Consider the following 57,671-nt stretch of genomic DNA (forward strand, 5'->3'; position numbering starts at 1 on the left):
AAAGTGGCGCGTGGCATGTTTGCTAAACCTGCTATTTTACGTGCGGTAGATGGTGTGAGTTTTGACCTACAAGCGGGTGAAACTTTAGGTATTGTTGGCGAGTCAGGTAGTGGTAAATCTACTTTGGCGCGTGCTGTTTTACAGTTGATTCCACCGACCTCTGGCACGGTTAGTTGGTTAGGCTCACCGTTGAATAATATCCAAAAGGATGAACTCAAAGCTAAGCGTCGTGATTTGCAAATTGTGTTTCAAGATCCATTAGCTAGTCTCGATCCATCTAAACCTATTGGTGCTTCGATTATGGAGCCGCTGACGGTATTTGAAAGTCAGCTGAGTAAAGCAGAAATGCGTGAGCGGGTTAACGAAGTAATGCTGAGAGTGGGTCTGAATGCTTCGTTTATTAATCGTTACCCGCATGAGTTATCGGGTGGGCAAAATCAGCGAGTAGGTATTGCACGAGCGATTATTACCAAGCCTAAATTGGTGATATGTGATGAAGCGGTATCAGCACTTGATGTCTCGATTCAATCGCAGATCATTGATCTGTTAATGGATTTGCAAAAAGAGTTTGGTCTGTCGTTTATCTTTATCTCACATGATCTATCGGTAGTTTGGGAAATCTCGCATCGTATCTTAGTGTTGTATCTAGGGACGGTTGTTGAGCTGACGGATACGAGTAGTTTATTCAGTAACCCGCAGCACCCATATACGCAGCAGTTGATTTCCTCTGTGCCTTTGCCAGATCCAAAAATAGAGCGAAAACGTCAGCGGATTAAGTTGGTAGGAGAGATGTCTTCACCAATGGACCCTGCAGCGCGATTACGCTTCTTGCCGTCGAAAATGCACTTAATGAAAGATGGCTATATTCCAAAGTTGGAAGAACGCTTTCCTGGGCACTTTGTGGCGGAGCATGATGATATTAGTGAGCTGCTGATTAGCTAGCTAAGCTAACTATGGACTCAACTTCTCGATTTTGAGGTTGGGTTATATGGGAGATTATTTACATTTTTGGGAGCGCTGGCTCAGTGAAGTTAGATGTTTGAAACTCTGACATTTCACTGGCCACCTTTTTCACTGATTCGGCAAATGACTCTAGTGAAGGGTGATGTCGCGTACCTGTTGGGTAGGCTAAGTCGTAGGTGTAGCTAACGTGTGGCTCAAAACGGCGAGTGACAACATCTCGCCCGCCCCAGACACGAGCAGAGAAAGGTTCAATCACCCCTACGGCCATGCCTGCGGCGATCATTGCATACCCAGTGTGAGCAGCGTCAATGTCGATGGTTCTTTTTAGGGATGTGCCTACGCTTTCAAGGCTATCACTGATCTTGTTCCAATAGTTTGGTTGCTTGTCTGAGATGACGGATAACACAGTTTCACCGATCAAATCCTCTGGTGTAATGATGTCTTTTTTAGCCAGAGGATGATCTTTATGAGCAGCAAATACAAAGCGTGCACAACCGATATGCTCGCTGTTAATGCCTATTAAATCAGGAAACTCCAACCCAATGGCAATATCAATGCTATTTGCCTGAAGTTTGGTAATTAAGGGGGCTATGTTATCGGTATAGATAATGACACGTTCATCGGGGTGGTACTTGCGATGTTCCAGCAGTACCAATGGCAATAAAGAGGCAGCCAAAGAGGGAGTGCATGAGATTTTTAATTGTTTGGGTTGCTTGGTGCGAATTTGTTCTGCTAAACACTCCAATTTATCAAAGCCTAGAAAGCTTTCCTCGACAGCTCTAAAAAACTCAATGGCCTCTAAGGTTGGTTTTAAACGACCTTTTCGGCGGTCAAATAATGAAAAATCAAGGGAGTACTCAAGGTCACTGATTAAGCGACTAATAGCGGGTTGGGATACATTCATCTCAGCCGCAGCAGCGGAGGTTGTGCCACATAGCATAACGTTTCGAAATGCTTCTACTTGTCTGAATTTCATATCGAATCATAACCTTTAGTTATTAAGTATAACTTAATATGCTTTGATGTTAGCTCATTTCACTACTAAAGTGAAAGTCGAGATAGTGACAATATCTCACTTAATAATAAGAGAACGTTGAATGAATCGTAGCTATCCACGCACTTTATATAATCTCCCCGACGATACTGTTGAGGCGTGGCTATTCGAGCCTTTTGAATCTCGCTTACAGGTAGAGAAAGCGTGGGCTGCTCGTGGCAAGAACCTCAAACTACATTGCGCTTATAAATCGCTGTTACACACCGTTTTAGAGGGTCAGCTGGGTAAGGGTGTAAACGATGTCGTTATCCGTTATCCAGTGATTGACGGTGATGAGCCGCAGCGTTTCCGCTTGGAATGTTATCCCATTACTGGTTTGCTAGACGGCGTTGTCAGTTTTGAGCCCTGTAAAGCGACAGTAACTGAGGGCGAGTTACCCTTTTATGAAATAGTGACTGAGAATGTCATTCAACGTATTTCCGCTCCTGTGCGCTGGGTCACGAGTAAAACTCAAAAGCGACAGCTTGTTGCTTGCGGCTGGGTTATCAACCAGCAAGGTGAGGGTCGTTACCTCGCCACAGAGTTTGACTCTATTTATAACGATGCCTGTCAATATGTCGCTGACTTACCTTTGCTTCCAAAAAATGAGAATAATGGGCCATTCTTTGACCGCTTAATGATTTCCATTGGTTTGCCGATGCCTGATGTTCCTTTGGCGATTGGTAGTAATGCGATTTCATATATTGAGGCGATGCATGAGGATCTTTATTTTACGGCTTTGGAGATTATTGAATATCGTTTAAGCGCTCTCAATCGCGGTAAAGAAGTGTTGGGACAAATTGTTCCTGAGGTTGTTTTTGCGGATGAGCCAAGTTTGTTAATAAGCATAGAGCAGCACTCACTACCTAGTGACATTGAAAATCATGTTTCGGAGAAAGTGGCTAGCTTAAATCGTTTAGAACACTGGCTTTCCCCGCTACAAGTATTAGATCAATTGGCCGCACTGTCAGGCGTGCGTTTTGATGCAGAGTCACGCCAAGGGCGACCAGTGCTCGGTTGTGCAGTGATTAATGGTGCTCCGGTGAAACTGGCTATTTCAGGTGGGCAACATGCTAACGAAAGTAGTGGGGTCGTCGGTGCACTACGCGCAGCACACGTTTTAAAACAAAGAGGTAACGTGGATTTCACGGTATGCCCATTGGAAAACCCGGATGGATATGCGCTATTCCAGCAGCTCTGTGAAAAAAACCCAAATCACATGCATCATGCGGCGCGCTATACCAGCACGGGAAAAGATTTAACCTGTGGTACTTCTCATGAGTCACTGATTCGTGGTTTAGCAAAGGCGCAATTGCAGGCAGACGTACACCTTAATTTGCATGGTTATCCTGCTCATGAGTGGACTCGGCCATTGTCGGGTTATGTCCCTGAGGGCTTTACGGCGTGGACGATTCCGAAAGGGTTCTTTCTGATTTGCCGTTACCACGCTGGGTTTGAGGCACAAGCGAGGATCCTGCTTGATGCTGCTATTCAAGCAGTGATTGGGTTTGATGCACAAAAGCAGCAGAATATTGAGATGTTGCAGAACTTTTTTCCAATTGTTGATGGTAGCCATTTCGAAGTTGCTGAAGGCGTTGTTCCGTATGTTTTTAGTGAGGATAATGGCACAGATTATCCTATTGAAATCATAACGGAAGCACCTGATGAAACCGTTTATGGTGAGGCATTTATGGTCGCGCATGAAAGTCATTATCGAGTGGTATTGGCAGTTGCTGATGAATTAGCTAAATGAGTTAAAGCCATCGCAAAACTCGTATAAAATACCTCGATGAAAACACTTCTCTGCATACCTCCCATGACTCAGCTCAATACGCCGTACCCAGCGACTGCGTATTTAACGGGCTTCCTTCGCGAACAAGGTTACGAGGTTGAACAACGTGACCTTGCCATCGAGCTGTTGCTAACCTTGTTAACGCCCGAAGGTCTTGAGCAAATATTAAGTGTGGTTGAGGATCACTACGCAGACTTTGATGATGACGAATTGCCTGATGCGATTTATCAATTCTTTTCAGAGTTTGAACGTTATCAACAATGTGTGTTACCCACAATTCGCTTCCTTCAAGGTAAAGATCCAAGTCTTGCGCTACGTATAGTCTCGCGCCGCTTTCTACCAGAAGGCCCCAGTTTTGAGGGCTTAGAAGGTTTAGATGAAGCCACAGGTGATGTGCTGCAATGGGCATTTGGCGAGCTAGGCACACAAGACAAAGCCAAGCACCTTGCGACTCTATTTATCGATGACTTGGTGCAAGTAATTCACCAAGGCGTGGATGTAAACTTCAAAATTTCTCGCTACGGTGAAAGCCTTGCGGCATCGAACCCTCACTTTGATGAGTTATATGCGATCTTAAATGGTGAGGTCGGTCTAGTTGAAGCGACCTTGCAGCACCTACTGATCAATCATTTAGAAGATGAGCAGCCAGATGTTTTAGGGATCACCGTGCCTTTCCCCGGCAATATGCTGGGCGCATTACAAATGGCGCGTGCCTGTCGTGAGCACTCACCGAACACTCGCATTGTGTTAGGTGGTGGCTATGTTAATACCGAGCTGCGCAGCTTAAGAGACCCACGTATTTTTGAGTTTGTGGATTACATTATTTTGGATGATGGCGAGCAGCCGCTGTTAACGCTGTTTGATCATCTTAAAAACGATACACCAACAGCAAACTTACACCGCACTTTCTTCCTAGAAAACGGACAAGTGCAGTACCAACGTCAGAGTGACTTACCCGATATTCCACACGGCGAAATCGGTACGCCTGTTTACCAAGGCTTGCCATTAGAATCGTATTTGTCGCTGTGTGAAATGCTTAACCCAATGCACCGGATCTGGAGCGATGGCCGTTGGAATAAACTGACGATGGCGCATGGTTGTTATTGGACGCAGTGCAGTTTTTGCGATATCGGTTTGGATTATATTGGTCGATACGATGAAGCAGGCGCAGATATTATTGTTGAGCGCATGGAAAAGCTGATTGCTGAAACGGGTCAAACAGGTTTCCATTTTGTTGATGAAGCCGCACCGCCAAAAGTTATGTTTGCGATGGCCAAAAAGATCATCGAAAAAGGCCTGACAGTCACGTGGTGGGGCAATATTCGTTTTGAAAAGACCTTTACCCCTGAGCGTTGTCAGCTGCTTGCAGACTCTGGTTGTGTAGCGATTTCAGGAGGCTTGGAAGTAGCGTCTGATCGTTTGCTCAAGTTAATGAAAAAGGGAGTGACCGTCGAGCAAGTAGCGCGTGTGACCAAGGCATTTTCAGATGCAGGTATCTTGGTGCATGCTTATTTGATGTATGGATTCCCATCGCAAACCGAGCAAGAAACTGTTGAGTCATTAGAGTATGTGCGTCAGTTGATGAAGAATGAATGTATCCATTCGGCCTATTGGCATCGTTTCTCTGCAACGATTCACAGTCCTGTCGGGCAAAAACCTGAAGAATACGGCGTGACGCTATTACCGCCAGATGATGCACCGTTTGCCAATAATGATATTGAGTTTGTTGACCCTGTAAAAGCGAATCATGAGTTGATGGGGAAGGGCTTGAAGAAGGCGTTGTATAACTATATGCACAAGCTTGGTTTTGAACAACCTGTGACGTTTTGGTTTGATAAAAAACTGGCGAAGCCAAAAACACCTGCTGACTTTATTGAGAAGGCGTTAGCTAACGTACCAAAAGAACGCAAGGTCATACCGATACAACAGAAAGCACAGTAAAACAGCGGTACTGGCGACTTTATTCTATACTTTTATAGAATATAGAAGGAGTCAAATATGAAGTTACACATTCCTCAAGTAGCCTTGCTAATTAGTCTATTAGGCGCGAGCTTGCCCGCTCACGCTACCAGTAGCGCTTACGCTGATTTTTACATTCCTTATAAGCAGGTGCAGAGCGATTATACTTGCTTGAATCGCCAAACGATGGAGGCCGTTTTCGGTATCCCGCTGGCGAGTATTGTGAAAGGCGTTTTTGCAGAAACTAGAACCTACCACCAGTCTATGGTCGGGCCGGGTACTTACCAAAATATCAATCTGCTGGCTAATGAAACAACCGTACTAGACCCAGTACTGAACTTTGATCGCTTTAATGAGAGTGAAGTGTTTGATTACTCGTTTACTCTCGATCTAGTAGCACTGAATACGGAAAACGGTGGTAGTGGAGCAGGACGACAAAAGACCATCGATACTGCCAAGCTAGCGATTATCGCCATAATAAAAACAGCTGAACTAACCCATAAGGAAGGCAAGTTTCGTGTGTGGATTAACTTTGAAAACTTGCCACTAGCGAATAATTTAGCCGGCTCGGTAGTGCACTCAGGTGGAACTGATTGGCCAAGTTGGCCATATACTGCATCTAGTCCTGTTTATCAGCAATATCTGAGTGAGGCGATTCACGAAGATTGTTAATGTTTTGATTGTGAGAGTTTTTATTTAGCCCTATTTAAAATCAGCGAAATTTGTTATTAATGAGACAAATAACTAAGCGGCTAGCAAGAGATAGAATGATAAACACCTCAATCAACCAAGACGAGATCAACAAAGCCGTCTGGAACGCCTGCGACACCTTTCGTGGCACCGTAGACCCATCGATTTATAAAGACTTCATCCTCACCATGTTGTTCCTGAAATACATATCAGACGTGCATCGTGACAAGGTCGCAGAGCTAACCGCTGAGTACGGTGACGTACCTGAGTTGATTGCGGAAATGTTAGCCAGCCAGTCATATAACATACCTAAAGGCTGCTCGTTTTGGGATGTGTATGACGCGCGTTACGAAGCAGGAAATGGCGAGCGGATTGATAAAGCACTACACGCCATTGAAGAAGCGAACAGCAAACTCAAAGGCGTGTTTCAGGACATCAGCTTTAACACTGACAAGCTGGGTGATGAAAAGCAAAAAAACGACATACTACGTCACCTACTAGAAGACTTTGGAAAGGACACGCTAAACCTTGCCCCAAGTCGTGTTGGCACGCTAGATGTCATTGGGAATGCGTATGAATACCTGATTAAACACTTTGCGTCGAGCAGCGGAAAGTCAGCGGGTGAGTTCTACACCCCGCCTGAAGTCTCTGATTTATTATCGATTATCCTTGAGCCGCAAGAAGGCGACACCATTTGTGACCCTGCCTGTGGTTCGGGTTCGCTGTTGATGAAGTGTGGTAAGCAGATACAGAAAAACTTCAACGGCTCAAAGAAATACGCGCTCTATGGTCAAGAAGCGATTGGCTCGACATGGTCGTTGGCAAAAATGAATATGTTTTTGCACGGTGAAGATAATCACCGTATCGAATGGGGCGACACCATCCGCAACCCTAAGCTGCAAGACAGTACGGGCGGCTTGATGCACTTCGACGTAGTGACTGCTAACCCGCCATTTAGTTTGGATAAATGGGGACACGAAGACGCTGCCGATGATGTATATGGCCGCTTCCGTCGTGGAGTACCGCCTAAAACCAAAGGCGACTACGCGTTTATCTCGCACATGATTGAAACCCTCAAGCCAAACACTGGGCGTATGGGTGTAGTTGTACCGCATGGCGTGTTATTTCGTGCCTCTAGTGAAGGCAAAATTCGTCAGCAATTGATTGATGAAAACCTGCTGGATACGGTAATTGGCTTACCTGAAAAACTGTTTTTTGGAACGGGTATACCTGCTGCGATATTACTTTTTAAAAAGAACAAAACTGATGACAAAGTGCTGTTTATTGATGCTTCTCGTGAGTTTAAGTCTGGCAAGAACCAAAACCTGCTGACCGCTGAAAATATCCAGAAAATTGTTGATACCTACCATGACCGTGAGAGCGTTGATAAATACGCTTATCTTGCCAATGTGGCGGAGATTCAAGAGAACGATTACAACCTCAATATTCCGCGCTATGTGGATACCTTTGAAGAAGAAGCTGAGATTGATTTGATGGCGGTGCGCAGTGAGCGATTGGCTTTGGAAGCTGAGTTGTCAAAGTTGGAAACGGAGATGAAGGGGTATTTGAAGGAGTTGGGTTATGAGTGATGAATTAACAGCAGGACAACGCTTCTTTGAGCAGTTGAAACAGACAGCTGATGATGGTGCAGAGTTTTGGTATGCACGTGCTTTATCAAAAGTTTTGGGCTATGCAGAATTTCGTAATTTCTTACCTGTTATTGAAAAAGCAAAGCAGGCTTGTCAAAACAGTAACCATGAAGTAAATGACCATCTCGTGGAGGTGCACGAGATGGTCAAGATTGGCTCAGGTGCAGGCCGAAAAATGAGTAGTTTTGCGCTGTCTCGATACGCTTGCTATCTGGTTGTTCAAAATGCTGATCCATCAAAACCAATTATTGCTGCTGCGCAAACTTATTTCGCTGTACAAACTCGTAGGCAAGAATTACAGGACAACGAGCAATTTGGTCAATTACAAGAAGACGAGAAACGCTTGTTTTTGCGAAATGAATTGAAAAAGCATAATAAGCAACTGGTCGATGCTGCTGCTAATGCTGGAGTTGAAGGGAATATAGACTTTGCGATATTTCAAAACCACGGCTACAAAGGTCTATACGGTGGTTTGGATGCTAGGGGTATCCACAAGCGCAAAGGTTTGAAAAAATCCCATAAAATTTTGGATCATATGGGTAGTACCGAATTAGCTGCTAATTTATTCCGTGCTACGCAAACTGAAGAAAAACTGAAGCGCGATAACGTACAAGGTAAGAGACAGGCGAATGAAACTCATCACGAGGTTGGCCTAACTGTGCGACAAACAATTGAGTCGTTAGGTGGAACAATGCCGGAAAACTTGCCCGTACCAGATGATAGCGTAAATCAGTTGGAACGAAAGCAGGCTAAAATCGCTAGCAAGAAAGGGAAGGGTTAGCATGAATAATCTTGACCTAATCCAAGCAAGAGTTTCGGAAGTTCCTGAAGGGTGGGTGCTGTCAAAAGTAGCCGGTGCGCTTAATATTAGGAATAACTTTCGTAAGCCAATTAGTCAGGAGGTTCGAAGTCATATACAAGGTGATTATCCTTACTATGGGCCGACTAAGATTCAGGACTATATCTCCGAGTACGAGCAGGATGGTACTTATGCGTTAATTGGAGAAGATGGTGATCACTTCCTAAAGTTTTCAACTATGTCACAGACACAGTTTATTTCTGGGAAGTGCACTGTTAATAATCATGCGCATATTATAGAAAGTTCTGACACTTGTGACTCTAAGTGGTTTTACAATTATTTCAAACATCGCGATATTACAAACTTTTTGTCGAGACAAGGAGCAGGACGTTTCAAGCTAAATAAAGCGACGCTTGAAAGACTGCCTATTCTCGTCCCACCACTCCCAGAACAACGCAAAATCGCCAAAATCCTCTCAACATGGGATAAGGCCATCGCCACCACTGAAAAGCTAATTGCCACCAGTAAACAGCAGAAAAAAGCGCTGATGCAGCAACTTTTGACGGGTAAAAAGCGTTTGGTGAATCCTGAAACGGGTCGGGTATTTGAGGGGAAGTGGGAAGAGGTGGAATTGGGCGAGGTTTCCTCGATATATGATGGTACTCACTCAACTCCTAAGTACGTTGAACAAGGAGTTCCTTTTTATAGTGTTGAGCATCTGACACGAGGTGATTTTTCCAAAACCAAGTTTATTTCCGAGGAAGTATTCGCGAAAGAAAATAAAAGAGTAAAGTTGGAATGTGGTGATATTTTGATGACCCGAATAGGCGATATAGGTACCGCGAAGTGCCTTGACTGGGATGTACGAGCTTCATTCTATGTCAGCTTAGCGTTGATAAAAGCTAACCGCGAAAAGTTTGATTCTCAGTACATGGGGTATTACATCAATAGTCATGAATTTCATAGAGAGTTGTACAAAAGGACGATCCATGTTGCTTTTCCTAAAAAAATTAACTTAGGAGAGATCAATAAATGTAGGGTGTTATTTCCATCAACTCAGGAACAACAAAAAATCGCCCAAGTCCTAACCGCAGCAGACAAAGAAGTCGAACAGCTACAATTCAAGCTAGGCTATTTCAAACAAGAAAAAAAGGCGCTGATGCAGCAGTTATTAACGGGTAAGCGTCGGGTGAAAGTGGATACTGAGGCAGGTGCAGTCTTATGAGCGCACGTTCTGTCCCAGTCAAAGTGTCTATCAGGGTGCCATTATGATTACCTATCAAACAGGTAACATTTTGCACGATCAAGCAGATGCGATTATCAATACGGTGAATACGGTGGGTGTAATGGGCAAAGGCTTGGCGCTGCAATTTAAGAAAGCCTTTCCTGATAACTTTAAAGTATACAAAAAAGCTTGTGATGATCAGGTGCTTGAGACAGGTTCTGTCTTAGTCGTTTCGCTTAACTCAGTGAGCGCGCCGTTTTATATCTTCAACTTTCCAACCAAAGCGCACTGGCGTGGTAATTCTAAGCTTGAATATATTGAGCAGGGGCTTGATAGTCTTAAAGCTGAAGTGAGTCGCCTTGGTTTGAAATCGGTGGCAATACCTGCTTTAGGGAGTGGTTTAGGTGGGCTAGATTGGCTGCAAGTGGATAAACTAATACAGCAATCATTGGCTGAATTGCCAGAGATCGAATGGCGCGTTTATCCTCCACAGTAAGCATAAAACTAATATATTGTTGTTATTGTAGTGCGTATATATAGCTGGTTTTACCTATATTTTTGATACTATAATGCCATAATGGACAATCAATGCTTCTTACAGCTTTACCTAAACTACTCATGGCAAGATGTCGCGAGCTTTAGTTTGTTCGATCCACCGTCGCGTGGTTGGCAAGCTAAAAACTATATCGCCTATACAACTAGTCATGCTATTAATCACCTAGAAAAGCGGGATGCACACGCGATTGCGTGGAACCTTCCTGTGACTTTAGACGCAACACAGTCAGAGCAATGGCCGGGTTTTGTGATGGATTTATTGCCGCAAGGATATGGCAGGCAGGAGCTATTGAGACAGTTGGCGCTATCGCCTAATGCTGGGCAAGGTGCGGATTGGTCGCTTCTGTTAGCGGGTGCAAGCAACCCTATCGGTAATTGCAGAATTCGTGAAGCGCATGAGTGGTTGCAGTCTAAACGAACCAGCGAGCCTCAAGGTTTTACTCAGGAGGCTATTGCCACGCGAGGGGAGAGTTTTACAGAACACCTCGCGCAACACGGTTTATTCATCGCAGGTTCGTCTGGTGTACAGGGTGAGTGGCCAAAGCTGCTACTGACTCAGGATGCCAGTGGTTTGTTTTATCTGGACCATCAATTACCCGATGAGCAAGCGGTCGCACATTGGTTGGTCAAGTTTTCTCGCGGTGACCATCCTGTATTAAACAACATACTTAAGCTGGAATCTGTCTGGATGGAACTCGCCCAAATTTTGGGATTGCATGTGCATGAGTCTCTGATGCTAGATCAGCGCGCGCTGTTTATTAAGCGTTTTGACCGCGAATGCATCGCATCAGAAAAGTCGATAGTTGCTCGATATGCTCAAGAAAGTTTGTATTCATTGTGTGAACGCAGTGGCTTTGGTGCAAGACTTTCACACAATGAAGTCTGTGAAAAGCTGGCTGTGGCCTGTACCGAACCACTAGAAACGATCATTGAATATTTAAAGCGTGATATTGCTAACGTTGCATTAGGTAACACAGACAACCATGGTCGAAATACGGCTATTACGCGTAAAGAAGATGGTTGGGTTGGGCTGACGCCGTTATTCGACTTCGCTCCAATGGTGTTGCACTCTGACGGAATCGCCAGAACAACGCGTTGGGATGCGGATGATTTAGGTTTACCGAATTGGCAGTCTGTGGTTGCACAGGTCACAGAGGTAACAGGGTTGAGCGCTGTTCCTATCGTTCAGGCGCTACAGTCAATGGCTGAGCCAATGAGTCAGCTACCGAGTGAGATGAAACGCTTGTCTGTCGACGATGAGATTATTACGCGCTTTCGTCAGCGGTGTGAAAGTATTGCCAACCAGCTTGAGGCACTCACGCATGGATAAACGTTATAACACCTTGTCGCCTCTCGAAGAGATTGAAATGCGTAAGGCATTGCTGGATGAGATTCGTGAGCAGCCGGGCATGTCGTTAATGACAGCTTTGCGAACCTTGCGAACACGGACACGTTTGACGGTTGCCGAATACTCGAAAATGACAGGTGTGGCGGAGCGTACGATTCAAAATATTGAAGCGGGTCGAAGCTGTCCTACGATAAAGACAGCAGACAAGCTACTAAAGCCTTTTGGGTTAGTTATGGGTGTTTGCTCTACAAAAAATCATTAATCGTTTATTATGTCAGCACTGTATGTGAACCGTTAAATTAGATAGGTGCTGCTTTGACTACACTCGTTCCCAACTACAACGAAGAACACAGCGCCAAAATCCCCGCGCTAATGCTACTCACAAATCTCGGCTATCAGTTTATCCCACCAACAGAATGCTCGGCACGTCGTGGCAGCTTATCAAATGTCGTCTTGCCTGATGTATTACAGGCTGTTCTGCAACAAAAAACCTTTTCATTTATGGGCAAGATGCATCATTTGTCGAGTGCGGCGATTGATCGAATCGTTCAAGAGCTTGCAGCGCCAGCGATGAATGAAGGGTTAAAAGGCGCGAATGAAAAGCTCTACAACGCGTTCACTTATGGTGTTGGCGTGACGGAGTTTATTGACGGCAAAAAAGCTAACCCAACTATTCAGATTATTGACTGGGCAACGCCTGCGAATAACCAGTTTCACTTTACCGAAGAGATGGAGGTTGAAAACACTAATGGCACGGGTAAGCGTATTCCTGATGTTGTTTGTTTTGTAAATGGTTTGCCGTGGGTAGTGATTGAGGCGAAGCGTCCTGACTCGTCTAAAGCGGGTAAGCCGACTGTTCTGGAAGGTGTGTCACAAACTATTCGTAATCAAAAGGTCGATGAAATCCCGCATTTGTTTGCTTACAGCCAGTTGGTGTTATCGGTAAGTGGGCGTGATGGTTTGTATGCGACTTGTGGTACGCCAAGAAAGTTTTGGGCGAAGTGGAAGGAAGAGCTTATTCCTGAAAGCGAGTTTGTGGCGCTAAAAAATAAGTCATTAACACCGTTACAGTTAGATCTTATTTTTGATCATCGCCCAGCGTCAGTACGTGCGGAGTATATGTCTCTTGCGGCTGGAGGTGACTTGGTGGTGTCAGAGCAGGATCGCTTGCTGGTGTCATTATTACGTCCCGATCGTTTGTTGGATATGGCTAAGCTATTCACGCTATTCGACCAGAAAGCGGGAAAGATTGTTGCGCGTTATCAGCAGTTCTTTGGTATCAAAGCGCTCATTGAGCGAGTGACTTCGTTTGACGAGAAGGGTGCTCGCGAAGGGGGTGTTATTTGGCATACCACGGGGTCGGGTAAGTCGTTCACTATGGTGTTTTTGTCGAAGGCGCTGATTTGGATTGAGGCGTTGGCGAAGTGCCGTGTGATTGTGGTGACTGACCGTGTGGATTTGGAAGGTCAGTTGGCGCGTACGTTTGCATCGGGTGGCGCGTTGACAGACAGAGATAAGAAAGATGCGATGGCGACCACGGGTAAGCGGTTGGCAGAGCAAATCGGTAAGGGTAATGAACGCATTATCTTTTCGATTATCAATAAGTTTGGTTCTGCGATTGAGTACCCTGAGTGCTTTAACGATAGCGCTGACATGATTGTGCTGGTGGATGAGGGGCATCGTAGTCAAAACGGTGAAAATAATATTCGTATGAAGCAGGCGTTGCCGAAAGCTGCGTATGTTGCGTTTACGGGTACGCCGTTGTTGAAGGATGATAAGACAGAAAACAAGTTTGGGAAGATTATTCACTCTTACACCATGCAGCAGGCGGTGGAAGATAAAACGGTGACGCCTCTGTTGTATGAGGAACGTATTCCTGAGCTGAGTACTAACGACAAGGCGATTGATGCGTGGTTTGACCGTATTACTGACAAGCTGTCGGCAAAGCAGCGTACAGATTTAAAGCGTAAGTTTGCGCAGAAAGGGCAGGTCTACCAAACCGAAGGGCGTTTGGCGTTAATTGCTTATGATATTTCAGATCACTTTCAGAACTTTAAGCAGCAGGGTTTGAAAGGTCAGTTGGCTTGTGACTCTAAAGCGTCTGCCATTCACTATAAAAATGCCTTGGATAAGATTGGCAAAGTCACTTCTGTGGTGGCGATGTCTGCATCTGATACACGGGAGGGACATGATTCGGTAGATAAGGAAAGTACCGATGTTGTGCAGAACTGGTGGAAAGAAAATGTTGGGAGTCAGGATGAGAAGACTTACACCCAGGAGATCATTGCTGCGTTTGGTGAGGCTGACGGCCCAGACCTGATGATTGTGGTGGATAAGCTGTTAACGGGTTTTGATGAGCCAAAAAATACCGTGCTGTATATCGATAAGCCGTTGAAAGAGCACAACCTGATTCAGGCGATAGCGCGAGTGAATCGTTTGCATGAGAAGAAGCAGTTTGGTTACCTAATTGATTATCGAGGTATTTTGAAAGCGCTGGATGCGACGATTGCGGATTATCAAGAATTGGCTGATCGCACGTTGGGTGGCTTTGATGCGGATGATTTGCAGGGCTTATATAGCAGCATGGAGACTGAGTATAAAAAGTTGCCGGGCTTATATAGTGAGTTGTGGGCGATTTTTGATGGTGTTCAAAATACGGCTGATGGTGAAGCATTGCGGCAAGCCTTAGCTCCTAAAATTGATACGATTGACGGGCAGTTGACGGATACTAACCAGAAGAAGCGCGAAGACTTTTACAGTGTGCTGTCTGCGTTTGCTAACTGTTTGAAAGTGGCGTTACAGTCTGCAACGTACTTTGAAGATAAGAGCTTTGATGATAAGCGTGAGGGTTATAAAAAGACCTTGAAGTCGATGTCTGATTTGCGCAGGCAAGTGCGAGCGGATGCTGAGGAAACGGTGGATTATGATGAGTATGCAGACAACATTCGCGCCATGTTGGATAAGCATATTGGTGGCGTGAAGATTGAAGAGCCAGAGGGAGTATATCTGGTTGGTAATATGGGTAAAGACGTTAAGCCTGACGAGATGAGTGATGATGAGGCGCGTAATAAGAAGGATGTGATTTCTGGGCGTATTACTAAGTCCATTGAGCAAGACCTAGCAGATGACCCGTATGCGCAGGAATATTTTTCTAAGTTACTAAAGCAGGCGATTGAGCAGGCTAAAGAGATGTTTGATGCGCCTGTGAAGCAGTATTTGTTGTTTGCTGAGTTGGAAGCGCAAGTTGTTGCTCGTGAGGTTAAAGACTTGCCGATGGATCGTTTTGCGGGGCTTGATCCTAAAATTAAGCGTCATGTTCAGGCGTATTACGGTTTATTCCCTCGTCACTTGGGTGAGGAGCATGATATTTCTGAGAATGAGTGCTTTGCGTTGGCAGTCATGATTGATGAAGTGGTGATGGCATTGGTAGCTGAGTATTCTATTAACCAGTCGGAACTTGAAAAGCAAGTGTCGAGTAAGTTATTACCTGACTTGTTTAAGGCGTGTGGAATTGAAAAGGCTAAGTTGATTATTGCGGATGTGATTCAGGTTATTCGTTTAGGTGTGTCGGGCAAGTATTAATGACGTCGATCAGTGCTACTGAGCAGAACGATGAAGAGTATAGCTTTGTCTATGGTGATGAGGCGGTTACTTATGGCGTAGTTCGTAAGTCTGTTGTGGAAGGTAAAAAACGCAAAATAGCGATTAAAGTTCATCCTAGTTGTGAGGTGGTGGTCAATGCGCCTGACGATGCGGAGCGGTCAGAGGTTCATGAAGCGATAATGAAGCGCGCGAAATGGATTTGTGAAGCGTTGCAGGAGTTTCGTACACAGCAGGCTTATGTGCAGTCTAAGCATTATGTAAGTGGCGAGGTGCAGTTTTATTTGGGCAGACGTTATGTGCTGAAAGTCGTGGAAGACGAAGCGGCTGTGCCAATGGTGAAAATGCAGCGTGGCAAGTTGTTGGTAACGCTTAAACGTTTTGATGAGCGTAAAGGTGGCTATACTAAAGTGATGGTTAGGCAGTGGTATCATTTACGGGCAGAGCGGGTTTTTCATGAGCGTTTAGCTGCTTTGTTACCGAAGGCAACTTGGGTAAAAGGAATTCCTAGTTTTCGTGTGTTGCCGATGAGTAAGCAGTGGGGAAGTTGTTCGGCAAAGGGCAGTCTGATGTTAAACCCGCATCTGATTAAAGCGCCAAAGGAGTGTATTGATTATGTGATCTTGCATGAGCTTTGTCATATTGCGGAGTACAACCACAGTGAACGCTTTTGGCGTTTACTGAGTAGCGTGATGCCGCAATGGCAGGATGTAAAAAGCCGTTTGGATGGTATGGCGGAGTTGTATTTAAACGAGTGAAAATTCGATCCAAAGACTAATTTAGGGGCTGAGTAAGACTTCAGGCAGACATACTAGCCCCACTGAGGTCTGTATTATGACAATACAGGTCTAAGGAAACTACGCTCAAAGCGTGTTATACATTTTGTTTCTTTTGCGTAATTAATAGCAGCTTGGCTATCGGCATCGTTAGCCACCTTTTCTTTATATTGCTCATAAGCGGCAAAACTAGGGAAGCTCACCAAGGCTAAACCAATATCGCCAGTGCTCTCAGAAGGTAAGAAATAACCGTGATGCTGTCCGCCAAGTCTATTAACGATGGCAATCCATAATTTGGCATAATGTTCAAATTCATTTATTTTTTCTGCGTCTATCACATAGCTTAACTGGCATGTAATCATGATTCATTCCTCTTGTTTTTTATTTGCAAAGCAAATAAGGCCGATGGTTCGGTGTGTTATTAAAGGTAGCAGTAAATTTACTACCATTGCCTCGATAGCATCCATCAAGGAGCGCGCATTCTAGCATGCACATCTCCATAAAAGCCCCACAGATTGTTATCATCTATACCCCTGATAACGCTATGGGCTTAACAAGTCACGTTCAAAATCCTATTACTATTTGCCAATTAATGATGAACTCGTTACGCTTCGACGGTAGTTTAAAGAGTACGCATAATAAACATTAAGCAAAATAAGGCAGCGATGAAAAAGAACCTTACACAAGCGTATCGCGATGTTAGGCAATACACAGAGCAACTTTGCAAACCACTCAATGTTGAGGATTACGTCCCTCAAGCCGTTGATTATGCGAGTCCACCAAAGTGGCACTTGGCGCATGTAACGTGGTTCTTTGAAACCATGATTTTACAAAAACACCTCGAAGGCTATGAGGTATTTAACGAGTCGTTTAACTTCTTATTTAACAGCTATTACCAAACCATTGGTAAGCGTGCAATGCGTGCTGAGCGCGGTGTGATGACACGCCCAACTGTGGGTGAGGTTTACCAATACCGCCAGCATGTTGACGTTTATATGGCAGAGCTACTGGCTGGTGAGGTTTCACAAGAACTTGAAGACTTAGTGGTGTTGGGACTTAACCACGAACAACAACATCAAGAGCTACTGATTACTGATTTAAAGTATGTTTTGGCGTTGAATCCAATGGCACCCGTCTATCGTAAAGATAGCAACCTAGTGGCTGATCACAATGCTGACTCGGAGTTTGAGTGGTTGTCATTTGGTCAGGGCGTGCATTCAGTTGGTTATCAAGGCAACGGTTTTTGTTTTGATAATGAGCAGTCCGTTCACAATACCTATATTCAATCATTTGAAATCTCGACGAGCTTGGTCACCAATGGTGAATACCTAGCGTTCATGAAAGCAGGTGGTTATGAGAACTTTAATCACTGGCTAGATGAAGGCTGGGCGTGGGTAAATAAATTCGAAGTAAAGTCGCCGCTGTATTGGCAAGAGGTTGATGGCGAGTGGTTTTACTACACGCTAGCAGGTTTACAGCCTGTTGATCCTGACGCGATTTTAAGTCATGTGTCTTTCTACGAAGCGAATGCGTTTGCACAGTGGAAAGGTTGCCGCTTACCGACTGAGTTTGAGTGGGAAGTGGCCGCGCCAGGTTTAGACTGGGGCAAGCGCTGGGAGTGGACAAGTTCTGCTTATTTACCTTATCCGAACTTTGCGATTAGCGAAGGCGCGGTGGGTGAGTACAACGGCAAGTTTATGGTTAATCAAATGGTATTGCGTGGTGCGTCGGTAGCAACGTCTGAAGGTCATAGTCGTTTAAGTTACCGCAACTTTTTCCACCCTTACTTTCAGTGGCAATTTTCAGGGATACGACTCGCAAAATGAATTCACAATTTGCCGCAGATGTTGATGCGGGCTTGAGTAAATCAAGCAAGACACTTCCTTCTAAGTACTTTTACGATAAGAAAGGCGATGAGCTGTTTATGCAGATCATGGCTTTACCTGAGTATTATTTAACGCGTGCCGAACTTGAGATTTTTACCGAGCAAACACCACTGTTAATTGATGCGTTGGGGATGAATAAGTCGCAGCATTTCGAGTTAATAGAGATGGGTGCGGGTGATGGTAGTAAGACTAAGTTCTTACTGAAGGGATTACTTGATCAAGGTTATGACTTTGATTATCTGCCGATTGATATCTCGGGGAATGTGCTTGAACACTTAGTTGAGACTTTGCAGCCTGAGCTGCTGAGCTTATCTATCAAAGCACAGCAGGGTGATTACTTTGAAATACTGAAGACGCTTAAAGACAGTCATGCACCTAAGGTTGTGCTGTTTTTAGGGTCAAATATTGGTAATCAGAGCGACGAGCAAGCCGCTGCATTTATGTATAGCCTAGGTGAAAACTTAGCGCCGGGTGATCGCGTAGTACTGGGTGCTGACTTGATTAAGCCTGTTGATGTTGTGCTTCCCGCTTATAACGATTCACAGGGTGTTACTAAGGCGTTTAACCTGAATTTGCTGACGCGTATTAACCGTGAGTTGTCGGGTGACTTCGATGTAAGTCAGTTTGAGCATGCGCCTGAGTACACGGAAGAAGAGGGTATTGCCAAGAGTTTTATCCAGAGCAAAGTAGACCAGACGGTAACAATTGGCGCGATTGGGCAAACTTATTCGTTTAAAGCGGGTGAGAAAGTTCACGTAGAGATCTCGCGAAAATATAATAAGAAGGTGCTGGCGGGTATTTTGAAAGATACGGACTTTAATCTGGTTAACACCTTAAAAGACAGTAAAGCCTATTATGGTGACTTTATTTTGGAGCGAAGTGCTTCTGAGTCGTAGATTGTGATTCTTTGTCGCTAGGTTATAATTAGCGCGAATTATTTATCAATAAAGGTTCCCCTGATGCCGTTGTCGACAGCAGTCAAAAGAAAAGAAATGCACACGCGTGTGGTCACGTGTAAAGGTTATTTGCGTGAAGATGATCTTTGGGATATCGAAGGTAACATGGTCGATACTAAGCCTTATCGGTTTGGGAATATCGATCGCGGCGGGCATATTGAAGCTGAAGAGCCACTTCACGGTATGTGGGTGCGCTTGACGATTGACGACCAGATGAAAGTACATGCAGCTGAGGCAGTTATTGATTATTCGCCTTATAGTCATTGCCCGAAAATAACACCTGACTATAGTAAGCTTGTTGGTCTTTCTCTAGGCTTGGGCTGGAATAAAACCGTTAGAACGTTAATGCGTGGGACAGCAGGTTGTACGCACCTTACTGAGTTGCTCGGGCCGATGGCAACGACGGCTTTTCAGACTGTTTTTAGTGGTCGTAGCGAAGGAACAAAGCAAGGTTTTGACCTTGAAGAACGATCTTACGAGCGTCCAGTAATGCTAAATACTTGCCATAGTTTTGCGACATCTAGTCCTGTTATCCAAAGAGACTTTCCGGATTACTACGAAGAAGGTTAACAACAAAGTATTAATAATCAACTACTTGTTAAGGGTTGGTTAATAGGCGTATTATAACCCCATCAATTCACAGGGGTCTGGGGTAAATAATATGCTAACAATAAAATGGGCTCGTATTGCCGCTTTTTGTGCACTAAGTGCGACTGCGGTAATACCTGTAACGGCAGAGGATCTAATCACCAATCCTTGGCTGGATATACCTACGACATTATCCGCTAGAGTCGACTTAGAGAGTACTGATAATAAAAATGTACTCGCACTGTCGAGTCGTCAGCTTACTGCTGACCTTGTTAGCTTGTCTACTCAGCTGCTGCAAAGCAGTGATTTCACGTTTCCAATTCCGTTACCTGATGGCTCATTTGCAAATTATCGTTTTGAGCGTTCATCTGTCATGGCGGCATCACTTGCTGAAAAATATCCAGCCATCCAAACATTCACCGCAACAGATGTTAGTAACTCCAGTAACACGGGTCGTTTTGATATAACACCTAAAGGCTTTCATGGGATGTTTCAACATGAAGGGCGTTGGGTGTTTATTGACCCTGAGCTACGAACGCGCAACGATCAGTACATCTCATACTATGGTGATAATGCTGTGCCTTTGACGGCGCGACGTATTGATACTGTTTTTAAGAGCACAAGCTCAGCACTGTTAGCCCGTACTGAAACTGCTGTTCGAGCAATCGCGGGTGATGTTAAGCGAACTTATCGTCTAGCGATGAGTGCTTCCGCAGAGTATGTAGCGTTTCATGGCGGTACAAAAGCTGATGGGTTGGCTGCTATTGTGACGATGCTAAATCGAGTAAATGAAGTCTTCGAACGTGATCTTGCGATTGTTTTTGAGCTAGTTGCAGATAATGATGCTGTGATTTTTACCGATGCAACGACAGATCCATTTAATAATGACGATGATGACGTGGAAGTCAATGCTCGCGTTTTATCTGATGCAATAGGTGACGATCAGTTTGATATCGGTCATGTGTTAAATACCGGAGGCGGTGGATTAGCGGCTTTAGGTGTTTGTGACCCAGGGCTTAAAGCATTAGGAATGACAGGAACGGACACGCCGACAGGAGATGCTTTTTATATTGACTATGTCGCTCACGAGTTAGGTCATCAGTTAGGGGCAAATCATTCCTTTAACGGAACTAATACATTTTGTCGTGGTAACCGAAATGCTGAAACAGCATGGGAGCCAGGCAGTGGGACTAGTATTATGAGCTATGCTGGAATTTGTGGTGACCAAGATGTTCAGTTTAATGCGAGCGCTTTTTTCCATATTGGTAGTATTGAAGAAATTACCGCATTTACGACAGAAGCCGGCTGTGGTCTAGAGTCTACTCTTGAAAATACAGCGCCAGCAGTTGATGCCGGTTCCGATTACGTTATTCCTTCCAATACGCCTTTTAAATTGTCGGGAGTTGGTAGTGATGAAGACGGTGATACGCTGAGTTATATCTGGGAGCAGTTAGATATCGGTGCGGCATCGAATAGCCTAGAAACAATGATTGATGATGGAACACGCCCGTTATTTCGTTCATGGGAACCTGAAGATATTGCGGACAGGTACTTCCCTAGTTTGCAGGATGTATTGGTCGACTTCGGGTATACCTCAGTGGGTGAAGCATACCCAAATACCAACCGTGACATGACTTTCCGTTTAACTGCGAGAGATGGCAAAGGTGGCGTTTCAACGGATGAGACGATTGTGACTGTCAGCCATGGTGCAGAGCCTTTTAGAGTAACAGCGCCTTTGTTTGGTGATGAATTTACGGGTGGCGATGAGCTGCTGATCCGGTGGGATGTGGCGGGGACGGATGTTGAGCCGTTTAACTGTGGCTCGGTAGAAATTTTGTTGTCTGATAATGCTGGCATTAGCTTTGACCATATACTAACCGCAAGTACCGCCAATGATGGCGAGTTTGGCTATACCTTACCGGACGAAAGTATGAGTGATGCACGAGTGATGGTTAGTTGCCTAGGTAATATATTTTTCGCGGTAAATGATGGTGGCTTTCAGGTTGTAACGACTGGGATAAGGGGGTCTCTTGATGCAGAGGCTGCTACAGAAGTTGAAGCAGAATCAGAATCAAAGTCTAGCGGAGGAGGAAGTTTCTCTTGGTTGCTACTCCCGCTACTATTACTAGCTACCCGCCGACTCAGCCGCTTTAGATAACGCCCATATTATCTTTAACGCCTTTAAGTTTGGGAGTGTTTAGTTCGACACTCCCAATCGTTTTCTTATCTTTGAGGTAGCCTGCGACAACATCCCAAATTGGTTTATTGTCAGGCACGTTCTCTTGCACACTTGCCCAGCCTGCAACAGGGTATTCCTTTTTCGCATCTAGCGACGTTCCATTCAGCGCTAAGTCAGATACTCGTTTGCCCATCTTTTCAGTAGGGTCAAACGTAAACTGCAAACCACCTACACGCACCATATCCCCACCTTGCTGGTAATAAGGGTCAGGATTAAATAAGTTATCAGCCACGTCTTCCAGTATTTCTTTGATAAGTTCACCGCTTAGCAAGTTACGAGTCACCGTGCCATAGGTAATGGCGGTTTGGTCGGCAACATGCTCAAAGGTAATCGGTTGCCCCGGCAATACACTGGTACCCCAGCGGAAGCCAGGGGAGAAGGCGATTGGTGTATCTAATCCTTCCATCAGTGAATTACAAATCAGTTGATCAAAAGTCCCGTTAAAATTACCGCGGCGATAGAGAGTGTCATCGCAGACAGCAAGCTCTTCAGCGAGTTGCTTTTGGTAGGGCGCACGGACTTTTTCAATCAGTGCAGTCATGCCTTTATCTGGCTCGATTAAGTTTGAGAAAACAGGCAGTAGCTTGTAGCGATAGTCAGTGACTTTACCGCCTTTGACTTCAAGGTCTAGTACGCCGAGAAACTTACCGTTAGAGCCTGCATTTGTGACTAGTGTCTTACCGCCAGAGTTTTCGACAATGATTGGTTTAGCAATGCCGTCATGAGTATGGCCACCCATGATTGCATCGATACCTGTGACGCGAGAGGCAAGTTTTAAATCAACGTCCATACCGTTATGGGATAATAAAATAACCGCTTGAGCACCTTTGCCACGAGCCTCATTAACCATCTCTTGCATACGTGCTTCACGAATACCGAAACTCCAGTCAGGAACAAAGTGGCGGGGGTTAGCAATGGGGGTGTAAGGGAAGGCTTGCCCAATAATAGCAATCGGTACGCCATTCATTTCTTTAATGACATAAGGTTCGAAGACAGGTTCTTCAAAGTCATTAGTAATGATGTTTTGTGCGATGAAATCAATCTTGCCACTGAAGTCATTTTCGATGATTTCTAGCGCGCGGTCAGCACCATAAGTCATATCCCAATGTGATGTCATAATATCTACGCCTAACTCAAGCTGAGCATCAACCATGTCTTGTGCATTAGTTTGTAGTGCAGTCCAAGAACCTTGCCATGTATCGCCACCATCGAGTAACAAAGCCCCCGGACGCTGAGCGCGTACTTTGTCGACGAGTGTTTTTAAGTGGGCAAAACCGCCAACCTTTCCGTACTTCTTCGATGCTTCAATAAAGTCTAAAGAGGTAAATGCGTAAGCATCTAGTGATCCTTTATCAATGCCAAAGTGCTTTAAGTAATGTTCACCCACAAGGTGTGGCGGTTGGTTTTTCATTGCGCCGATACCAAGGTTAATACTTGGCTCGCGAAAATAAATAGGGTTAAGCTGTGCGTGACAGTCGGTGTAGTGCATCACAGATACATTACCGAAAGGCGCTAATTCGTAGGGGTCACTGGGAGAAGTGGTGGTGATTTTATTACTGGCAGAAGCAGTATTGAGTTGAAAACCGGCGGCGCTGGCAACGGCTAACATTTGTAAAAACTCTCGACGATTTAAGCTCACAGTATTTAATCCTCACAATGCGCGACAGTTAGACCTGTCTAGTATGCGGGAGATTATACGCGAAGTTATTCTTTTACCTAACGGAGTCTATATTTATACATCCCCTCAAACTTAAGTGAATAAGTGGAGGGGGGCGTGGTCTACTATGAGCTAATTAAAGCTTCTTTAGCAGTGTACGAATTTCTTCGTGAGCAGAAGCAATTTCTTGCTCTAGCTGTGATAAGCGCTCAAGTGCGTGCTCTTTCATGTCAACAACCGATTTGTGAGCACTAACAATACTATCCAGCTCGGCAATAGCAGCTAATAAGAATGGTGAGATCTCATTAACCTGACTTGTTGGGTTATTACGATCGCCTGTAGCTATCATTTTCGCCGAACGGCCAAAGCGGAAAGTTTTACGCTCAGGCAGGAATGAACCTTTCTTACGCTCATAGAAAATCTTTAAGACATCAATGTTGCCTTCAATGTGTAGTGTGTAGTGCTTGATTTGCTCTGGACGTGTTACATCCATTTCCGTGAGTGATGGGTACTGATCTTGACTCATGTTTTCCTCTCAGGTGTTGTTATTAGAAGTTTTTACCTATTGTAAGCAATTAATTAGCTTCTGTCAGTGAGGTTTTTCTTTAACAAAAGAATCACGCCTTAAATTTGGCTATAGATGCATTTCATGGCAATATCCGTTTATCAGATTAATTTAAAAAAAGAATGCTATAAAGGCTCGGAGAGATTCATGCAAATAAACAAGATGTTATTGATGCCCTTACTAACGGCAGCCCTGTTATTAGGGGTCGTTTCGCAGGCTGCGGCACAATACACACCAAACCCAAGGCTAGGGTCAAATGTTGGTAGTGCAGACAAGCTGACCGCGTCAGTGGCATTCACCGATATATTTAAAAGTTCGACGGGTTGGTACACATCTTGCGAGTTTGATTGGCGCACTAAGCAGGGGATAGACCCTGACTGTACTCAGAAAAATGCGTTTCATACGCGAGAAAAAGACTTACTAGACTTAGATGCTAATGGTTGGGTTCGTTCGCTACCCACGCCAGAGCAAGCGCCAATATTTACTAGTGTAACTGCTAGTTGGTCATTACCCGAATCATTTCCACTAGGTCGTTACGTTGTGCTTTATGAAGGACAAGGTACCATCAAGTTAACGGGTGATTTGAAAGTTGTCGGGGATCATCAAGGCCGCATGGCATTTGATTTGTTATCAGCAAAGCGTAATTTGCGGTTAAATATTTCAAAAATTAACCCTGCAAATCATTTACGTAATTTAAAAATCGTTCCCATTCAGAATGAAGCTAATCATCGTAGACAGATCTTTAGTAAAGACTATGTTGCAAGAATGCGCCCACTTCATGTAATACGTTTTATGCCGTGGTCTAACCCACGTGGTAATGATGTTGTTGAGTGGCAAGATCGTGCACCTATTGATACGTCACACTTCACCGGCCCTAAAGGTGTCCCTGCGGAGCGTATGGTTGATCTAGCAAATGCGACGGATGTTGCACCATGGATTAGTGTTCCCTACAAAGCGTCTGACGACTACATGCTTCAATACGCACGTATGGTTAAGAATCGTCTACGCCCAAATCAAAAAGTGTACCTTGAGTACTCAAATGAAATGTGGAATGTAATATTTCCCGGTACGACTTATGCAGCACGTAAAGCTGACGTACTTTGGAAGTTTCCGTACAAAGAAAAGAATGCTTATCAGCGTCGTGTATCAATGGCTGCTAACTGGTACGCAAAACGTACGGTTGAGATGTGTCAGATTTGGAAGAAAGAATTTGGTAATCAAAGCGGTCGTATTGTTTGTATCCTAGCGTCTCAGTCTTCTGCGCCTTGGGCTGGTAAAGAAACACTAGATTGTCCGTTATGGAAAGAGGCGGGTGGTTGTGGTCGTCACGTTGATGCTTATGCGATTGGTCCATACTTCGGTGACTACATTGCCCGTAAGGAGCACCGTGAGACAGTAAAGAGCTGGTTGCGTGATCCTGATGGTGGTATGAATCGCTTGTTCACTGAGATTGAAAGCGGTGGTCAGGTTGATAAGAAAACTGACGGTGGTTCGATTGCGCTGACGATGAATTCTTATGTTAAGCAAAATGTGAAGCTCGCTGAAAAGTATGGTTTGCCCCTGATGGCTTATGAAGCTGGTCAGCATTTGATTCGTTTTGATCCGCCACACACGGTTAAAGACCCCGCAGTATTGAACTTGTTTATGAGTGCGCAAAAGCACCCACGTATGCGTGATGCTTATAACCGTTACCTACAAGCATGGAATCAAGAAACAAAGGGTGGCTTGATGGTGCATTACTACGGTATTGGTAAACCAACACCGAAGAACTTCTTTTCGATGCTAGATCATTCTCGTCAGGCTAGTACGCCTAAGTATCAAGCGTTGATGGATTACCTTGGTACGCCTTCTACTTATAAGCCGCCAGTTCGTCGCGCAGCTGTAGCGCCAGTTGTTACTCGTGCTCCAGTCGCTAGAGCCGCTGCACCAGCTGCTCCTGTGTATAGAGCACCGGTGCAGCAACAACCTGTTGCTAGAGCGCCAGTTCAACAGAAGCGAGCGCCAGTGGCTCGTGCACCCGCAGGTGTACCGTTGAGTGGTCAAGGTCTACGAGGCTGGGCTATCACTTCAACAAGTGCTATCTCTCCTGCAATCAAGCTGCATCAAGGTAGGAAGAACGAGTTATCTATCTTGTGGAGCTTCGCGACCCAGCGTCTGACAGGTCGTGATTTCTTCCATATCTTCGCGATTGATAATCGTGGTGGTCGTAAATTGCTAATGAAGCAAACGACTCAAGATATGCGTGAAGTAGGTAACATGGCGCAGATTTATGTTGAAGATATTAGTCGTTATGTGGGGCCGCCAATACGTTTACAAATTGAAGTAAGCCCTGGCGTACAAGCTGTGATTGAAGACGTAAGCTTCTAAGATCTAGTTTGACAGACACAAAAAAGCCGACTGATATGTCGGCTTTTTTGTGTCTGTGTATTCTAACTATTCGTTATGCATTTAGTGCAACTTCGATGCTTCTGAGCGATAGAACGGTTCTACCTGTTCAGTCAAGAAGTTACTAATGTCTGGGTCTTCATCATTGATAGTGAAAAAGTCAAACATCTCGAATGGGCTGTCGTTTTCTGACTCAGGGATTCTTTCAGCAATGGATGCAATTGTCTCGTCCAAGTCGCCCGTACCCAGTATGCCCACTAATAAATGCGGCTCTGGGTCTTCAGATGGCTCATGAATGACGGCAAGGTAAGCCATCTCAACTTCCGTATAGTCTTTCAGTATCTCTGTGAGGGTCTTCACTAGCCCTTCAGGCTGTTTAGCCAATGAGTCTAGGTAGATGCCGTTATCGTCAATTTCATCTGCGTCTAGTAACTCGTCAGCGTTATTAACTGTGTCGCTTCCAAGTAGAGAAACGACATCTTCAGGAGAGAACTCCATGCCGAAATCTGTATTTGGGTTTAACACCATTGGAATGCCTAGCGTCATACGAAATAGCGCTTCCGTAGGTACTTCCAAATAAGGCTCATCTTCTGGGATGACTTTCTGTAGTGTTTGAAGTGAGGTGAAGAATGGAATCACTGGGCTTTTATCTTCATCACTTTCCCAGTGATTAATCATTAACTCGTCATCTTCGGTCAGTACAAACTCAGGGTCTGTAATGTCACCTGCTGGTGTGCCTAAAATGAAAACACGAGACTCCATCATTAGCTTATAAAAGCTTTCGACTTTCTCTTCATCAATGGCCGCTTGGTGTAAGGCTTGCTCTAATGCATTAGCAGGTAGCAACATGGTAGGTATCCTGATATTTCTTTGTGTATTTATGGGGGCAGTGATTATTGATCATCAGTGCCGACATTATTTTTTTGTTGTCGTATGAGTTAGGCATTCTACTAACTGTTTCGCGGTGTAGTCTAGTAAGGCAGGATAAGCTTGCTTAGATAGCTTGATTTGTCTGCCCATAGGGTCTATTTCGGTGGTGTTAACGTCAATATCTTCTGTTAACACACGTAAGGTCTTTAATTTAAAGCCCAACTCGGTGACGATGCAACGAACATTGCTATCCGTAATCGTCTGTCGAGCCTTCGATAATGCTTTAGCGCTTGGCTTTAAACGTTCTTGTAACGTAATACTGTCGAGCTGGTTTAGCCCATAATGATTCGTAAAATACTGCCATGCATCATGCATCACCAAAAAAGGCATCTCTTTAATCGGTGCAAGCGTTTCAATAATCGCTTTGTCAGTTTCCGAGATCGAGTCAATTAACTGTTGAGTATTAGACTCATAGCTTTCTTTGTTGCTAGGGTCGATAGCAATAATTCTATCGCGAATGTTGGCCGCAATTAAGACAGCATTGCTTGGGCTAAGCCATAGGTGGTAGTCAGTATCTTCGGCTTTAAGCTGTTCATGATCTTCATCATGATGGTGTTCGTCTTCATGAGAGGACTCTTTCTCGTGAGCATCTTCGTCATGCTCAGCTTCTTCATGATCATTATGATCATGGTTAGCACTGAGTAGTGTTAATCCTTTGACGGTAGAAAGTGTGACTAGTTTCTCTAAATCGAGACTTCGCATGCTCTTTTCGAGAAATGTTTCCAAGTGGTCATCAATGCGGATCACTAGGTCGGCTTTGTTTAAAAGACGAATTTCCGATGGCTTCAAGCTGTATTGGTGCGGTGACGCAAAATCAGGAATAAGCTGTTTAGTTTCAACATTATCGCCCGTAATAGCGACAACTATGGCTTGAATCGGCCTAATTGTAGAGACGATAAGTGGTTTTTCTTCAGCCATAGCTAGCGAGCTAGACAGTGCTGCAATCACAGCAAAAAAGAGTACAATGCGTTTCATTATGAAAGACTCAGATAAAATATTAGCGACATTAAAACATGTAAGCCTAGCGCTGGAGAAGAGACAAATTCTTCAGGATATTAGTATCACGCTTGAGGCTGGTAAGGTATTGACCATTATCGGGCCAAATGGTGCGGGTAAATCGACACTATTACGTATTTTATTGGGGCTACAAAAGCCCGATGCGGGAGAGGTGACACGCAAACCGGGATTACGTATTGGTTATGTGCCACAGTCCATAAGCATCGAAAGTACCTTGCCATTAACCGTGGCGCGTTTTGTGGCGCTTGGCGGAAAGGGTAATGTCAAAGAGGTTTTAGCTGAGTTGCGAATTGCGCATTTGGCAAAATCAGCTATTCAGTCAATCTCAGGCGGTGAGTTTCAGCGAGTACTGTTGGCGCGTGCGATTATGCGTAAACCAGACTTATTAGTGCTAGACGAACCTGCTCAAGGTGTCGATGTTATGGGGCAGGGTGAGCTATATGATCGTATCTCTACATTGCGTCAGCGTTATGGTTTTGGTGTCATCATGGTGTCGCATGACTTACATCTCGTGATGGAAAAGACCGATCAGGTAATTTGTTTGAATCAACATATTTGCTGTCATGGTGTACCAGATGATGTGAGTCGTCACCCAGAATACAAAAGACTGTTTGGCGATATGCCAGATAGTGGTCTAGCGGTGTACACCCATAATCACGACCATGCTCACGACTTACAAGGTAACGTGGTTCACAGTAAGGATTGTGATCATGGATGAGTTCATTATTCGTGCGATGATCGCCGGTTCACTCGTCGCAGCAGTAGCAGGATTGCTGGGTGTGTTTGTTGTTTGGCGCAGAATGGCTTTCTTCGGTGATACCTTGTCGCACTCCGCATTGCTCGGTGTTGCAATAGGCATGTTATTGAATATCGGGTTTATGGTGGGTGTCGTTGCTTCGACGTTGTTAGTCGGTATCATTCTATTTCTTTTTCAACGCCAACAGCGTGTCAGTAACGATGCTTTATTGGGGATTCTCGCACACAGCGGACTCTCACTAGGTTTGATTGCGTTGAGCTTTGTACAAACACAAAACGTGAATGTAGAAGAGTGGTTGTTTGGTGACGTACTGTCAGTCACTTGGGATGATGTGACTTGGATTGCCTTGACCTTAGTATTGGTCGTTGGAGTGATGGCTTGGCTTTGGCGCCCACTGTTGACATTAACCGTCGACGAAGAGTTAGCTAGAGTAGAAGGTGTTAATGCCGGGCTCGTTAATTTGGTCTTTGTCGGTCTAGTCGCGCTATTGGTTGCCACGGCAATGCAGGTGGTTGGAGCGCTATTAATTACCGCTTTGTTGATCATTCCAGCATCGGCCGCTCGAAGCTTTGCTAAGACGCCAGAGCAAATGGCTTTGTTTGCTGCGGTGATTGGTGTTGTCTCAGTGTTTATCGGTATTACTGCATCGCTTCTTTTAGATACGCCCGCTGGCCCATCGATTGTATTCTCATCTGCAATGTTGTTCTTTATGAGTCAAATAACGAGAGTGCTAAAAGCAGCATAATAAAAAAGGCACCGGATGTGGGTGCCTTTTTTAAGATTTTATACGAACTGTATCGGTCTGTGTTGCGTTCCCCATGGGCTAGGGCGCTTCCACCAACGTTGAGCGACTGTTGCGTAAACCTGGCGGAAGTCTATTTCGTGAGATAAATCACCCTTCACTAAGTCTTCAGCTTTCAGGCTAGGGGTCTTACCATACAAGCCGCCGTTAATTGAACCACCCAGAACTAAATTCACTGAGCCGGAGCCGTGGTCAGTTCCACCGCTATTGTTTTCTTGAACACGTCGTCCAAACTCAGAATAAGTTACGACCATAACGTTGTTCCAAAGCTTGTGGTGCTTCATTGAACGAACGAAAGCATCTAAGCCTTGGCTGAGGTGGTGCATACGGTTGTTGTGCGTATTGCGTTGATTTGCGTGCGTATCAAAGCCATCTAGCGTTACTTTGTATACGGGCAAGTGAACACCATTGGTGATCATGCGATCAACTTGTTCAAGGTTGCGGCCAAATGAGCTGTTTGGGAAGTTGATGCTAGAGGGTCTAGCGTTCTTAAGCTTTTCTTCTAACATTTTAGCGGCAAGGTTGATTTGATTTTGAACACCTAGCATATGACTCAGGGCATCATTATCTGCATGATAGATTTCTTTATTTAGATATTTGGTTTGAGTAAGAAACTCTTCACTGTTCATCATTGCAACAGAGCGACCTTGCTCTCCTGCCATAGGGCCTAGGTTATTATCTCCAAGTACGATGCCATTGAGCTCATACTTGTGGTTTTTTAGTGCCTGCGATATCCAACCTTCGCTGCCTTTTCCTGAGGTATTACCCGTTTCCCACACATCAGCAGAGTGAAAGTGTGAGCGGCTAGCATCTTTGTAACCAACACCTTGTACCCAAGCCATATCCCCTTCTTTCCACAAGTTCATCAGTGGCTTCAGGTATGGGTTGATACCCATATCTCCCTCTAAATGGAGAGAGTTTTTGATGGCAATATTAGGACGTAGTTTGTAATACAGCTCGTCCTCAAAAGGGACTAGCGTGTTGAGTCCATCATTACCGCCTTTTAATTCGACCATCAAAACAATGCGGTCAGGGCGCTGCAATGATTTATTTAATTTCTCAATGTCAGACGATGCTGCGTTGGCATATACGCTAGGCGCTAGACTAGCAAGTGATGTAAGGCTAGCGTACTGAGTAAACTCTCGACGATTCATAATAGTTTTGATTCCTGGGCGAGAAGTAAGTTACTTAAGTTGATAAGCAGGGTCAGTCACTAGCGCTTTAACTAAGCGTAGTTTTCCTGGTGTGGTTGGTAGCGCTAGTGCCGGTTTACGGGCGAGTAGCCATTCAACGACTTTACTTCCTTCAGTGTCAGGAAGTTTCTGTGCTACTTGAGCAGATGTTGGAGTGTGACGTGTTAGCTTCGTTAATAGCGACGTTCTAACCAGTAAAGTCTGTGTGTCGATCCATTGCTTACCACCCGGCCAGCCTTTTACATTTGGAGGGTCTAGCAAGTCTTGGCCTAACAGCTGAGTCACACGCACTAGCTCATCAGCTTTAGGGTGAGCGTAAGGAAGCGACCTCAGTGTGCCGATAACCAAATCAACAGGTGATTTAATTAATCCGCCACGATACTTGGCATCCCAAAACTCATTACTATTTAAAACTTCTTTAAGTAGCGTTGTAATATGATAGTTCGATGCTCTAAATACGTTGCCCCATTTTCGAATTGTTGCTGCTGGTGCTTTGTTATGACTGACGTATTCGTGCCAAAATTTCTCTGCAATATGTTCTGCTGTTCTGTGTTCTTTTAGAAGTACATCTATAACGTCGTCGCCACTTTTGACCCACTTGTTAAGAAAGCGAACGCGTTTACCGGCATTCTCCTTTGCATCATAAACGAAAACACCTTTGTCTCTATCTGCGCCCCAGCCTGTGAAGGCAATAGCGGCTGCTTTGATGTCTTTTTCTGTGTAGTGTCCGCGACCCAGTGTAAATAACTCTAGCAATTCGCGGGCAAAGTTTTCGTTTGGTTTGCCTTTCTTGTTTAGCGAGCCATCTAGATAAACGAGCATGGCAGGATCACGAGAGATTTTGCGTAGCATCACAGCAAAGTTGCCCATTGCATTATCGCGCAATAGTTGGTTTTGCAGGTGCATTATTTGAGGTTGTTGGACTTTACTAAATGATGAGGTGAAGTGATTGTGCCAGAAGAGGGTCATGCGTTCTTGGACGGGGGCTTTTGTCGTCAGTAGGTGATTAATCCACCACTTTTTTAACAAGCCTGACTCAGACCCCATCTGTAGTCGCGCATCACGTTTACCCTTATTGCTGTGGTTAGACATGCGCATGATATTTGACCATGGCGTCATAGCAGGTAAAGGGGGAGGTGTGTTATCTATCTGCTTTAGCAGGACGTTGATAGCGTCAGCCCGAGAGCGTCCATTAACTTCATCTACGAGGTGCCACTCTTGACCAAGAGCAGACCGTGCGACTAAATGCCGTGCGTCAGAAAAATTGAGCCTTTGCATTAGCTTCCTTACTAAGTCCAGCGTTTAAATAACGTATAAGAGACTTGTTATTGTAATTATCTTTGCTCTTTTCAATAGAAAAGAATGCCCTTAACTTCGGTAATGCGTTAGTGAATTGAGAAGGTAAAGACATTAAATACAAACATTACCCCTCATCAACTATTGATGAATGTTATGTGCTTAAAAAATCTGGTTAATTAGTAATCTTAACCCCCCATTCGCACAAGAATATAATCACAAATTAATTATGAATTCAAGTTACGTAGATGAACTAGAAAGGCAGTTATCAGACTTTTCAGCTGATTGGGAAGAGGCACTAAGGAAGCGCGTCATTGCTTGGCGTGTGCGATTATTGATCGGTGTTGTATTGTCACTAATTGTACCTTGGTTGTTTCCTAGTCTTTTTTGGGTGTGGTTAATTGTATTGGGTATGTCAGCAGGGTCCTTGTTTTCATTACTAAAAAGTAATGCAAAGATGCGAAAACATATGAACTCTTGCCGTGAACACATTCGAAATGCGCGTATTCGAGAAGACTTTACTTCTTAAGTCTTTTCAGATAATAGCGACTCTTTAAAGATTAATAGTGTAGTCAGACCTTAAGTATGGGTATAATCCGCGCCAATTAATCTTGTTTTGAGTAAAAGTCGTGATTGAGAATTTAAGAAATATTGCCATCATCGCTCACGTTGATCATGGTAAAACTACGCTTGTTGATAAGCTGTTACAGCAGTCTGGTACTCTGGGCGATCGTGCGGAAGTTGTTGAGCGCATGATGGACTCCAATGACCTAGAGAAAGAGCGTGGTATCACGATTCTCTCGAAGAACACTGCTTTGCGTTGGAATGACTACCGTATCAATATCGTTGATACACCTGGTCACGCCGATTTCGGTGGTGAGGTTGAGCGTGTATTGTCGATGGTTGATTCAGTATTGCTACTGGTTGACGCTGTTGATGGTCCGATGCCTCAGACTCGTTTCGTAACGTCAAAAGCATTCGCGATGGGCTTCAAGCCAATCGTTGTAATCAATAAAATTGACCGTCCAGGCGCGCGTCCTGATTGGGTTCTAGATCAAACGTTTGAATTGTTTGACAACCTAGGCGCAACAGATGAGCAGTTAGACTTCCCAGTTGTTTACGCTTCAGCGCTAAACGGCTACGCAGGTCTTGATGCTGATATTCGTGAAGGCGATATGACTCCACTGCTGCAGGCAGTTGTTGATAACGTATCTCACCCAGATGTTGATCCTGATGCTCCTTTCCAGTTACAGGTGAGCTCACTTGATTATAACGCTTACGTAGGTTTGATCGGTATCGGTCGTATCAAGCAGGGTAAGGTTACTAAGAACACTAATGTTAAAGTTATCGATACTGAAGGTAAGATCCGTAACGGACGTATTCTTCAGCCGCTAGGCTTTAACGGTCTTGATCGTGTAGAAGTAGACCAGGCTCAAGCCGGTGATATCATTGCTTTCACAGGAATGGATAAGCTGAACATCTCAGACACTTTGTGTGATCCTGAGAATGTTGTAGCGCTACCGCCTTTATCTGTTGATGAGCCAACAGTAAGCATGACGTTCAGTGTAAATAACTCACCTTTCGCAGGTAAAGAAGGTAAGTATGTTACTTCTCGTAACATCAATGATCGTCTTCATGAAGAGTTGTTGCATAACGTTGCGTTGCGCGTAGAGCCAACTGAAGATCCTGAGAAGTTCCAGGTTTCTGGTCGTGGTGAATTACACCTTGGTATCTTGATCGAAACGATGCGTCGTGAAGGTTTTGAGTTATCAGTTTCTCGTCCTCAAGTAGTTGTACGTGGTGAAGGTTCAGATCGTGAAGAGCCTTACGAAGCATTGACTGTTGACGTTGAAGAGACTCATCAGGGTTCTGTTATGGAGAAGCTTGGCGAACGCCGAGGTGATCTAACTAACATGGTGCCAGATGGTAAAGGTCGTGTACGTTTGGAATATGTTATTCCTTCACGTGGTTTGATCGGTTTCCAAACTGAATTTATGACACTGACTTCTGGTACTGGTTTGCTTTACCATACATTTGATCACTACGGTCCTTACCGTAATGAAAAGATTGGTCAGCGTAGTAACGGTGTATTGGTTTCAAGTACTTCTGGTAAGGCACTTGCATACGCACTGTTCAACATCCAAGAACGTGGTAAGTTGTTCTTAGGTCATGCTGAAGAAGTTTATGAAGGTCAGGTTCTAGGTATTCATAGTCGTAACAGTGACTTAGTTGTTAACCCAACTAAAGCTAAGCAGTTGAATAACATTCGTGCTGCTGGTACTGATGAAAACTTGATTCTTGTTCGCCCGATTCGCATGACACTTGAGCAGGCGCTTGAGTTTATTGATGATGATGAGTTAGTTGAAGTAACGCCTTTGAGTATTCGTATTCGTAAGCGTTTCTTGAATGAGAACGAGCGTAAGCGTATGACACGCGCAGGTGCTTAATTGCCCAGTTACATGATGTAAAAAAGGGAAGCTTCGGCTTCCCTTTTTTGTGTCTGTTATTTGGTGAAGTGTGCTGAGCGTTATGTGCTAGCTAGATGGTTTCAGGTGTTTTACTGACTGTAGCGTCGAGCGTCGAAGACATTATGCATCTGTGAGATTTTGTCTAAAAGCTCTGATAGTTGAGTAACATTTCTGATTTGAATGCTAAACATCAAGAACGAGGTCAGTTCAGTTGATCCGCGACGAGTCGATATGTTCGTTACATTGACCTGCTCTTTAGCTAGGATCGCTGCGACATCGCTGAGTAGCCCAGGTTGGTTTAGTCCGTGAATCTGGATGTCAACTTTATAGCTTGTATCCTCTTCGCCCCAGTCTGCTTCAACTAGTCGTACTACTTGATCGGGCGTTAGATTGCCCTCATTGATATTGGGGCAGTCAGTACGGTGTATTGCAATGCCGCGCCCCATCGTTATGTAGCCAATGATTTCATCACCCGGGACTGGTTTGCAGCAGTTAGCAGTGTCAACTAAGAGGTTATTAACGCCACGAATTTGTATGCCTTGGCCTTTGCCTTGGTCTTTGAGTTTTATGTGGCGGAAGCGAACTTCTTCCTCTACGTGTGAGTCATCTAGTGCGTCGGTTAGTTGTGTGGCGCTAATATCTCCGCGGCCAAGAGCAATGAGTAATTCGTTTTCAGTTTGCTGTCTGAAGCGTTTGCAAAGTACAGAGAGTTCAATGCGTTTGATTCCTAGGCGCTGCTGCTCTTGTTCGAGAACTGCAAGGCCGTCATCACGGTTCTTATCATGATCTTGCTGGCGAAACCAGTGTTTGATCTTGCCTCTAGTGCGTGAAGAGCCAGTATAGCCAAGTGATGTCTTTAGCCATTTTCGGCTAGGACGCTCGTTCTTACCTGTCAGGATTTCAACTTGTTCGCCATTACGTAGCTGGTAATTTAATGGCACTATTTTTCCGTTAACTTTAGCGCCTTGGCAGCGGTGGCCAACTTTGGTGTGGATTGCGTAGGCGAAATCAACCGGTGTAGAGCTTTTGGATAAGTCTAGTATTGTGCCCTTTGGCGTCAGTACAAAGACGCGATCGTGGAAGATTTCAGACCTGAAATCCTCTAGTAACTCATCGTCTTTGTCTTCGTTATCCAGAAGTTTTCTAAGCGATGAAACTGCCTTCTCCATCGCAGTATCATTGCTTCCACCTTCTTTGTAGCGCCAATGAGCGGCTACGCCAAGCTCAGCATAAGTGTGCATTTTGCGTGTACGTATTTGTATTTCAACGTACTTACCATCAGGGCCAATAATGACGGTGTGTAAAGACTGATAGCCGTTAGGTTTTCGGTTGTTGATGTAGTCATCTAGCTCTTCTGGAACATGTTTCCAGTGCATGTGAACTAATCCGAGAATTTCATAGCATTGGCGAACATTCTCAACAACAACACGTACTGCGCGTAAATCATATAATTGGTCGATTGTTAGGTTTTTTTGCTGCATCTTTTTCCAGATGCTATAGATGTGCTTTGGTCGTCCGTAGACTTCCGCTTCAATGCTCTCATCGCGAAGAACGGATTGAAAGTCGTTAGTAAAGCGTTCTAGGTAAGCTTCTCGTTCAATGCGCCTATCATCTAGTGATTTGGCAATTTTTTTATAGGTGCTAGGTTCTAGGTAATGAAATGAGCGATCTTCCAATTCCCATTTTAGCTGACTGATACCCAATCGGTTTGCAAGAGGAGCAAATATATCCATTGTCTCCTGAGCGATAGCTGTGCGTTCCAGTGGGTCGGCATTGCTAAGTATTCTCAGGTGGTTTAGTCGCCAAGCTAGCATAACTAGTACGGCGCGGACATCGTCAACCATTGCTAGCAGCATTCTACGAAGTCTTTCAGCTTGCTCTGGTTGGGTCATTGCCTCGCCAGGGCTTGGCGGTTTGAAATTCTGTAGCCATTGAACATTCTTAACTAGATTGGCGATTTTAGCTGAGAATTGCTTTTCGATTGATTCGAGGGTGTAGTTGTCTTTAAGTCTACAGTCGCAAAGTAATGTTGCGATAATGGTAGGTTGGTCAACTTGAAGTGATCTTAGTGTGTCTGCAACTTCCAATGCGCAAGGTTGTGACTCATCTTTTTCACCCACAGCGTTAATAGCATTGATGATCGTTGCTAGTTTCTCTCTATCGTCTGTGTTGTCAGATATGCACAAATGGTTAACCCATTGTGCTGAGTCGCGCTGGCTAGTGTCGCTCTGTAGGCTATGTTGCATGAGTCAGAGTTTTCTAATGTTGGTTGTTAGTTTAACGCAGGCATGTTACCGAACGTAATTATTGGTTAACACTTTTAAACAGGCGTGTTGATAATAGCATTTTTATGATTGTTCCGCCTTACAAGTCGATATTTGGCGGCTATGTCATGCCTAAGTGATAGTCTTGTTTATATATTAACAAAAATCGTACTGGAGTGCTTGTTCACTAATTGTTTTTTGTGTTTATATTAAACAGGTTGAAGTTTCGCATAGGCTAGTACCAGCCATTTACTACCTGAACTTTCAAAGTTCACTTGGACTCTTGCGTGGCTCCCCGAGCCTTCAGTGTCCGTGATCACTCCTATGCCGAATTTAGAGTGCTCAACAGCTTGTCCAATATGTAGCCCATCTTCACTTTTGGGTTCAAAGTTGTTTGTTATCGGGCGGCTGGTGGGTGCCCATGAGGATTTTGCAGCAACGGGCCTAACGCGCTCAATCAGACGGTCTGGGATTTCATGAATGAAGCGTGACGGTACGCCGTATTGGGTTGTACCATAAAGGCGACGCTGTTCGGCAAAAGACATGATTAGTTGCTTTTCCGCGCGAGTGATGCCCACGTAGCAAAGTCTTCTTTCTTCTTCCATTCTACCTAGGTCTTCGCTGGACTGTTGGCTTGGAAATAAACCTTCTTCTAAGCCGACTAAAAAGACTAGTGGAAACTCAAGGCCTTTAGCCGAGTGAAGTGTCATTAATTGAACGCAGTCATCGCCAGCTTTGCTTTGACTGTCTCCTGCCTCTAACGAAGCATGAGATAAGAATGCCGATAAGAAATCCATATTTGCATGTTCATCTTCTGGTTTGTAGATAAAACCTTGGGCTGCTGCAACCAATTCATTCAAGTTTTCAATGCGAGCTTCACCTTTGTCGCCTTTATCTTTGTGTAGATAGTGCGGCTTTAGTTGTGATGCCCGAATGACTTGGTCAACTTGCTCTTCGAGGGTAAGTCCCGAAATGTTGTCTGCCATATCGTTGATTAGTTGAGTGAAGCCACTGATTGCATTCCCTGCTCGTGCGGTAAAGTGGTTTGACTTCAGTAGGGAGTCTGCTGCTTGCCATAGAGATAAGCCTTGGTCTCGGGCGTGGTCGCGTATAATGCTAGCTGTTTTGTCGCCGATGCTACGAGGTGGTTGGTTAATTATGCGGTCGAAAGATGGGTCATCGTGACGGTTTGCACTAAGGCGAAGGTAGGCGAGTGCGTCTTTGATTTCTGCGCGTTCAAAAAATCGTTGACCACCATAAATACGGTAGGGGACACTTGATTCAATTAATTGGCTTTCAAAGATACGTGATTGCGCATTCGAACGATAAAGAATGGCGCACTCTTGGTAGCTATTACCTTGGTCTAGCCATTGTTTGATGCGAGATACGGTATAGCGAGCTTCGTCATATTCATCATTTGCTGCGTAGAGGTGGATTAGTTCGCCGTCGCCTGCGTCCGTCCATAAGTTTTTGCCAAGTCGGCCGTTGTTATTACTAATAAGTGCATTGGCCGCTTTGAGTATATTTCCAGATGAGCGATAGTTTTGCTCTAATCGAACAGTATTGGTATCTGGGAAGTCGCGAGTGAAGTTTTGGATGTTTTCAATCTTTGCCCCGCGCCAGCCGTAAATTGATTGGTCATCGTCGCCCACTGCAAAAGGGGGGGTTGTGTCACCGGCAATTAGGCGCAACCAGCCGTACTGAAGAGTATTTGTATCTTGGAATTCGTCGACTAGTAAGTGACGAAATCTTCTGCGGTATTGTGCAAGCAGTTCAGGGTTGTCTCTAAGTAGTTCGAGGGAGCGAAGCAGGAGTTCTGCAAAGTCCACGACGCCTGATTGTTGGCAAGTGGTTTCGTAAGCTTGATAAATATCACGCAAAACAGACGTTTGTGGGTCGCCCTTGTCTTCAATGTTTTGTGAACGCTCGCCTTTATCTTTGCAGGAGTTGATGTACCACTGGCTTTGGCGCGCTGGCCATGTGCCTTCGTCAAGCCCCATGTTACGACTGACACGCTTAACGATACGCAGCTGGTCGTCACTATCAAGGATTTGAAAAAGTTGAGGGAGTTTGGCTTCTTGCCAATGTCTTCTCAATAGTCGGTGGGATAAGCTATGGAACGTTCCTACCCACATACCCGCCATCGGGTTTCCAAGGAGTTGTTCAATACGGCCTCGCATTTCTGCTGCTGCTTTATTGGTAAATGTTACCGCTAGTATGCTAAATGGGGAGCAGTCTTCGACTTGTATAAGCCACGCTATGCGGTGAACAAGTACACGAGTTTTTCCGCTTCCTGCTCCTGCGAGCACTAATGTGGGTGTGGCCGGAGATGATACGGCTTCGCGTTGCGGTTTATTTAAATCGTCGAGCAAGTGAGATACGTCCATTGGCTAATTGTAACTTTCTCAGGCTATTGTGGCTACGTTCTTGCGGTACTTTTTGATGGTGGAGTTAGTCGGTGACGGGTTGATGTTACGAAAATCATTGCGGCGCAACCAGAGTGTTTGAAAAATAAATGCAGAGAGCTATTTTCCTATATAATTAGTGGTTATTAATGAATCATATTGAAGGTGAATAAAATTGTTGAAAAGTTGCTCTCATCTGATTCAACGCAGTATCGTTTGGGTTCGTTATTTAAGGCGCATTAAGTATGTAAAATATGGTTTTTTTGCCATGCTGGTTATGCTGCTATTAATAGGGCTTAGGGTTGCTACTCAGTCGAGCAACCTCCCAGAAAGTTTGAACTTGAGTGATAAGTTTATTCATTTTTTTGTATTTTTTTGCTTTACCTTTCTGGCGGACTTGGTTTCTTCACGAGAGCCCTTTTGGTTTTGGAAGGCATTACCACTAGCTGCTTATGGCTTCGGTGTTGAGGTGTTGCAGTACTTTAGTCTGGATCGGAGTTTCTCGTTAATGGACGCATTGGCTGATTTCTCAGGGATATTAGTTTATTGGTTGTTAAAGCAGTTGATATATATGATTGCTCAAAGGCGTTCTGCCTCAGCTCAGTCAAAGATATAGGGTTGTTTGTTTACTTGGTTTTTACGGGTCGTGTCGGTAATTGTCTAGATAAGAAATAATATAGGAGGGGTTTGCTTGAGACTTTATGTAGCTAGGTCTTATAGTGTTGTTGACCGCTACAAGGTGAGTCTTTATACTGCGCTGACTATTTAGAACGATAAGATTACTAAGTGTTGATACAGGGCGGAGAAAGCAGTTGCAAAGGTTAATAATCATTCAAGCTGGTCTTGTGCTATTTGCAGCGATTGGGTCATTTTTCTATTTTGGTAGTCACGCGGTATCAGCGACGATATTCGGTGGTGTGATTGCAATGGTAAATACTGTTCTCCTTTCTAGACGTTTGAATGCAGCTAGCGACCTAGCTGAAAATAATCCAAACGCAGGCGCTCTCACTCTCTATTTGGGCGTTATTCAACGTTTTGTTTTTACACTAATCATGTTCGCAGTCGGTATTAAGGTATTGAACTTAGTGCCACCAATAGCGATTATCGGCGGTTTTGCGGTAGCGCAATTAGGATTTATGATTTGTGGCTCTACTCAGAAAAAATGAGTAAGCGGCAAGTTAAGCAAGAATTTTTTAACTTTTTAAAGGTGGGTAGGTTGTGAGCGAAAGTAATGCGCCAGCAATTTCAAACCCTGTTGAGTACATACAGCACCATTTGCAAAATTTAAGCATTGGAGGCCAGCCAGAAGCTTTGGTTGATTTCAGTGTGTTTTTTGTAGATATATTTTTGGTGACTGTCGCGCTTGCAGGGGTGTTTGCATTTGTAGCATATAAAGTAGGTCAAAGTCTGGATCCAGATAAACCTACTGGTATGCAAAATATTTTAGAAATGATTGTTGAGTTTGTTAATCAGCAAGTTAAAGATATTTTCCCGAGTGCAGATCAGTGGGTTGGTCCATTAGCAATTACTATCTTTGTGATGGTTATTCTAATGAATGCTATGGATATTATTCCAGTTGACTTGTTGCCTAGTTTGATCGCTGGTATAGCAAGTATTTTTGGTGCAGATCCACATCACGTTTATTTTAAAGTAGTACCTACTACTAATCTCGATACTACATTCGCTCTAGCGCTTATGGTGTTCTTGTTGATTATGTACTACAACATTAAGAGTAAGGGTTTTGCTGGGTACCTTATGGTATTCCTAACTCATCCATTCGCGGCAGAGACGCCATGGGTAAAAGTTATCCTTGCTCCAGCAAATATCATGATGACAATTATTGAAGAGCTTGCTAAACCCATTAGTATGGGGCTTCGATTATTTGGGAACATGTTTGCCGGTGAATTATTATTCCTGCTTATCGCCCTACTGGGTGTGGGCTGGGCAATGCCAGGACAGATCGTTCTTGGTTCGGTATGGGCTATTTTCCATATTATGGTTGTTTTGCTACAAGCTTACATCTTCATGCTACTGACTATTATCTTCCTAGGTATAGCAAGTCAAAGCAGTGAAGATCACTAAAGTTTTTTGTTTTAAATTTTTTATTATTTTTATTTTTTAGGAGTTCACTATGGATGCTTCAGTAGTATCTGAAATCGTATCAGCAACAGCAATGGTTGTAGGTATCGTTCTAGCAGCAGCTGCACTAGGTTCTGCATTAGGTTGGGGTTTAATCTGCTCTAAGTTCATCGAAGGTATCGCACGTCAGCCAGAGATGCGTTCTCAGCTAACGGGTCAGATGCTTTTCGCTGGTGGTTTGATGGAAGCATTCCCAATGATCGTATTGGGTATTTCAATGTGGTTTATCTTTGCTAACCCTTTCCTTGCATCAGCTGCAACGGCAATCGCGGGCTAATTGCTCTTTGCAATGTTAGAAGTTTTGAAACTTAACATTCGGAGTAAGTAATTATGAATGTCACAGCTACCCTATTTGGACAGCTAATAGTATTTACTGTCCTAATTTGGTTCATCAAACAGTACCTGTGGGAACCTGTCATCACTGCGTTAGAAGATCGAAAGACGCGTGTTGCAGAGGGCTTGGCAGCTGCTGAAGAAGGTCATAAGTTTGAAGAGCAAGCGCAAAAGCAAGTTGAAGAAGAGCTGGGTGCAGCTAAGAATCAATCTGCTGAGTTAATTGCTCAGGCGCAGAAGCGCGCATCTGAAATCGTTGAAAAAGCTAAGGCTGACGCAACGGAAGAAGCGAATCGTATTAAGTCAGCTGGTGAAGCTGAATTAACGATGGAGCGTAGCCGAGCGACTGAAGAACTTCGTTCGCAAGTTGCTACATTAGCGATAAGCGGTGCTGAAAAGATCCTAGGTAAGGAAATTGACAGTAACGTACACGCTAAAGCACTAGCTGAACTGGCCGCAAAAATCTAGGTGGTGCCAAAATGTCTGAATTGACAACTGCTGCACGTCCTTATGCTAAAGCTGTATTCGAAATCGCAGAGGCAACTGGTTCTTTAGACTCATGGTCTGAACAACTAGGTCTCATGGCGTCGATTGTCGCTTCGGAAGATTCAGCTTCATTGCTGGATAATCCTAAAGTAAGTACTTCACAAAAAATTGACTCGTTCGTTGAATTCGCCTCAGGTGATTTGAACGAACAAAGTGTCAATCTTCTGAAGTCGCTTGGTGAGAACAATCGTTTTGTATTACTTCCAGATGTAGCTTCTCTTTTTGAAGAGCTTAAGTCTGAGTCTCAAGGTGAAGTAGAGGGTGAGTTAATCGCCGCTGCTAAAGTTAACCAAGAGCAAGAAGATGCAATTGTCGCAGCGTTAGAAAAGCGTTTGGGCCGTAAAGTAAAGCTCGTTACCAAAATTGATGAAACCCTATTGGGCGGCGCGGTTATACGCGTTGGCGATTTGGTAATTGATGGTTCGCTACAGGGTCGCTTTCAAACTTTGAAATCGAACCTTAGCTGATATAGAGGAATATCTAAATGCAACTGAACCCAACTGAAATCAGTGATCTGATCAAGAAGCGTATTGAAAGCTTCGACGCAGATACTGAAGCAAGAACAGAGGGTACAATCGTATCGGTTATGGACGGTATCGTTCGTATCCACGGACTTGGCGAAGTAATGTCAGGTGAAATGATTGAATTCTCGACAGGCACATATGGTTTGGCGCTTAACTTAGAGCGTGATTCTGTTGGTGCTGTAGTCTTAGGTGACTACAAAGGTATTAAAGAAGGTGACACTGTTAAGTGTACTGGTCGCATCCTAGAAGTACCTGTTGGTCCAGAGCTAATGGGTCGCGTTGTCGACACATTGGGTCAACCAATTGATGGTAAAGGCGCGATTGAAACTACTTTGTTCGGCCCAATCGAACAAGTTGCTCCGGGTGTAATCGACCGTAAATCGGTAGATGAGCCAATGGAAACAGGTATCAAAGCACTAGATGCAATGGTTCCTGTTGGACGTGGTCAGCGTGAGTTGATCATTGGAGACCGCCAGACTGGTAAGACTGCTATCGCTATCGATGCAATCATCAATCAGAAAGGTAAAAACGTTAAGTGTATTTACGTAGCAGTTGGTCAGAAGGCTTCTTCTGTTGCTGGTATCGTACGTAAACTTGAAGAATACGGCGCAATGGATTACACAATCGTTGTCGCGGCTAACGCTTCTGACCCTGCATCTATGCAGTATCTTGCTCCGTACGCTGGTTGTGCGATGGGTGAATACTTCCGTGATCGTGGTGAAGATGCATTAATCATCTATGATGATTTGACTAAGCAAGCATGGGCTTACCGTCAGGTATCTCTATTGCTACGTCGTCCGCCAGGTCGTGAAGCTTATCCTGGAGATGTTTTCTATCTTCACTCTCGTCTACTAGAGCGTTCTGCTCGAGTTAACGCTGACTATGTTGAGCGTATGACTAATGGCGAAGTGAAAGGTAAGACAGGTTCTTTGACGGCTTATCCAATCATCGAGACTCAAGAGGGTGATGTTTCTGCATTCGTTGCAACAAACGTTATCTCTATTACCGATGGTCAGATCTTCCTAGATACAGATTTGTTTAACTCAGGTAACCGTCCTGCGATTGATGCTGGTTTGTCAGTATCTCGTGTAGGTGGTGCCGCTCAGACGAAAATCATCAAGAAACTTGGTGGTGGTGTACGTCTTGATTTGGCTCAGTACCGTGAATTGGCAGCATTCTCTCAGTTTGCTTCTGATCTTGATGAAGGTACTCGTAAGCAGATTGAACGTGGTCAGCGTGTTACAGCGCTAATGAGTCAAGCTCAATACTCTCCATTATCGACTTCGGAACTAGGTTTGGTGCTATTCGCAGCAAACGAAGGTTTCCTTGATGATATCGAAGTAGCAAAAGTCGGTGACTTTGAAGCAGCGTTGCGTTCTTATGCAAATGCTGAAAAATCAGAGTTCATGACTTCAGTGAATGAGTCGGGTAAGTACAACGACGAGATTGCTGCTGAAATGCGTAGCTTGATTGAAGATTTTAAATCCAAAAGTACTTGGTAACGGGAGGAACGTCCCATGGCAGGTCTAAAGGAAATACGATCTCAGATTGGTAGTATTCAAAATACCAAAAAGATCACTAAAGCAATGGAAATGGTTGCTGCGTCCAAGATGCGTCGTGCAAAAGAGCGAATGCAAGAATCTCGCCCTTATGCAGATAAAATGCGACAAGTTGTAGGACATTTGGCGAATGGTCACCTCGAATATAAGCATCCTTATACGGTTGAACGTGAAGATGTAAAACGAGTTGGTTATATTATTATTTCATCAGATCGCGGTCTGTGTGGTGGATTGAACGGTAATTTGTTCAAGAAAGCATTTCAGGACATAGCGAAATGGAAAGAGCAGAACGTTGAGATCGATATTGCGGTTCTTGGCGGTAAGGCACTTTCGGCATTTCGTCGTTATGGTGTTGTAGCAGAAAATACCCAATTGGGTGATAAGCCTTCTCTTACCGATATTATCGGTACGATTAAGGTGATGCTTGACGCTTACGAAGAAGGCCGAATTGATCGTCTGTTCTTGGTGGAAAATAAATTCGTTAACAGCATGACACAATCGCCACAAGTAACTCAGCTAATACCTGTTGTTGCTTCTGAGTCAGAAGATGATGTCCAGACACATTGGGATTATCTTTATGAGCCAGAGTCTGAAGTGGTTATTGATAAGTTAATGACACGTTACATTGAGTCATTGGTTTATCAGGGTGTCGTCGAAAATATCGCCTGCGAAATGTCGGCGCGTATGGTTGCTATGAAGAGTGCATCTGATAATGCAGGAAATATTATCAATGACCTTAAATTAGCTTACAACAAGGCGCGTCAGGCTTCGATTACTCAGGAAATTTCCGAGATCGTTTCAGGTGCTGCAGCGGTTGGTTAAACCGCTAGCGACTGACTGAGCAAAGTTTAATAAATTTTTTAGAGGTACTATCAAAATGAGTACTGGACAAGTAGTGCAGATCATCGGGCCTATCGTTGATGTGGAATTTCCACGTGACGCGGTACCGAGTGTATATGATGCGCTTACAGTTGCAGACCATGGTGGTCTAACGCTTGAAGTGCAGTCTCAGCTAGGTGACGGTGTGGTTCGCACAATCGCCATGGGTGAGGCAGAAGGTTTGAAACGTGGTATGGGCGCTGTTAATTCAGGTGCTCCTATCCAAGTTCCTGTTGGTGAAGGAACATTGGGTCGTATCATGAACGTTTTGGGCGAGCCAATTGATAACGCTGGTGATGTGACAGCTGAGAAGCTGATGCCTATTCATCGTTCACCTCCAAAGTATGATGAGCTATCAGCAAGCTTGGATATCTTAGAGACAGGTATCAAGGTTGTTGACTTGATTATGCCTATCGCTAAGGGTGGTAAAGTTGGTTTGTTCGGTGGTGCGGGTGTTGGTAAAACCGTAACACTAATGGAGTTGATCAATAACATCGCTAAGGCACACTCAGGTTTGTCTGTATTTGCTGGTGTTGGTGAACGTACTCGTGAAGGAAACGACTTCTATTACGAAATGGAAGAGGGTGGTGTACTTGATAAAGTTGCACTAGTCTATGGTCAGATGAATGAGCCTCCAGGAAACAGATTGCGTGTTGCCTTGACTGGTTTGACAATGGCTGAGCATTTCCGTGACGAAGGTCGTGACGTTTTGATGTTTGTTGATAACATCTACCGTTACACACTAGCGGGTACTGAAGTATCAGCACTGCTAGGTCGTATGCCATCAGCGGTAGGTTACCAGCCTACACTTGCTGAAGAAATGGGTGCACTTCAAGAGCGTATTACATCTACAAAGACTGGTTCGATCACATCGTTCCAGGCGGTATATGTACCTGCCGATGACTTGACGGATCCATCTCCTGCAACAACGTTTGCTCACTTGGATGCGACATTAGTATTGTCTCGCTCGATTGCGGAATTAGGTATTTACCCTGCGGTAGATCCACTAACTTCTACATCTCGCCAGTTAGATCCATTAATTATTGGTGAAGAGCATTACGGAATTGCTCGTGATGTACAGGGTGTACTTCAGCGTTATAAAGAGTTGCAGGATATTATCGCGATTCTAGGTATGGACGAATTGTCTGAAGATGATAAGCAAGCTGTTGGTCGCGCTCGTCGTGTTCAACGTTTCTTGTCTCAGCCATTCCATGTAGCTGAAGTATTTACTGGTGCACCTGGTAAGTACGTAACACTTGCTGACACTTTGGCAGGCTTTAAAGGCATCATTGCTGGTGAGTATGACCATATGCCTGAGCAAGCTTTCTATATGGTTGGCGGTATTGATGAAGCCATTGAGAAAGCGGCTAAACAGTAATAGTGGAGTAATATCATGGCTACAACTATACGTTTGGATGTGGTGAGTGCTGAAGGTGAGCTGTTTTCTGGGCATGTGCAGGAAGTTTCTGTTCCAGGAGAGATGGGCTCAATGGGTATTTTGCCGAACCATAGTCAGTTAATTGCGACTTTGAAGCCAGGTGAACTCAACTATAAAACAAGTGACGGTGTTTCATCGTTATTTGTTGCTGGTGGAATTGTAGAAGTACAGCCAACTATCGTTACGGTATTGGCTGACTCCGCGGTCCGCGCTGAAGACCTTGATGAAGCCGCTGCGGCGGATGCAATTCAAGGTGCTGAAGATGCTCTAGCGGGTAAAGATCCAGAAGATATGGATTATGCTGCTATTCAAGCAGAGTTAGATGCTGCTAAAGCACAGATGGAAATGATTCACCGCATAGGAAAAACACTGAGAAGTTAATTCTAAGTGGTTAGAGTAAAAACAAAAAGCGGCCTTTGGGTCGCTTTTTTTATGAACGTAGCATAAATAAAGATTTTTATGCTGCTACTTATCGTATATTTAGGCATATAAACAAAAAAACCGTATCTTTACCGCACCTTTTTTTTGAATGTAGCTTGATTTAATACTATACTTGCGATGCGGATAAACAATAATATATAGATCGTTTGTTCAATCTAAATCTACGCAGTTAACTAGTTAAAGGATGTATTACATGAAAATCAAACATCAACTCTCGGTTGCAACTTTGGTGATGGCTGGTGTCTTCGCTACAGGTTGCTCTCAGCAAGTTGTAGAAGGCGGCTCACAAGTTGCTGGTGGCGCACAAGTAGCTGGTGGTCAGCAAGTAGCTGGTGGTCAGCAAGTAGCTGGTGGCGCACAGGTAGCTGGTGGTCAGCAAGTAGCTGGTGGTCAGCAAGTAGCTGGTGGTCAGCAAGTAGCTGGTGGCGAGCAAGTAGCTGGTGGTCAGCAAGTAGCTGGTGGTCAGCAAGTAGCTGGTGGTCAGCAAGCAGCTGGTGGTCAGCAAGTAGCTGATACTCAAAACACTGTTACTGTTCCTCCTGCTCCAGTAATGGTTGAGCCTAAGCCAGTAATGGTTAAGCCTAAGCCTGTTGTTAGATCGGCGGGTAATTGTCACGGTCATGCTCCAACTAAGTTGAGCAAGACTGTACGTCATTGTCACAAAAACCCAACTGGTAAGCATTACCAGAAAGGTAAGACAATGTCTAAGCCTGCAGTTAGAACTGTAACTCGTGTTGTAGAGAAGAAAGTATACGTACCAAAAGTTGTATACAAGCAAGTACCTAAGATTGTTTACAAAGAGAAAGTTGTATACAAGCCGGTATATGTTAAGACTCCTATGAAGGCTGCACCTAAGAAAGCTGCTCCTACTAATCGCTGGTGTCATAGTCATCCTGCTAATAGCATGACTAAGAGTGTTAGTCATTGTCACAAGTATAACCAAAGAAACCACAGCCATTCTTACGGCGCTAAGAAAGCAGCTCCAGCTCCACGCTATGTTGCTCCTAAGCCAGCGTATGTTGCTCCAGCTACGAAGGCAGTAGATGTATTTGCTCTTCAGACTAAGCTGAAAGCTAAAGGTTACTACAAAGGCCCAATCGACGGCGTTGTAGGCAAAGGTACTCGTGCAGCTCTAAACCAGTTCATGCAGAACCGTTAATTAGATTGACACATTTATTAATGTGTAACTCTGATTAGTTAGAGTCTAAAGTGGGATTGAGGGCTAACTTCAATCCCATTTTTTTTGCATATGAAATAATTTTATAAAGAAAAAATAATTAAACAGTAAGCTACTGATTAATCATATTTAGAATAAAGTTGGAATGTAGAACTTATGGATAAGAAAATAAAGAGTTGCATCATTAACGGTATTCTACTGATTGCTATGGTGTTCGGTGCAACAGCAGATGCATCCGTATGGAAAGCAAAAAATACTTGGGATGAGCGTTGGGAAAACAACTATCGAGCCTGGGTAACCCGTTACTGGAACGAAGAGTTTTTCATGGATGAGAAAAAACCTTTGTACTACAAATTTGAACATGATTGTGCTGATGCTGTTTACGCTATGCGTTTAATATTTGCATATGAGCACAGGCTGCCTTTTGTTATGAGTAATCCTTCTAAAAAAGGAAAATTCATTAGTAACAGAAGTACTAGATGGGACAAGCTTCCAGAGTCAAAGCGTGTTCGCAAATTCATGGATTATGTGGCTAACGTTGGAAGTACTGTGTCTCTTAAAAAAGATACTTATCCAGTAGCTATGAGTGATATTAAACCTGGTGATGTATACGTCGCTCCCGGTGTTCACTCTTATACAATTGTTGATATTACTGATGCTGGTGTAGCAGAGGTGGTTTATTCAACAACTCCTAAGGCAGCTAGATTTTTGGACCGTATTGAGTCCTTTCCTTTCTATGTACCTGAGGATATGAAGAACTTTAGTGATGGCTATCGTCGGTTTATTCAGCCTCAAAACATGACGAAAGCGATAAAGGATCAGCCAGGATATAGTATAGAGCAATTTACAATTGCTAAGTCTGTTAAGCAGAACTATGTACGATTCACTGATATTTTATCCAGTGCATTAGGTAAGCGCAAAGAAACGGCTTCGGAGAAATCATTACGTTTAATGATAGCTTTATGCCAGTACGCCAATGACCGAAGTGTTTATGTTTACGATGCTCTTTGGTATTTACAGAAGATCCGTAAAGGTGGCAGGCAGTGCATGAATCGTTTTGAGTACGATAGTTACTCTACACCATCACGCGACAGACGTTTAAAAGCGTTCTTTAATGCTATTGGTGAACATCATGTGAAGACCAAAGGACAGTCTCCTAATAGCCAAGCCCAGCAGTGGACTAATACGTTGTTTTCTCAAACAGATCCTACGCCAGCACAAAAGAAGCAGATAAATAATTTTTGTATGGTGCAGATGAGTTTAGGTGAAAATTACTTTATGCCATTACGCGAATTGCGAAAAAATATTTTTGCAGGAACTGTTTCATCAAACCCTAATGCACCATTAGAGTATCGCTGGGGCATTGTGCCAAAGCCTTATCAGTCGTCTTGTAAAACATATTAAATCTAGAAAAAGTAATACAAGTGGTTAACGTCTGTTAACCACTTTCCCTTCAAATTAACGCTTTATCGTTAATTCATAGAATATAGTCACCTACGAGGTTTCTATCTGTTCTACTAGTGTTATCTTAAAGCTAATTAATTAAAAATAAGTTCTTAAAATGAAAATCAAATCTATTATTCTAGCTGCAGGTAAAGGCTCACGAATGCGCTCTGATTTACCCAAAGTCATGCATAAGATTGGCGGGAAATCGATGCTACATCATGTGATTGACACTTGTAAAGAAGCAAAATCAGACGATATTGTGATCGTTGTTGGACATCACGCTGAAGTCGTCATAGAGAGTGTCACAGATAATAATGTGAGTTGGGTTTACCAAAATGATCAGTTAGGAACTGGACATGCGGTTATTCAAGCAATACCAAATATTGATGACAATGATGTGGTCTTAATTGCTTACGGTGACGTTCCACTAGTACGGTCTGAAACACTTAAGCCTCTATGTGAATGCATCGGTGACTACGATTATGCGTTATTGACGACTAAGTTGGAAAAACCAACTGGTTATGGTCGCATTGTACGTGATAGCTCTTCTGGTGAGATCATTGAAATAGTAGAAGAAAAAGATGCATCAGACGAAATTAGAAAAATAGATGAAGTAAATACGGGGATAGTTGCAGCAAAAGGAAAGCAGTTGAAACGCTGGTTATCTATGTTGACTGCAGATAATGCCCAAAAAGAATATTATTTAACTGACTGTGTTGCTCATGCTGTTAGCGAAGGAGCTGCGATAACATCTGTACTCTGTATGGATCCGGTTGAAATACAGGGTGTTAATAATCGTCAACAACAAGCTGAGCTTGAAAGAGGCTACCAAGCACGTCAAGCAGAAGGTCTGATGGTTGCAGGTGCTACTTTACTTGATCCACAAAGGGTTGATGTAAGAGGTGAGGTGACAGTTGGTAAAGATGTGATCATTGATATTAATGCGGTCTTTATTGGAAATGTGCACCTTTCTGACGGTGTAAGTATTGAAGCAAACTGTGTCATTAAAAATAGTAGCATCGGTGCTAATACGACTATCAAACCTAATTCCGTTATCGACGATGCTGAGATTGGAGCTTTATGTGATATAGGGCCTTTTGCACGTATACGTCCTGATACTGTTTTGAAGGACAGTGCTAAGGTTGGTAACTTCGTAGAGATTAAGAAAAGTACGGTTGGTGAGGGAAGTAAAGTCAGTCACTTAAGCTACATTGGTGATACCGAAATGGGTGCTAATGTAAACATCGGGGCAGGTACAATTACTTGTAATTACGATGGTGTAAATAAGTTTAAAACAGTCATAGGCGATGATGCATTTGTAGGATCAGATAGTCAGTTGATTGCTCCTGTTACTATAAAAGCAGGTGCAACAATAGGTGCTGGTTCAACGATCACACAAGACACACCTGAGCACACTTTAACTTTATCACGCTCAAAGCAAGTCAGTATAACTGGCTGGAAGCGTCCAACAAAACTAACAAACAAGGATAGCTAATATGTGTGGAATAGTAGGAGCAATGGCTCAGCGTGATGTAATTGGAATTCTTGTAGAAGGTTTACGTCGACTAGAATATAGAGGTTATGACTCCGCTGGTGTAGCAGTCATTAACCATGACCGTATCGTAGAACGAACGCGTGCATTGGGTAAAGTCGCAGAACTAGAAACTAAGCTTGCTGAGGCGCCAATTTTTGGTAGCGCTGGTATCGCGCATACTCGCTGGGCAACGCATGGTGAGCCTGCTGAACGAAATGCTCACCCTCATATTAGTAATGACCGTATTGCTGTTGTACATAACGGAATCATAGAAAACTACGAGCCGTTACGCGAGGAACTGATTGCGTTAGGTTACAACTTTGAGTCTGAAACGGATACAGAAGTAGTTGTTCATTTGATTGATACACTGCTTAAGCCGGGTGTTAGTCTGCTTGAAGCAGTGAATCAAGCGACTAAAAAACTACGCGGTGCATACGCTCTTGGCGTTATAGCAAACGACGATCCTGAGCATTTAATCGCAGTACGCCAAGGAAGTCCTTTAGTACTGGGTCTTGGTATTGGTGAGTATTTTATTGGTTCTGATATCCAAGCATTACTTCCAGTAACCAATCGCTTTATTTATCTAGAGAATGGCGATAGCGTCGACATGACGCTTGCTGGTTTTACAATTTTTGATGAATCTGGTTTAGTAGTTGAGCGTCCGATCAAAGAGTCTTTAGCAAGTTCGATGGATTCAGATTTAGGTGAATATCGTCATTTCATGCTCAAAGAAATCTATGAGCAGCCAGCTGCAATACAAAACACTTTGGCCGGTCGAGTTGAGTTAAGTGATTTAAGGAGCTGTATTTCAGGTGATAAAGAACTACTTGAAAAAGTATTCAATGAGATTCGTGAAGTTCAAATTATAGCGTGTGGTACAAGTTATCATTCAGGTTTGACAGCACGCTATTGGATTGAAAGTCTGACTGACTTACCCTGTAATGTTGAAGTCGCTAGTGAGTATCGCTACCGTCGTCAACCGAAGCGTGATGGTGTGTTATTTATTACTATCTCGCAGTCAGGTGAGACTGCTGATAGTTTAGCTGCGCTTGAAAAAGTGAAGCAGGAAGGGTGTTTAGCAACACTGACTATCTGTAATGTTCCAGAGAGCTCATTAACTCGAGAGTCCGACTTCTCGTTAATGACTGTTGCTGGACCTGAGATTGGTGTCGCATCTACTAAGGCATTTACAACGCAACTGGTTGCGCTTCAATTGTTAACCATCTGTCTTATGCAGCGTGATCCAAAGAACGAAGCTAAGTCGCTAGAGATGCTAACTAACCTAAAACGTTTACCGGCAATTGTTGAGCAAGTACTTCAGCAGGACGACATGATCAAAAAGATGGGCGAGGCGTTTATTGATAAGCATCATGCGTTGTTCTTAGGTCGTGGTGATTTATATCCGATTGCGATGGAGGGTGCGTTAAAGCTTAAGGAAATCTCTTATATTCATGCTGAAGCATACCCAGCAGGTGAATTAAAGCATGGTCCATTAGCGTTGGTAGATTCGGAAATGCCGATTGTTGCGGTAGCTCCTAACACTAATCTTCTAGAGAAACTGAAGTCAAATCTTGAAGAGGTTCGTTCTAGAGGTGGTGTGTTGTATCTATTTGCGGATGAAAAAGCTGAAATTACTGAGCAAAGTAACATTCACATTATTCGAGTACCTGAAATTCCAGAAAGTCTAATCCCTATTGTTTATACGATTCCGTTACAATTACTGTCATACCATGTGGCTGTATTTAAAGGAACGGATGTTGATAAACCACGAAACCTTGCTAAGTCTGTTACTGTCGAGTAACGGAGTTCTGTCATGAAGGCTGTTAGAGTACTTTACTTTGCCAGCCTTCGTGAATTAGTTGGAAAATCTGAAGATAGCTTTGCAATAGAAGTGCCGATAACCGGAGAGTCTCTTTGGTGTATCTTAAATAAGGGTATAGACTTACCAGAGTCGTCTTTGTTGGCAATTAATCATGAATACGCAGATCTGCAAACAAACATTCATGAAAATGACGAAGTAGCTTTTTTCCCACCTGTTACAGGAGGGTAGGAAAATGAATAGTATTAATATTCATGAAGGCAGTTTTGATCCATGGCACGAGATTATTTCCTTTCAAAATAATAACCTCAACGGCGTAAAAAGTTACGGTGCGACGGCTAGCTTCGTAGGCACTATGCGTGATTTCAATGAAGGCGATGATGTTGTTGAGATGGTGCTTGAGCACTATCCCTTAATGACTCAGAAACAACTTGAAAGCATCGTTGAGTTGTCTATAGAAAAGTGGCCAGTTCAGCACGTTCTATTAAGTCACAGAGTGGGTTTGATTCAACCCTCTGACCCTATTGTGCTTGTTGTTGTTTGGTCTGCACATCGTGCTGCTGCATTCGATGCGTGTCGCCATATTATGGAAGAGCTCAAACATAAAGCACCTTTCTGGAAAAAAGAAAGTTTGCTCAGTGGTGAGTCGCGCTGGGTGTCAGAAAATACGCCTGACACCCGCGATAATTAAAGCTTATTGAGCATTAATCCATTGTCCATTAACTAGGCAAGCTTTACCTTGAACTCGCTCAGGTTGGCCCCCCATATCAACAAGCATCGTATAGTTACGGCACTGTGTTGGTGCTTGGTTTACTGTTGCTTGGTAGCTTTGGGTAGGAGTAAATGCGTAATTTGCGCCAGTGGTACTATTGTTCCAACGTACTTGACGGTTATCAGGTGTGTTGTTCATTGCAGTATCAACATAAGACTTGTCTGAACTGTCAAGGTTGCGCCCTAGTGTTGCGCCTAGGTAACCACCAAGAGCAGCACCTAGTAATTTAGTGACTCGACGACCATCACCCTTACCAAATTCACCACCAACCGCGCTACCAATGACTGCGCCAACAACTGCACGTGTCTCGCCATCAGTCATTCCTGTCGCGGCACAGCCACTTAGGATAACGGTTGCGCTAATAGAAGCAGCTAACAGTGTTTTTGAAAGTACTTTTTTCATGTTTATCCTTAATCAAATAAAAGTTTATAAATACATAGACTCGTGAGATTTATAATAGTTTCTATTTTATCGAACAGTTACGTGCTGTTTTTTAAATATTATCCAAACTCTGGTGAATAAATATCAGGAGAGAATGAGTCAAAACGAGTGTACTTACCTTGGAAGGTTAGTCTAATGGTACCAATAGGGCCATTACGCTGTTTACCAATGATAACTTCTGCCATACCTTTGTCAGGTGAGTTTTCATCATAAACTTCATCACGATAGATGAACATAATGATATCCGCATCCTGCTCGATTGCACCAGACTCACGAAGGTCAGACATGATTGGTCGTTTATCTGGGCGCTGCTCAAGACTTCGGTTTAGCTGAGAAAGGGCGATAATTGGGCACTTCAATTCTTTTGCCAAACTCTTCAATGATCGTGATATTTCAGAAACCTCGTTAGTACGATTTTCTGATTTACCTGCGGTTTGCATCAACTGAAGATAATCGATAACGATCACGCCTAATTGCCCGTGTTCACGTGCTAAACGTCTAGTCTTAGCTCGAATGTCTGTAGGTGTTTGGCCACCCATGTCATCGATAAATAGCTTAGTCTTTGAAAAGGCTTTAACTGACATGGCGACACGGGGCCAATCCTCTTCACGTATTTTACCGGTACGAATATCAGTCAATGGCACTCGGCCATTAGATGCAAACATACGTAAGATCAGCTGCTCAGCGGGCATCTCCATACTAAAAATTACAACGGGTTTGTCCGCTAGAGCGACACTCTCGGCAATATTCATTGCAAAGGTTGTTTTACCCATTGCTGGTCGACCGGCAACAATAATAAGGTCACCTGCATTTAGCCCTGAGGTTTTTTCATCAAGCTCGGGATAGCCTGTTGCGGTACCGGTGATGCTACCTTCAGTTTCCGCTAAGTATTGGATCTTATCCAGGCTGGCTTTTAGTAGTTCTTTGATTGGCACAAAACTTTCTGATTTAGTACCTTGCTCTGCAATTTGGAAGACACGTTTTTCAGCTTCATCTAGTAGTGCACGGCTATCTTGATCACCACCATTATAAGCAAGGTCCGCAATGTCTGTACCGACGCTAATTAACTGACGTAATACCGACTTTTCGCGAACAATATTGGCGTATGCATGTATATTCGCGGCACTTGGAGTGTCTTTTGCTAACGTACCAAGGTAGGTAGAGCCACCGGCATTTTCCAGCTGAGAGCGTTGTTTAAGCCATTCGGAAAGGGTAATCCAATCAAGAGGCTGGCCGTTTTCAGCTAGCTCTACAATTGATCGAAAAATCAATCGATGATCTTGTCTGTAGAAGTCGCCCTCAGACACTTTGTCGGCAACAATATCCCATGCTCGATTATCGAGCATCAGTCCGCCTAAGACTGACTGCTCGGCTTCAATAGAATGGGGGGGGACGCGTAGCGAATCAAAACTTTCATTATCCATACGCGATAGTGTAAACCGAAATTAACCTTCGCGATACACGACAAAACTGTCTCTAACGTAAGGACTTCTTTTATAGCGTCTTTTAATTTTATCGTTGATTGCTGTAGCTTCATCTCGGCTATACGGGCCAAGTCTCACTAAGTAAAGAGGGCTGCCACGCTGGTCGGTTTCCACAATAAAAGCAGAGTAGCCATCGGTTGCAAACTTATTCATTACCTTCTTTCCTTCAGCCAGACTCGTTGTTGCGACGACCTGTACACCAAATCCTGCATAGTCATCAGTGAAGGGGTTAATATTTTTAATAGGGCTAGTAATGGAAGCTGTACTTAAACCGAAAAAGTTTCTGTCTTTGACGTATCTATAAGCAAGTGCCAGCAATACTATCGCCACAATGATCATTAGTACCTTTGACGCGGCTATTCCGCGTTGGCGAGACGGTGGGTTTCTAAGTATTGACATGACTGCTTTCCATAATTTTGATTATCGTCAGGACTTCAGTGTCCTATATAACCGTTTATGATAGTACATGGTCTTCGTCGCGTATACCGTCTGTCTGCTTCTTAGTGATTAATTTATATGCACGTTATGTTAGGTTCATTATCAATAGGATAAAGCCGAATAGGCTAAGAAGTAAACCAGTTGCAATGATCATAATGCGCGGAATTACGGAGCCTTCTTCGGTTTCATTTCCCATCATCATCACATTTTCATAGGCTTCTTGGTTGATAGTCTTATTAGTGTCTCGATTAAAAAACTTATTATAAGAACTAAAATCTAGACTGAAGCTTTCCTTCTCTTCAAGATGAGATAATGTATCAATCAATGGCAGCTCACGCTTATGCATTGGATTCATTGCCTTAACATTCTGATTTTCATCAAGAACAGTCGCGCCAGAAACAGTACGTGAAATGCCTGTTTCATCAGTAATATGGTAAGTCCACATTCCTTTTTTCGGAGATATGGTTTGTTTGACTATTTTGTCAACAGTGAATGTTTTTATCATCGCCAGAGCATCCAAGTTATGATTATTATTTGTTAGCACAGGATGTAATAGGTGCATGGATATTCTACAAGTTGGCAAGGCTAATCGGAATCCTCATCCGATAAGCGTAACCAACTTAGTATTATTCATGTAACCAGTGCTTATAAACGTATCATTTTTTAGGCGTTTTAATGTTTGCTACTGAGTGTGGCTAATGCGAATACTCCGTACATCAGTGATTTTATCGCATGATTTAGTGATGTTACTGACTTGTTCTGAACTTGGTTTTTGGTCGAGGTTGATTTCTATTTCTATTTTTCCGTCTAGATAATGCAGGGTGACATCGCTAGGTAAAAAAGTTAAATCGACAGATGCGAACGCTGTTGTTATCTGAGATAAAATACTCGTACGATCAGCTAA

Annotated in this window: 52 protein-coding genes (2 of these 52 cut by a window edge); 37 read left to right on the top strand and 15 right to left on the bottom strand. The window is 43.9% G+C overall.

All coding sequences use genetic code 11. The features are described 5' to 3' along the window. Nucleotides 1–942 carry the 3' portion of an ABC transporter ATP-binding protein gene (locus DKT75_RS14415; RefSeq protein WP_109824139.1) on the top strand. Its footprint begins 882 nt before the window's first position, so only the last 942 of its 1,824 coding nucleotides appear in the window; the start codon falls outside the window, past its left edge; it ends in the stop codon at nucleotides 940–942. A gap of 58 nt (nucleotides 943–1,000) precedes the next feature. Here the strand turns inward: DKT75_RS14415 and DKT75_RS14420 are convergent, their stop codons facing one another. After that, nucleotides 1,001–1,939: a LysR family transcriptional regulator gene (locus DKT75_RS14420; RefSeq protein WP_109824140.1), complete on the bottom strand. Its 939-nt coding sequence runs from the start codon at nucleotides 1,937–1,939 to the stop codon at nucleotides 1,001–1,003. 121 nt (nucleotides 1,940–2,060) lie between these two features. On the opposite strand from DKT75_RS14420, the gene DKT75_RS14425 reads away from it, so the two are divergent. The 11 genes from DKT75_RS14425 (at nucleotide 2,061) to DKT75_RS14475 (ending at nucleotide 16,371) form a co-directional block, all read left to right on the top strand. Continuing rightward, on the top strand, nucleotides 2,061–3,749 hold the full coding sequence (locus DKT75_RS14425; protein ID WP_109824141.1) for a M14 family zinc carboxypeptidase: 1,689 nt from the start codon (nucleotides 2,061–2,063) through the stop codon (nucleotides 3,747–3,749). Between the two features lie 63 nt (nucleotides 3,750–3,812). Further along, a complete protein-coding gene (locus DKT75_RS14430) occupies nucleotides 3,813–5,729 on the top strand; it encodes a B12-binding domain-containing radical SAM protein (RefSeq protein ID WP_211665444.1) in 1,917 nt (638 codons plus the stop codon). Nucleotides 5,730–5,786: 57 nt separating this feature from the next. Continuing rightward, the gene (locus DKT75_RS14435; protein ID WP_109824143.1) at nucleotides 5,787–6,419 is read left to right on the top strand and encodes a hypothetical protein; all 633 of its coding nucleotides are present in this window, start codon (nucleotides 5,787–5,789) and stop codon (nucleotides 6,417–6,419) included. Between the two features lie 95 nt (nucleotides 6,420–6,514). Next, entirely contained in the window at nucleotides 6,515–8,026 is a 1,512-nt protein-coding gene (locus DKT75_RS14440) for a type I restriction-modification system subunit M (RefSeq protein WP_109824144.1), read from the top strand. Further along, nucleotides 8,019–8,867 (top strand): DNA damage-inducible protein D, encoded by an 849-nt coding sequence (gene dinD, locus DKT75_RS14445; protein WP_109824145.1) that lies wholly within the window; start codon nucleotides 8,019–8,021, stop codon nucleotides 8,865–8,867. Before DKT75_RS14440 ends, dinD begins: the two co-directional genes overlap by 8 nt. A gap of 1 nt (nucleotide 8,868) precedes the next feature. Further along, nucleotides 8,869–10,110, top strand: coding sequence for a restriction endonuclease subunit S (locus DKT75_RS14450; RefSeq protein ID WP_109824146.1), 1,242 nt, complete (start codon nucleotides 8,869–8,871; stop codon nucleotides 10,108–10,110). A gap of 43 nt (nucleotides 10,111–10,153) precedes the next feature. Beyond that, a complete protein-coding gene (locus tag DKT75_RS14455) occupies nucleotides 10,154–10,606 on the top strand; it encodes a macro domain-containing protein (RefSeq protein WP_211665446.1) in 453 nt (150 codons plus the stop codon). Nucleotides 10,607–10,687: 81 nt separating this feature from the next. Then, nucleotides 10,688–11,995, top strand: a complete 1,308-nt coding sequence (locus DKT75_RS14460) for a type II toxin-antitoxin system HipA family toxin (RefSeq protein ID WP_109824147.1) — start codon at nucleotides 10,688–10,690, stop codon at nucleotides 11,993–11,995. After that, entirely contained in the window at nucleotides 11,988–12,275 is a 288-nt protein-coding gene (locus DKT75_RS14465; RefSeq protein ID WP_109824148.1) for a helix-turn-helix domain-containing protein, read from the top strand. The genes DKT75_RS14460 and DKT75_RS14465 overlap by 8 nt, the downstream gene beginning before the upstream one ends. Before the next feature lie 53 nt (nucleotides 12,276–12,328). After that, nucleotides 12,329–15,595, top strand: coding sequence for a type I restriction endonuclease subunit R (locus DKT75_RS14470; RefSeq protein ID WP_109824149.1), 3,267 nt, complete (start codon nucleotides 12,329–12,331; stop codon nucleotides 15,593–15,595). Next, nucleotides 15,595–16,371 (top strand): M48 family metallopeptidase, encoded by a 777-nt coding sequence (locus tag DKT75_RS14475; protein ID WP_109824150.1) that lies wholly within the window; start codon nucleotides 15,595–15,597, stop codon nucleotides 16,369–16,371. Before DKT75_RS14470 ends, DKT75_RS14475 begins: the two co-directional genes overlap by 1 nt. Before the next feature lie 74 nt (nucleotides 16,372–16,445). On the opposite strand, the gene DKT75_RS14480 is transcribed toward DKT75_RS14475, so the two are convergent. Further along, nucleotides 16,446–16,751: an NIPSNAP family protein gene (locus DKT75_RS14480; RefSeq protein WP_109824151.1), complete on the bottom strand. Its 306-nt coding sequence runs from the start codon at nucleotides 16,749–16,751 to the stop codon at nucleotides 16,446–16,448. 303 nt (nucleotides 16,752–17,054) lie between these two features. Between DKT75_RS14480 and egtB the strand changes: the two genes are divergently transcribed. The 4 genes from egtB (at nucleotide 17,055) to DKT75_RS14500 (ending at nucleotide 21,977) form a co-directional block, all read left to right on the top strand. Next, nucleotides 17,055–18,215, top strand: coding sequence for an ergothioneine biosynthesis protein EgtB (gene egtB / locus DKT75_RS14485; RefSeq protein ID WP_109824152.1), 1,161 nt, complete (start codon nucleotides 17,055–17,057; stop codon nucleotides 18,213–18,215). Further along, nucleotides 18,212–19,171 (top strand): L-histidine N(alpha)-methyltransferase, encoded by a 960-nt coding sequence (locus DKT75_RS14490; RefSeq protein WP_109824153.1) that lies wholly within the window; start codon nucleotides 18,212–18,214, stop codon nucleotides 19,169–19,171. The genes egtB and DKT75_RS14490 overlap by 4 nt, the downstream gene beginning before the upstream one ends. 63 nt (nucleotides 19,172–19,234) lie before the next feature. Beyond that, nucleotides 19,235–19,801 (top strand): DUF2889 domain-containing protein, encoded by a 567-nt coding sequence (locus tag DKT75_RS14495; RefSeq protein WP_109824154.1) that lies wholly within the window; start codon nucleotides 19,235–19,237, stop codon nucleotides 19,799–19,801. Nucleotides 19,802–19,892: 91 nt separating this feature from the next. Then, the gene (locus DKT75_RS14500) at nucleotides 19,893–21,977 is read left to right on the top strand and encodes a reprolysin-like metallopeptidase (protein ID WP_109824155.1); all 2,085 of its coding nucleotides are present in this window, start codon (nucleotides 19,893–19,895) and stop codon (nucleotides 21,975–21,977) included. Here DKT75_RS14500 and soxB read toward each other — a convergent pair. Together soxB and DKT75_RS14510 are read right to left on the bottom strand one after the other, a co-directional pair. After that, on the bottom strand, nucleotides 21,970–23,697 hold the full coding sequence (gene soxB / locus DKT75_RS14505) for a thiosulfohydrolase SoxB (RefSeq protein WP_109824156.1): 1,728 nt from the start codon (nucleotides 23,695–23,697) through the stop codon (nucleotides 21,970–21,972). The genes DKT75_RS14500 and soxB overlap by 8 nt on opposite strands. 154 nt (nucleotides 23,698–23,851) lie before the next feature. After that, nucleotides 23,852–24,241, bottom strand: coding sequence for a DUF3461 family protein (locus DKT75_RS14510; RefSeq protein ID WP_109824157.1), 390 nt, complete (start codon nucleotides 24,239–24,241; stop codon nucleotides 23,852–23,854). Between the two features lie 186 nt (nucleotides 24,242–24,427). Between DKT75_RS14510 and DKT75_RS14515 the strand changes: the two genes are divergently transcribed. Further along, nucleotides 24,428–26,647 carry a hypothetical protein gene (locus tag DKT75_RS14515; RefSeq protein WP_109824158.1) on the top strand — a complete coding sequence of 740 codons (2,220 nt, stop codon included), beginning with the start codon at nucleotides 24,428–24,430 and terminating at the stop codon, nucleotides 26,645–26,647. Between the two features lie 81 nt (nucleotides 26,648–26,728). Here the strand turns inward: DKT75_RS14515 and DKT75_RS14520 are convergent, their stop codons facing one another. Both DKT75_RS14520 and DKT75_RS14525 read right to left on the bottom strand, forming a co-directional pair. Then, entirely contained in the window at nucleotides 26,729–27,514 is a 786-nt protein-coding gene (locus DKT75_RS14520) for an enhanced serine sensitivity protein SseB C-terminal domain-containing protein (RefSeq protein ID WP_109824159.1), read from the bottom strand. A gap of 66 nt (nucleotides 27,515–27,580) precedes the next feature. Beyond that, entirely contained in the window at nucleotides 27,581–28,570 is a 990-nt protein-coding gene (locus tag DKT75_RS14525) for a zinc ABC transporter substrate-binding protein (RefSeq protein WP_109824160.1), read from the bottom strand. 1 nt (nucleotide 28,571) lies between these two features. Between DKT75_RS14525 and znuC the strand changes: the two genes are divergently transcribed. Both znuC and DKT75_RS14535 read left to right on the top strand, forming a co-directional pair. Then, the gene (gene znuC, locus DKT75_RS14530) at nucleotides 28,572–29,330 is read left to right on the top strand and encodes a zinc ABC transporter ATP-binding protein ZnuC (RefSeq protein WP_109824544.1); all 759 of its coding nucleotides are present in this window, start codon (nucleotides 28,572–28,574) and stop codon (nucleotides 29,328–29,330) included. Then, entirely contained in the window at nucleotides 29,323–30,114 is a 792-nt protein-coding gene (locus tag DKT75_RS14535) for an iron chelate uptake ABC transporter family permease subunit (RefSeq protein WP_109824161.1), read from the top strand. Before znuC ends, DKT75_RS14535 begins: the two co-directional genes overlap by 8 nt. Before the next feature lie 38 nt (nucleotides 30,115–30,152). On the opposite strand, the gene DKT75_RS14540 is transcribed toward DKT75_RS14535, so the two are convergent. Together DKT75_RS14540 and DKT75_RS14545 are read right to left on the bottom strand one after the other, a co-directional pair. Next, nucleotides 30,153–31,325 (bottom strand): DUF1501 domain-containing protein, encoded by a 1,173-nt coding sequence (locus DKT75_RS14540; RefSeq protein WP_109824162.1) that lies wholly within the window; start codon nucleotides 31,323–31,325, stop codon nucleotides 30,153–30,155. Nucleotides 31,326–31,355: 30 nt separating this feature from the next. Beyond that, a complete protein-coding gene (locus DKT75_RS14545) occupies nucleotides 31,356–32,642 on the bottom strand; it encodes a DUF1800 domain-containing protein (protein WP_109824163.1) in 1,287 nt (428 codons plus the stop codon). A gap of 247 nt (nucleotides 32,643–32,889) precedes the next feature. On the opposite strand from DKT75_RS14545, the gene DKT75_RS14550 reads away from it, so the two are divergent. Beyond that, nucleotides 32,890–33,189, top strand: a complete 300-nt coding sequence (locus DKT75_RS14550) for a hypothetical protein (RefSeq protein WP_109824164.1) — start codon at nucleotides 32,890–32,892, stop codon at nucleotides 33,187–33,189. A 100-nt stretch (nucleotides 33,190–33,289) separates the two neighbouring features. Continuing rightward, on the top strand, nucleotides 33,290–35,107 hold the full coding sequence (typA, locus tag DKT75_RS14555; protein ID WP_109824165.1) for a translational GTPase TypA: 1,818 nt from the start codon (nucleotides 33,290–33,292) through the stop codon (nucleotides 35,105–35,107). Between the two features lie 110 nt (nucleotides 35,108–35,217). Here the strand turns inward: typA and DKT75_RS14560 are convergent, their stop codons facing one another. After that, a complete protein-coding gene (locus DKT75_RS14560) occupies nucleotides 35,218–37,374 on the bottom strand; it encodes a RelA/SpoT family protein (RefSeq protein WP_109824166.1) in 2,157 nt (718 codons plus the stop codon). A 227-nt stretch (nucleotides 37,375–37,601) separates the two neighbouring features. Continuing rightward, complete coding sequence (gene uvrD, locus DKT75_RS14565) at nucleotides 37,602–39,779, bottom strand: DNA helicase II (RefSeq protein WP_109824167.1); 2,178 nt, start codon at nucleotides 39,777–39,779, stop codon at nucleotides 37,602–37,604. A gap of 193 nt (nucleotides 39,780–39,972) precedes the next feature. Between uvrD and DKT75_RS14570 the strand changes: the two genes are divergently transcribed. From DKT75_RS14570 to DKT75_RS14645, 16 genes are all read left to right on the top strand, one after another. Beyond that, entirely contained in the window at nucleotides 39,973–40,413 is a 441-nt protein-coding gene (locus DKT75_RS14570; protein ID WP_146201389.1) for a VanZ family protein, read from the top strand. A 196-nt stretch (nucleotides 40,414–40,609) separates the two neighbouring features. Further along, on the top strand, nucleotides 40,610–40,963 hold the full coding sequence (locus DKT75_RS14575; protein ID WP_158278882.1) for an ATP synthase subunit I: 354 nt from the start codon (nucleotides 40,610–40,612) through the stop codon (nucleotides 40,961–40,963). 52 nt (nucleotides 40,964–41,015) lie between these two features. Beyond that, the gene (atpB, locus tag DKT75_RS14580; RefSeq protein ID WP_109824170.1) at nucleotides 41,016–41,879 is read left to right on the top strand and encodes a F0F1 ATP synthase subunit A; all 864 of its coding nucleotides are present in this window, start codon (nucleotides 41,016–41,018) and stop codon (nucleotides 41,877–41,879) included. A gap of 49 nt (nucleotides 41,880–41,928) precedes the next feature. Continuing rightward, nucleotides 41,929–42,213, top strand: a complete 285-nt coding sequence (atpE, locus tag DKT75_RS14585; protein WP_109824171.1) for a F0F1 ATP synthase subunit C — start codon at nucleotides 41,929–41,931, stop codon at nucleotides 42,211–42,213. 53 nt (nucleotides 42,214–42,266) lie between these two features. Beyond that, on the top strand, nucleotides 42,267–42,737 hold the full coding sequence (locus DKT75_RS14590; protein ID WP_109824172.1) for a F0F1 ATP synthase subunit B: 471 nt from the start codon (nucleotides 42,267–42,269) through the stop codon (nucleotides 42,735–42,737). 11 nt (nucleotides 42,738–42,748) lie between these two features. Next, nucleotides 42,749–43,282 (top strand): F0F1 ATP synthase subunit delta, encoded by a 534-nt coding sequence (locus DKT75_RS14595; RefSeq protein ID WP_109824173.1) that lies wholly within the window; start codon nucleotides 42,749–42,751, stop codon nucleotides 43,280–43,282. Between the two features lie 17 nt (nucleotides 43,283–43,299). After that, nucleotides 43,300–44,841: a F0F1 ATP synthase subunit alpha gene (gene atpA, locus DKT75_RS14600; protein WP_109824174.1), complete on the top strand. Its 1,542-nt coding sequence runs from the start codon at nucleotides 43,300–43,302 to the stop codon at nucleotides 44,839–44,841. Between the two features lie 15 nt (nucleotides 44,842–44,856). Next, complete coding sequence (gene atpG / locus DKT75_RS14605) at nucleotides 44,857–45,720, top strand: F0F1 ATP synthase subunit gamma (protein WP_109824175.1); 864 nt, start codon at nucleotides 44,857–44,859, stop codon at nucleotides 45,718–45,720. A gap of 55 nt (nucleotides 45,721–45,775) precedes the next feature. Beyond that, nucleotides 45,776–47,155 (top strand): F0F1 ATP synthase subunit beta, encoded by a 1,380-nt coding sequence (gene atpD, locus DKT75_RS14610; RefSeq protein WP_109824176.1) that lies wholly within the window; start codon nucleotides 45,776–45,778, stop codon nucleotides 47,153–47,155. Nucleotides 47,156–47,170: 15 nt separating this feature from the next. Next, nucleotides 47,171–47,596 carry a F0F1 ATP synthase subunit epsilon gene (locus tag DKT75_RS14615; protein ID WP_109824177.1) on the top strand — a complete coding sequence of 142 codons (426 nt, stop codon included), beginning with the start codon at nucleotides 47,171–47,173 and terminating at the stop codon, nucleotides 47,594–47,596. 253 nt (nucleotides 47,597–47,849) lie between these two features. Then, a complete protein-coding gene (locus DKT75_RS14620; protein WP_109824178.1) occupies nucleotides 47,850–48,815 on the top strand; it encodes a peptidoglycan-binding protein in 966 nt (321 codons plus the stop codon). A 174-nt stretch (nucleotides 48,816–48,989) separates the two neighbouring features. Continuing rightward, nucleotides 48,990–50,237 carry a hypothetical protein gene (locus tag DKT75_RS14625; RefSeq protein WP_245923229.1) on the top strand — a complete coding sequence of 416 codons (1,248 nt, stop codon included), beginning with the start codon at nucleotides 48,990–48,992 and terminating at the stop codon, nucleotides 50,235–50,237. 157 nt (nucleotides 50,238–50,394) lie between these two features. Continuing rightward, a complete protein-coding gene (gene glmU / locus DKT75_RS14630) occupies nucleotides 50,395–51,774 on the top strand; it encodes a bifunctional UDP-N-acetylglucosamine diphosphorylase/glucosamine-1-phosphate N-acetyltransferase GlmU (protein WP_109824179.1) in 1,380 nt (459 codons plus the stop codon). Nucleotide 51,775: 1 nt separating this feature from the next. Beyond that, nucleotides 51,776–53,614, top strand: a complete 1,839-nt coding sequence (glmS, locus tag DKT75_RS14635; RefSeq protein WP_109824180.1) for a glutamine--fructose-6-phosphate transaminase (isomerizing) — start codon at nucleotides 51,776–51,778, stop codon at nucleotides 53,612–53,614. Between the two features lie 12 nt (nucleotides 53,615–53,626). Next, complete coding sequence (locus DKT75_RS14640) at nucleotides 53,627–53,863, top strand: MoaD/ThiS family protein (RefSeq protein ID WP_109824181.1); 237 nt, start codon at nucleotides 53,627–53,629, stop codon at nucleotides 53,861–53,863. 4 nt (nucleotides 53,864–53,867) lie between these two features. Then, nucleotides 53,868–54,323, top strand: coding sequence for a molybdenum cofactor biosynthesis protein MoaE (locus DKT75_RS14645; RefSeq protein WP_109824182.1), 456 nt, complete (start codon nucleotides 53,868–53,870; stop codon nucleotides 54,321–54,323). A gap of 3 nt (nucleotides 54,324–54,326) precedes the next feature. On the opposite strand, the gene DKT75_RS14650 is transcribed toward DKT75_RS14645, so the two are convergent. From DKT75_RS14650 to DKT75_RS14670, 5 genes are all read right to left on the bottom strand, one after another. After that, nucleotides 54,327–54,806 (bottom strand): glycine zipper 2TM domain-containing protein, encoded by a 480-nt coding sequence (locus DKT75_RS14650; protein WP_109824183.1) that lies wholly within the window; start codon nucleotides 54,804–54,806, stop codon nucleotides 54,327–54,329. Nucleotides 54,807–54,904: 98 nt separating this feature from the next. Continuing rightward, complete coding sequence (dnaB, locus tag DKT75_RS14655) at nucleotides 54,905–56,269, bottom strand: replicative DNA helicase (RefSeq protein WP_109824184.1); 1,365 nt, start codon at nucleotides 56,267–56,269, stop codon at nucleotides 54,905–54,907. 21 nt (nucleotides 56,270–56,290) lie between these two features. Further along, nucleotides 56,291–56,728 (bottom strand): SPOR domain-containing protein, encoded by a 438-nt coding sequence (locus tag DKT75_RS14660; RefSeq protein ID WP_109824185.1) that lies wholly within the window; start codon nucleotides 56,726–56,728, stop codon nucleotides 56,291–56,293. A 124-nt stretch (nucleotides 56,729–56,852) separates the two neighbouring features. After that, nucleotides 56,853–57,329, bottom strand: coding sequence for a hypothetical protein (locus tag DKT75_RS14665; RefSeq protein ID WP_109824186.1), 477 nt, complete (start codon nucleotides 57,327–57,329; stop codon nucleotides 56,853–56,855). A 120-nt stretch (nucleotides 57,330–57,449) separates the two neighbouring features. After that, nucleotides 57,450–57,671, bottom strand: partial view of a cation diffusion facilitator family transporter gene (locus DKT75_RS14670; protein WP_109824187.1) — the end only. The gene runs 915 nt beyond the window's last position; the window shows 222 of its 1,137 coding nt (coding positions 916–1,137); the start codon falls outside the window, past its right edge; it ends in the stop codon at nucleotides 57,450–57,452.

The sequence above is a fragment of the Leucothrix arctica genome, assembly GCF_003172895.1.
In the GTDB taxonomy this organism is placed as follows: Bacteria; Pseudomonadota; Gammaproteobacteria; order Thiotrichales; family Thiotrichaceae; genus Leucothrix; species Leucothrix arctica.

Excerpts from the sequence above, each read along its gene's own strand:
- DKT75_RS14420 (WP_109824140.1), bottom strand. The coding sequence starts at position 1,939 with ATGAAATTCAGACAAGTAGAAGCATTTCGAAACGTTATGCTATGTGGC.
- DKT75_RS14425 (WP_109824141.1), top strand. The coding sequence starts at position 2,061 with ATGAATCGTAGCTATCCACGCACTTTATATAATCTCCCCGACGATACT.
- DKT75_RS14430 (WP_211665444.1), top strand. The coding sequence starts at position 3,813 with ATGACTCAGCTCAATACGCCGTACCCAGCGACTGCGTATTTAACGGGC.
- DKT75_RS14435 (WP_109824143.1), top strand. The coding sequence starts at position 5,787 with ATGAAGTTACACATTCCTCAAGTAGCCTTGCTAATTAGTCTATTAGGC.
- DKT75_RS14440 (WP_109824144.1), top strand. The coding sequence starts at position 6,515 with ATGATAAACACCTCAATCAACCAAGACGAGATCAACAAAGCCGTCTGG.
- dinD (WP_109824145.1), top strand. The coding sequence starts at position 8,019 with ATGAGTGATGAATTAACAGCAGGACAACGCTTCTTTGAGCAGTTGAAA.
- DKT75_RS14450 (WP_109824146.1), top strand. The coding sequence starts at position 8,869 with ATGAATAATCTTGACCTAATCCAAGCAAGAGTTTCGGAAGTTCCTGAA.
- DKT75_RS14455 (WP_211665446.1), top strand. The coding sequence starts at position 10,154 with ATGATTACCTATCAAACAGGTAACATTTTGCACGATCAAGCAGATGCG.
- DKT75_RS14460 (WP_109824147.1), top strand. The coding sequence starts at position 10,688 with ATGGACAATCAATGCTTCTTACAGCTTTACCTAAACTACTCATGGCAA.
- DKT75_RS14465 (WP_109824148.1), top strand. The coding sequence starts at position 11,988 with ATGGATAAACGTTATAACACCTTGTCGCCTCTCGAAGAGATTGAAATG.
- DKT75_RS14475 (WP_109824150.1), top strand. The coding sequence starts at position 15,595 with ATGACGTCGATCAGTGCTACTGAGCAGAACGATGAAGAGTATAGCTTT.
- DKT75_RS14480 (WP_109824151.1), bottom strand. The coding sequence starts at position 16,751 with ATGATTACATGCCAGTTAAGCTATGTGATAGACGCAGAAAAAATAAAT.
- egtB (WP_109824152.1), top strand. The coding sequence starts at position 17,055 with ATGAAAAAGAACCTTACACAAGCGTATCGCGATGTTAGGCAATACACA.
- DKT75_RS14490 (WP_109824153.1), top strand. The coding sequence starts at position 18,212 with ATGAATTCACAATTTGCCGCAGATGTTGATGCGGGCTTGAGTAAATCA.
- DKT75_RS14495 (WP_109824154.1), top strand. The coding sequence starts at position 19,235 with ATGCCGTTGTCGACAGCAGTCAAAAGAAAAGAAATGCACACGCGTGTG.
- DKT75_RS14500 (WP_109824155.1), top strand. The coding sequence starts at position 19,893 with ATGCTAACAATAAAATGGGCTCGTATTGCCGCTTTTTGTGCACTAAGT.
- DKT75_RS14510 (WP_109824157.1), bottom strand. The coding sequence starts at position 24,241 with ATGAGTCAAGATCAGTACCCATCACTCACGGAAATGGATGTAACACGT.
- DKT75_RS14515 (WP_109824158.1), top strand. The coding sequence starts at position 24,428 with ATGCAAATAAACAAGATGTTATTGATGCCCTTACTAACGGCAGCCCTG.
- DKT75_RS14520 (WP_109824159.1), bottom strand. The coding sequence starts at position 27,514 with ATGTTGCTACCTGCTAATGCATTAGAGCAAGCCTTACACCAAGCGGCC.
- DKT75_RS14525 (WP_109824160.1), bottom strand. The coding sequence starts at position 28,570 with ATGAAACGCATTGTACTCTTTTTTGCTGTGATTGCAGCACTGTCTAGC.
- znuC (WP_109824544.1), top strand. The coding sequence starts at position 28,572 with ATGAAAGACTCAGATAAAATATTAGCGACATTAAAACATGTAAGCCTA.
- DKT75_RS14535 (WP_109824161.1), top strand. The coding sequence starts at position 29,323 with ATGGATGAGTTCATTATTCGTGCGATGATCGCCGGTTCACTCGTCGCA.
- DKT75_RS14540 (WP_109824162.1), bottom strand. The coding sequence starts at position 31,325 with ATGAATCGTCGAGAGTTTACTCAGTACGCTAGCCTTACATCACTTGCT.
- DKT75_RS14545 (WP_109824163.1), bottom strand. The coding sequence starts at position 32,642 with ATGCAAAGGCTCAATTTTTCTGACGCACGGCATTTAGTCGCACGGTCT.
- DKT75_RS14550 (WP_109824164.1), top strand. The coding sequence starts at position 32,890 with ATGAATTCAAGTTACGTAGATGAACTAGAAAGGCAGTTATCAGACTTT.
- DKT75_RS14560 (WP_109824166.1), bottom strand. The coding sequence starts at position 37,374 with ATGCAACATAGCCTACAGAGCGACACTAGCCAGCGCGACTCAGCACAA.
- uvrD (WP_109824167.1), bottom strand. The coding sequence starts at position 39,779 with ATGGACGTATCTCACTTGCTCGACGATTTAAATAAACCGCAACGCGAA.
- atpE (WP_109824171.1), top strand. The coding sequence starts at position 41,929 with ATGGATGCTTCAGTAGTATCTGAAATCGTATCAGCAACAGCAATGGTT.
- DKT75_RS14590 (WP_109824172.1), top strand. The coding sequence starts at position 42,267 with ATGAATGTCACAGCTACCCTATTTGGACAGCTAATAGTATTTACTGTC.
- DKT75_RS14595 (WP_109824173.1), top strand. The coding sequence starts at position 42,749 with ATGTCTGAATTGACAACTGCTGCACGTCCTTATGCTAAAGCTGTATTC.
- atpA (WP_109824174.1), top strand. The coding sequence starts at position 43,300 with ATGCAACTGAACCCAACTGAAATCAGTGATCTGATCAAGAAGCGTATT.
- atpG (WP_109824175.1), top strand. The coding sequence starts at position 44,857 with ATGGCAGGTCTAAAGGAAATACGATCTCAGATTGGTAGTATTCAAAAT.
- atpD (WP_109824176.1), top strand. The coding sequence starts at position 45,776 with ATGAGTACTGGACAAGTAGTGCAGATCATCGGGCCTATCGTTGATGTG.
- DKT75_RS14615 (WP_109824177.1), top strand. The coding sequence starts at position 47,171 with ATGGCTACAACTATACGTTTGGATGTGGTGAGTGCTGAAGGTGAGCTG.
- DKT75_RS14620 (WP_109824178.1), top strand. The coding sequence starts at position 47,850 with ATGAAAATCAAACATCAACTCTCGGTTGCAACTTTGGTGATGGCTGGT.
- DKT75_RS14625 (WP_245923229.1), top strand. The coding sequence starts at position 48,990 with ATGGATAAGAAAATAAAGAGTTGCATCATTAACGGTATTCTACTGATT.
- glmU (WP_109824179.1), top strand. The coding sequence starts at position 50,395 with ATGAAAATCAAATCTATTATTCTAGCTGCAGGTAAAGGCTCACGAATG.
- glmS (WP_109824180.1), top strand. The coding sequence starts at position 51,776 with ATGTGTGGAATAGTAGGAGCAATGGCTCAGCGTGATGTAATTGGAATT.
- DKT75_RS14640 (WP_109824181.1), top strand. The coding sequence starts at position 53,627 with ATGAAGGCTGTTAGAGTACTTTACTTTGCCAGCCTTCGTGAATTAGTT.
- DKT75_RS14645 (WP_109824182.1), top strand. The coding sequence starts at position 53,868 with ATGAATAGTATTAATATTCATGAAGGCAGTTTTGATCCATGGCACGAG.
- DKT75_RS14650 (WP_109824183.1), bottom strand. The coding sequence starts at position 54,806 with ATGAAAAAAGTACTTTCAAAAACACTGTTAGCTGCTTCTATTAGCGCA.
- dnaB (WP_109824184.1), bottom strand. The coding sequence starts at position 56,269 with ATGGATAATGAAAGTTTTGATTCGCTACGCGTCCCCCCCCATTCTATT.
- DKT75_RS14660 (WP_109824185.1), bottom strand. The coding sequence starts at position 56,728 with ATGTCAATACTTAGAAACCCACCGTCTCGCCAACGCGGAATAGCCGCG.
- DKT75_RS14665 (WP_109824186.1), bottom strand. The coding sequence starts at position 57,329 with ATGCACCTATTACATCCTGTGCTAACAAATAATAATCATAACTTGGAT.